General features: G+C 67.1%; 48 protein-coding genes (1 of these 48 cut by a window edge). 26 read left to right on the top strand and 22 right to left on the bottom strand.

From position 1 onward, the window contains the following. Together BGP17_RS02105 and BGP17_RS02100 are read right to left on the bottom strand one after the other, a co-directional pair. Positions 1–2,294, bottom strand: the 5' portion of a protein-coding gene (locus tag BGP17_RS02105) for a beta-N-acetylhexosaminidase (RefSeq protein ID WP_286710844.1). 16 nt of this gene lie to the left of the window's left edge; 2,294 of the gene's 2,310 nt are visible here — the first part of the coding sequence; its start codon is at positions 2,292–2,294; its stop codon lies beyond the left edge, outside the window. A gap of 180 nt (positions 2,295–2,474) precedes the next feature. Beyond that, complete coding sequence (locus BGP17_RS02100) at positions 2,475–5,216, bottom strand: TonB-dependent receptor (RefSeq protein ID WP_286710843.1); 2,742 nt, start codon at positions 5,214–5,216, stop codon at positions 2,475–2,477. Positions 5,217–5,619: 403 nt separating this feature from the next. Here BGP17_RS02100 and BGP17_RS02095 point away from each other — a divergent pair, with 403 nt between their 5' ends. From BGP17_RS02095 to BGP17_RS02060, 8 genes are all read left to right on the top strand, one after another. Further along, positions 5,620–6,426: a GntR family transcriptional regulator gene (locus BGP17_RS02095; protein ID WP_167299253.1), complete on the top strand. Its 807-nt coding sequence runs from the start codon at positions 5,620–5,622 to the stop codon at positions 6,424–6,426. A gap of 66 nt (positions 6,427–6,492) precedes the next feature. Beyond that, a complete protein-coding gene (locus tag BGP17_RS02090) occupies positions 6,493–7,467 on the top strand; it encodes an SIS domain-containing protein (RefSeq protein WP_286710842.1) in 975 nt (324 codons plus the stop codon). Further along, complete coding sequence (gene nagA, locus BGP17_RS02085; protein WP_286710841.1) at positions 7,464–8,600, top strand: N-acetylglucosamine-6-phosphate deacetylase; 1,137 nt, start codon at positions 7,464–7,466, stop codon at positions 8,598–8,600. Before BGP17_RS02090 ends, nagA begins: the two co-directional genes overlap by 4 nt. Then, a complete protein-coding gene (gene galA / locus BGP17_RS02080) occupies positions 8,597–11,509 on the top strand; it encodes a beta-galactosidase GalA (RefSeq protein WP_286710840.1) in 2,913 nt (970 codons plus the stop codon). The genes nagA and galA overlap by 4 nt, the downstream gene beginning before the upstream one ends. Continuing rightward, on the top strand, positions 11,509–13,977 hold the full coding sequence (ptsP, locus tag BGP17_RS02075) for a phosphoenolpyruvate--protein phosphotransferase (protein ID WP_286710839.1): 2,469 nt from the start codon (positions 11,509–11,511) through the stop codon (positions 13,975–13,977). Before galA ends, ptsP begins: the two co-directional genes overlap by 1 nt. Next, complete coding sequence (gene nagE / locus BGP17_RS02070; RefSeq protein WP_286710838.1) at positions 13,974–15,656, top strand: N-acetylglucosamine-specific PTS transporter subunit IIBC; 1,683 nt, start codon at positions 13,974–13,976, stop codon at positions 15,654–15,656. Before ptsP ends, nagE begins: the two co-directional genes overlap by 4 nt. A 74-nt stretch (positions 15,657–15,730) precedes the next feature. Next, on the top strand, positions 15,731–16,612 hold the full coding sequence (locus BGP17_RS02065) for an IclR family transcriptional regulator (RefSeq protein ID WP_167299258.1): 882 nt from the start codon (positions 15,731–15,733) through the stop codon (positions 16,610–16,612). Positions 16,613–16,914: 302 nt separating this feature from the next. Beyond that, positions 16,915–18,210: an L-fuconate dehydratase gene (locus tag BGP17_RS02060; RefSeq protein ID WP_286710837.1), complete on the top strand. Its 1,296-nt coding sequence runs from the start codon at positions 16,915–16,917 to the stop codon at positions 18,208–18,210. Between the two features lie 34 nt (positions 18,211–18,244). Here the strand turns inward: BGP17_RS02060 and lldD are convergent, their stop codons facing one another. After that, positions 18,245–19,381: an FMN-dependent L-lactate dehydrogenase LldD gene (lldD, locus tag BGP17_RS02055; protein ID WP_286710836.1), complete on the bottom strand. Its 1,137-nt coding sequence runs from the start codon at positions 19,379–19,381 to the stop codon at positions 18,245–18,247. A 98-nt stretch (positions 19,382–19,479) separates the two neighbouring features. Here lldD and fucP point away from each other — a divergent pair, with 98 nt between their 5' ends. The 6 genes from fucP to BGP17_RS02025 are packed head-to-tail and all read left to right on the top strand — an operon-like array spanning position 19,480 to position 24,559. Continuing rightward, positions 19,480–20,763: an L-fucose:H+ symporter permease gene (gene fucP, locus BGP17_RS02050; RefSeq protein ID WP_286710835.1), complete on the top strand. Its 1,284-nt coding sequence runs from the start codon at positions 19,480–19,482 to the stop codon at positions 20,761–20,763. Then, positions 20,760–21,098, top strand: a complete 339-nt coding sequence (locus BGP17_RS02045; protein ID WP_167299262.1) for an L-rhamnose mutarotase — start codon at positions 20,760–20,762, stop codon at positions 21,096–21,098. The genes fucP and BGP17_RS02045 overlap by 4 nt, the downstream gene beginning before the upstream one ends. Beyond that, entirely contained in the window at positions 21,095–22,120 is a 1,026-nt protein-coding gene (locus BGP17_RS02040; RefSeq protein WP_286710834.1) for an aldo/keto reductase, read from the top strand. Before BGP17_RS02045 ends, BGP17_RS02040 begins: the two co-directional genes overlap by 4 nt. Further along, positions 22,121–22,945: an amidohydrolase family protein gene (locus BGP17_RS02035; RefSeq protein WP_286710833.1), complete on the top strand. Its 825-nt coding sequence runs from the start codon at positions 22,121–22,123 to the stop codon at positions 22,943–22,945. A gap of 11 nt (positions 22,946–22,956) precedes the next feature. Continuing rightward, positions 22,957–23,694 carry an SDR family oxidoreductase gene (locus tag BGP17_RS02030; protein ID WP_286710832.1) on the top strand — a complete coding sequence of 246 codons (738 nt, stop codon included), beginning with the start codon at positions 22,957–22,959 and terminating at the stop codon, positions 23,692–23,694. A gap of 25 nt (positions 23,695–23,719) precedes the next feature. Beyond that, positions 23,720–24,559, top strand: a complete 840-nt coding sequence (locus BGP17_RS02025) for a fumarylacetoacetate hydrolase family protein (RefSeq protein ID WP_167299266.1) — start codon at positions 23,720–23,722, stop codon at positions 24,557–24,559. 66 nt (positions 24,560–24,625) lie between these two features. Here BGP17_RS02025 and BGP17_RS02020 read toward each other — a convergent pair whose 3' ends face one another. Beyond that, on the bottom strand, positions 24,626–25,486 hold the full coding sequence (locus BGP17_RS02020) for a DMT family transporter (RefSeq protein ID WP_167299267.1): 861 nt from the start codon (positions 25,484–25,486) through the stop codon (positions 24,626–24,628). Positions 25,487–25,607: 121 nt separating this feature from the next. Between BGP17_RS02020 and BGP17_RS02015 the strand changes: the two genes are divergently transcribed. After that, entirely contained in the window at positions 25,608–27,011 is a 1,404-nt protein-coding gene (locus BGP17_RS02015) for an aminotransferase-like domain-containing protein (protein ID WP_286710831.1), read from the top strand. 78 nt (positions 27,012–27,089) lie between these two features. On the opposite strand, the gene BGP17_RS02010 is transcribed toward BGP17_RS02015, so the two are convergent. Then, the gene (locus BGP17_RS02010) at positions 27,090–27,689 is read right to left on the bottom strand and encodes a hypothetical protein (protein WP_286710830.1); all 600 of its coding nucleotides are present in this window, start codon (positions 27,687–27,689) and stop codon (positions 27,090–27,092) included. A gap of 329 nt (positions 27,690–28,018) precedes the next feature. Here BGP17_RS02010 and BGP17_RS02005 point away from each other — a divergent pair, with 329 nt between their 5' ends. Continuing rightward, complete coding sequence (locus BGP17_RS02005; RefSeq protein ID WP_286710829.1) at positions 28,019–28,660, top strand: class I SAM-dependent methyltransferase; 642 nt, start codon at positions 28,019–28,021, stop codon at positions 28,658–28,660. A gap of 19 nt (positions 28,661–28,679) precedes the next feature. Here the strand turns inward: BGP17_RS02005 and BGP17_RS02000 are convergent, their stop codons facing one another. The 12 genes from BGP17_RS02000 to BGP17_RS01945 all read right to left on the bottom strand — a co-directional run bounded on the left by BGP17_RS02000 (position 28,680) and on the right by BGP17_RS01945 (position 39,287). After that, positions 28,680–30,356, bottom strand: a complete 1,677-nt coding sequence (locus BGP17_RS02000; protein ID WP_167299270.1) for a GMC oxidoreductase — start codon at positions 30,354–30,356, stop codon at positions 28,680–28,682. A 21-nt stretch (positions 30,357–30,377) separates the two neighbouring features. Beyond that, on the bottom strand, positions 30,378–31,223 hold the full coding sequence (locus BGP17_RS01995; protein ID WP_286710828.1) for a sugar phosphate isomerase/epimerase family protein: 846 nt from the start codon (positions 31,221–31,223) through the stop codon (positions 30,378–30,380). Next, positions 31,220–31,789: a gluconate 2-dehydrogenase subunit 3 family protein gene (locus BGP17_RS01990; RefSeq protein WP_167299272.1), complete on the bottom strand. Its 570-nt coding sequence runs from the start codon at positions 31,787–31,789 to the stop codon at positions 31,220–31,222. Before BGP17_RS01990 ends, BGP17_RS01995 begins: the two co-directional genes overlap by 4 nt. Further along, positions 31,786–32,607, bottom strand: a complete 822-nt coding sequence (locus BGP17_RS01985) for a 3-keto-disaccharide hydrolase (protein ID WP_243857169.1) — start codon at positions 32,605–32,607, stop codon at positions 31,786–31,788. Before BGP17_RS01985 ends, BGP17_RS01990 begins: the two co-directional genes overlap by 4 nt. After that, complete coding sequence (locus BGP17_RS01980) at positions 32,604–33,542, bottom strand: hydroxypyruvate isomerase family protein (RefSeq protein ID WP_286710827.1); 939 nt, start codon at positions 33,540–33,542, stop codon at positions 32,604–32,606. Before BGP17_RS01980 ends, BGP17_RS01985 begins: the two co-directional genes overlap by 4 nt. Then, positions 33,539–33,928: a c-type cytochrome gene (locus tag BGP17_RS01975; protein ID WP_286710826.1), complete on the bottom strand. Its 390-nt coding sequence runs from the start codon at positions 33,926–33,928 to the stop codon at positions 33,539–33,541. The genes BGP17_RS01980 and BGP17_RS01975 overlap by 4 nt, the downstream gene beginning before the upstream one ends. Next, positions 33,925–35,073, bottom strand: coding sequence for a Gfo/Idh/MocA family protein (locus tag BGP17_RS01970; protein WP_286710825.1), 1,149 nt, complete (start codon positions 35,071–35,073; stop codon positions 33,925–33,927). Before BGP17_RS01970 ends, BGP17_RS01975 begins: the two co-directional genes overlap by 4 nt. A gap of 32 nt (positions 35,074–35,105) precedes the next feature. Then, positions 35,106–36,161, bottom strand: a complete 1,056-nt coding sequence (locus BGP17_RS01965; protein WP_380926302.1) for a sugar phosphate isomerase/epimerase family protein — start codon at positions 36,159–36,161, stop codon at positions 35,106–35,108. 5 nt (positions 36,162–36,166) lie between these two features. Beyond that, complete coding sequence (locus BGP17_RS01960; RefSeq protein WP_286710823.1) at positions 36,167–37,420, bottom strand: MFS transporter; 1,254 nt, start codon at positions 37,418–37,420, stop codon at positions 36,167–36,169. 183 nt (positions 37,421–37,603) lie between these two features. After that, entirely contained in the window at positions 37,604–38,290 is a 687-nt protein-coding gene (locus BGP17_RS01955; RefSeq protein ID WP_286710822.1) for a LuxR C-terminal-related transcriptional regulator, read from the bottom strand. Positions 38,291–38,338: 48 nt separating this feature from the next. Next, positions 38,339–38,851: a nuclear transport factor 2 family protein gene (locus tag BGP17_RS01950; RefSeq protein ID WP_286710821.1), complete on the bottom strand. Its 513-nt coding sequence runs from the start codon at positions 38,849–38,851 to the stop codon at positions 38,339–38,341. Positions 38,852–38,909: 58 nt separating this feature from the next. Beyond that, positions 38,910–39,287, bottom strand: a complete 378-nt coding sequence (locus BGP17_RS01945; RefSeq protein WP_286710820.1) for a VOC family protein — start codon at positions 39,285–39,287, stop codon at positions 38,910–38,912. Positions 39,288–39,688: 401 nt separating this feature from the next. Here BGP17_RS01945 and BGP17_RS01940 point away from each other — a divergent pair, with 401 nt between their 5' ends. Beyond that, complete coding sequence (locus BGP17_RS01940) at positions 39,689–41,158, top strand: CsgG/HfaB family protein (protein ID WP_286710819.1); 1,470 nt, start codon at positions 39,689–39,691, stop codon at positions 41,156–41,158. After that, complete coding sequence (locus BGP17_RS01935; RefSeq protein WP_286710818.1) at positions 41,155–41,574, top strand: hypothetical protein; 420 nt, start codon at positions 41,155–41,157, stop codon at positions 41,572–41,574. Before BGP17_RS01940 ends, BGP17_RS01935 begins: the two co-directional genes overlap by 4 nt. Positions 41,575–41,708: 134 nt before the next feature. Here the strand turns inward: BGP17_RS01935 and BGP17_RS01930 are convergent, their stop codons facing one another. Then, positions 41,709–42,641 carry a LysR family transcriptional regulator gene (locus tag BGP17_RS01930; protein ID WP_286710817.1) on the bottom strand — a complete coding sequence of 311 codons (933 nt, stop codon included), beginning with the start codon at positions 42,639–42,641 and terminating at the stop codon, positions 41,709–41,711. 104 nt (positions 42,642–42,745) lie between these two features. On the opposite strand from BGP17_RS01930, the gene BGP17_RS01925 reads away from it, so the two are divergent. From BGP17_RS01925 to BGP17_RS01910, 4 genes are all read left to right on the top strand, one after another. Next, positions 42,746–43,372 carry an FMN-dependent NADH-azoreductase gene (locus tag BGP17_RS01925; protein ID WP_286710816.1) on the top strand — a complete coding sequence of 209 codons (627 nt, stop codon included), beginning with the start codon at positions 42,746–42,748 and terminating at the stop codon, positions 43,370–43,372. Between the two features lie 11 nt (positions 43,373–43,383). After that, positions 43,384–43,764 carry a DoxX family protein gene (locus BGP17_RS01920; RefSeq protein ID WP_167299281.1) on the top strand — a complete coding sequence of 127 codons (381 nt, stop codon included), beginning with the start codon at positions 43,384–43,386 and terminating at the stop codon, positions 43,762–43,764. A 128-nt stretch (positions 43,765–43,892) separates the two neighbouring features. Beyond that, positions 43,893–44,639, top strand: coding sequence for a pirin family protein (locus tag BGP17_RS01915; protein ID WP_286710815.1), 747 nt, complete (start codon positions 43,893–43,895; stop codon positions 44,637–44,639). A gap of 38 nt (positions 44,640–44,677) precedes the next feature. After that, the gene (locus BGP17_RS01910; RefSeq protein WP_286710814.1) at positions 44,678–45,127 is read left to right on the top strand and encodes a CBS domain-containing protein; all 450 of its coding nucleotides are present in this window, start codon (positions 44,678–44,680) and stop codon (positions 45,125–45,127) included. A gap of 66 nt (positions 45,128–45,193) precedes the next feature. Here the strand turns inward: BGP17_RS01910 and BGP17_RS01905 are convergent, their stop codons facing one another. Beyond that, positions 45,194–47,836, bottom strand: coding sequence for a TonB-dependent receptor (locus BGP17_RS01905; RefSeq protein ID WP_286710813.1), 2,643 nt, complete (start codon positions 47,834–47,836; stop codon positions 45,194–45,196). A 180-nt stretch (positions 47,837–48,016) separates the two neighbouring features. Between BGP17_RS01905 and BGP17_RS01900 the strand changes: the two genes are divergently transcribed. After that, positions 48,017–49,789: a DUF8769 domain-containing protein gene (locus BGP17_RS01900; protein ID WP_286710812.1), complete on the top strand. Its 1,773-nt coding sequence runs from the start codon at positions 48,017–48,019 to the stop codon at positions 49,787–49,789. 2 nt (positions 49,790–49,791) lie between these two features. Beyond that, positions 49,792–50,676, top strand: a complete 885-nt coding sequence (locus tag BGP17_RS01895; RefSeq protein WP_286710973.1) for an ROK family protein — start codon at positions 49,792–49,794, stop codon at positions 50,674–50,676. Here BGP17_RS01895 and BGP17_RS01890 read toward each other — a convergent pair. After that, positions 50,673–52,211, bottom strand: coding sequence for an MFS transporter (locus tag BGP17_RS01890; protein ID WP_286710811.1), 1,539 nt, complete (start codon positions 52,209–52,211; stop codon positions 50,673–50,675). The two genes, BGP17_RS01895 and BGP17_RS01890, sit on opposite strands and share 4 nt — an antisense overlap. After that, entirely contained in the window at positions 52,208–53,353 is a 1,146-nt protein-coding gene (gene bglB, locus BGP17_RS01885) for a beta-galactosidase BglB (RefSeq protein WP_286710810.1), read from the bottom strand. Before bglB ends, BGP17_RS01890 begins: the two co-directional genes overlap by 4 nt. A gap of 150 nt (positions 53,354–53,503) precedes the next feature. Between bglB and BGP17_RS01880 the strand changes: the two genes are divergently transcribed. Next, a complete protein-coding gene (locus tag BGP17_RS01880) occupies positions 53,504–54,226 on the top strand; it encodes a FadR/GntR family transcriptional regulator (protein ID WP_167299289.1) in 723 nt (240 codons plus the stop codon). Here the strand turns inward: BGP17_RS01880 and BGP17_RS01875 are convergent. Continuing rightward, entirely contained in the window at positions 54,223–54,951 is a 729-nt protein-coding gene (locus BGP17_RS01875) for a FadR/GntR family transcriptional regulator (protein ID WP_286710809.1), read from the bottom strand. The two genes, BGP17_RS01880 and BGP17_RS01875, sit on opposite strands and share 4 nt — an antisense overlap. 123 nt (positions 54,952–55,074) lie before the next feature. Between BGP17_RS01875 and BGP17_RS01870 the strand changes: the two genes are divergently transcribed. Further along, entirely contained in the window at positions 55,075–56,970 is a 1,896-nt protein-coding gene (locus BGP17_RS01870; RefSeq protein ID WP_286710808.1) for a DUF8769 domain-containing protein, read from the top strand. The last annotated feature ends 436 nt before the right edge of the window (positions 56,971–57,406 follow it).

Below are 57,406 nucleotides of genomic sequence, written 5' to 3'. Positions count from 1 at the left end.
ATCAGTTGCACCTTCTCGACGGCATAGAAGGGGCCGGAAGTCGGCGCAGTGAACTGGAAGCAGATGTCGCGATCGCCGGCGCCCTTGGGCAGCGCGCCGCGGAAGGTAAAGCGCTGCGGCGCCTTGTCGGGATCCGGAAGCGGGAAGGTCCCCGCGACCACCGGCTTCGCATCCTTGTCCGTGCATCCCACCTGCACCACGAGCTCCCCGAAAGGCGTGACGTTATAGTGCGCGCGCACCGCCTTGAAATCATGGGCCAGGCCGTAGTGGCGCGGCAGGCGGGCGACATCGACGACGAAGGCGCGCGCGATGTCGAGCGGCGCGGCGGGATACGCCGTGCAAGTGTCGAACAGGTTCACGTTGAATGCCGGCTGGTTGGCCGTCGCCTCGGAAGAGAGCGGCACGCGCAGCCCGAGCGCGCCCTTGGGACAGGCGACCATTTCGGACGCGGTCCGGGCGAGCAAGGCGGCACGCGTCCCCTCGAAGCGGCGCGGCGCCGCAATCGGCGTGCCGTCCTCGCGGAAGCCGGCCGCGCGGATCGTCGTGCCGAAGGCGATGTCCAGCGGCTGCGCATAGGCGGGCGACGACGCCTGCGGCTCGCTGCCATCGACGGTGTAGCGGATCGCGCCGTACCGGATCTGGCTTGCCAGCGAGAGCCTGACCCTGCCCTTGCGCAGCGCCTCTCCGCGCGTGCCGTCGAGCTTGAAGCCGACCGCGAAGCCGCTGTCCGCGACTTCCACCCCGCCGCGGCGCCAACGCATCATCTGTACGTCGACCCGCGGCACGAAGTCCGCGAAATCGCGACGCTGCCTGGGGGTCCAGCCCATTTCGGCGATCGCGGCGGCGCGCGGAAACAGCATGTGCTGCACCTGATAAGGCGTCACCAGATATTCGCTCCATGCATTGCCCTGGGCACCCAGCACATGGTGCGCCTTGTCGGGCGCGACGCCCGCAGGCAGCGGCTCATAGGCATAGACCGTCTCGAGCGACTGGATGGTGATCCGGCCCGGAGGCTCGTCGCCGCGGTCGCTCTGCAGACTGTCCAGATAGAGTATCGGCGCGGGCGAGAGCACCACGTCGTGACCGGCATTGGCCGCCTCGACCGCTCCCTTCTCGCCCCGCCACGACATGATCGAGGCGGAAGGCGGAAGGCCGCCCTCCAATATCTCGTCCCAGCCGATCAGGCGCCGTCCCTTGCTCGCAAGATAGGCGCCGAACTGGTCGATCAGCCAGCTCTGCAGCGCATTCTCGTCCTTCAGGCCCAGCGCCGCGATCTGCGCCTGCACCGCCGGGCTGCGCTGCCACTGGTCCTTGATGGCCTCGTCGCCCCCGAGATGGATATAGGTCCCGGGAAAGACCGCCATGAGCTCGTCGAGCACCGTCTTGACGAACGCGATGCCTTCCGGACCCGGATTGAGCAGATAGGGATTGACGCCCCAGTCATGGCTCACCGGCGGCCGGTCGCCGAACACGCCGAATTCGGGATAGGCGGCGACCAGCGCCTGGGCATGGCCGGGCAGATCGATTTCCGGCACGATCGTGATGCCGCGCTCCGCGGCATAGGCGACGAGCGCCTTCAGTTGCGCCTGGCTGTAGAAGCCGCCGACCTTGTCGCCTGTCCGACCGCCGGCGGAAGGCGGCAGCCGCCATCCCCCGATCTCGGCCAGCTTGGGATAGCGCTTCACTTCGAAGCGCCAGCCCTGGTCGTCGGTCAGGTGCAGGTGCAGCGTGTTGAGCTTCACTGCCGCCATCTGGTCGACGATGATGTAGAGTTCCTCGATCGGCTGGAAATGGCGGGCGACGTCCACCATCAGGCCGCGCCAGGCGAAGCGCGGCATGTCCTCGATCACGATCCCGGCGATGGTGGCCGGCTGGCCGAAGCGCCCGTCCGGGCTCGCAAGCTGCCCCAGGGTCATCGCGCCCCAGACCAGGCCGGCATCGCCGGACGCGGCAATGGTGACGCCACTCGCATCCACGGTCAGCCGATAGGCCTCCTTCCCCCGTATCCGCCGGTCGCGGACGAAGCGCACCGCCGCCTTGCCGTTGACCTGGACCGGCGCAAACCCGCGGACGGCCTTCAGTTGCACCGCAAGCAGGCGCGCGGCGGAGGCCGCTCCCCGATCGCCCGGTTCCGTCCCGATCCGCACGTCCGGACCCAGGGTGAAGCTCCCCTTGGCGGGAACCACCGACGCTGGCAGCGGCACCAGCGGCAGGGGATCCGCCGCCGCCACGCCCGGCATGCCGAGCGCCAGCGACGCGAGCAGGATCAGTCCGGCACGACGGCGTTCATTCATCGGGGAAAATCCTTTCCTGCGGCTGCGGCAGGATTCGCAGAGCATGCCGAGACGCACAAAAAGCCGCCCGCAGCGTACCGCGGGCGGCGAGGTTTGAATGCCAGACTTGGAGAGACACCGGCATCAGGGAACACCCAGGTAACGGGGCGCGGCAACGCTGCCGCCGCGCCCGGAACGTGCCTACATGCGCAGCGACGCACTCAGCGAATATACGCGGCCATTCTTGTACACCGCAGTCGGGAACTTCGGATCCGAACTGTACTGATAATAGGTTTCGTCGAGCAGGTTGGATGCCGAAGCGCTGACCTGCAGCTTGTCCGTCAGGTTGACCGAGACCGACGCATCGAGCTGGCGATAGCCGTCCGTATAGTCCTGCGACTGCTGCCGGCCGAAGCGATAGAAATATTTCGAACGCCGATTGTAGCTGACACGGGCCTGGAATGGCCCCTTCTCGAAATAGGGCACGATCGTGAAGACATCGCGCGAGAGGAACGGAAGGCCGGTCGGCAGGCCCGTATCCGCATCGGTGAAGGTATAGTTCGACTGGATGCCGAAGCCCCAGAACAGATTGGCATTGGCCGTCAGCGAGAAGCCGGTGACCTTCGCCTTGCCGCCGTTGACCGGGCGCGAGATCGAATAGGTCAGCGTCCGGCCGGTGACGGTGTTCGTCATCTGGACGCCGTCCTGCGTCTCGTTGCCGATATAGTTCGAGACGTCGCGATAGAAGATCTCGGCGGAGATATAGCTCGCCCGCGCGAAATACCATTCCGCCGAGAGGCCGAAATTGGTCGCCGCATAGGGCTTCAGGCCCGGATTGCCGCCGCTGCCGCTGCGCGTGGTGTCGTCGAGCGAGAGCGAGCCGGCAAGGTCCGAATAGCGCGGGCGCGCGATCACCTTGGCGGCCGATCCGCGGAGCATGACGTTCTCGCCCGCCTGGAAGATCAGGTTGGCCGCCGGCAGGAAGCGGTTGTCGTCGGTAGTGACGGTGGTCGGCGCGAAGACGCCGCCGCTCTGGACGTAGAATTGCGAGCGGTCGCGCGTGAAGACGTAGCGGCCGCCGATATTGCCCCGGAAGCGGCCCGCTTCGAAATTCGCCTGCACATAGCCGGAGAGGATATTCTCCTTGACCCGGAAATACCGGTCCTTGGCGAGGCCGCGATTCACGTTGATCGTGCCGTATTTCTCCAGCGTCCGCCGGATCGCGTCGCTGTCGAGCGTGGCATAGGGCGTGCCGTTCCCGCTCACGCCCAGGCCGTTGTACAGGTCGGCATCGAGGACATAGGGGTTCAGATCGGCGAGCGTGAAGTTCTGGTTCGTGAACGCGGCGCCGCCAAGGGTGGTGCTGCTGTTGGTGTGGCTGACGTAGCGGGCACCGAACAGGATGCGGTTGATCGGCCCCAGGCTGACATTGCGCGCAATATCCGCCTGGCCGAAGATCTCCGCGTCACGCGTCTTCTCGGCAAAGGTGATGCCGCCGATCTGCCGGCCGAAGAACGGGCGGCCGCCATTGGCCGCGAGCACCGCGGGCTCGCTCTGGTTCTCGCCGCCGAGCGCCGTGAAATTGCTCAGCCAGCGCGACGCGTCGCTCGCCGGGAACTGCCAGTTGACATAGGTATTCTTGCCGTTGGTGCCGGACGTGAAACCCTGTTTCGTGCGGAAGTCGAGCAGATATTCGGGATCCTTGCCGCCCGACGCGCGGGTCGCGCCGAAATTGCCCGAAATCTCCCACGCGCCCGGCTTCCAGTCGAACATCAGCGCGATCGAGTCGTTCTTGACGCGGGTCCGGCGGAAATTGGTGTCGAGCTGGCCGGTGGCACCATTGCCGGTGATGCCGGCGAAAGTCGCCGAGGTCACCATCCCGTTCGCATAGGTCGCGCTCTGCAGGAGCGACCCTTCATAGCCATAGGTATATTCGGAGTTCGACAGATTGTCGTAATTGCCGCGAATGACGAGGCCGGTCGCGGTGAGCGTCAGATTGTCGGCCGGGCGGACCTGGAGCGCGCCGGAGAAGCCGATGCGCTCGCGCTCCTGCCGGAAGAATTCGCGGGCGAGGAACGACGCCACCCGCGCCTTGCTGAACTCGGCGATCATCGCCGCGTTCGGCAACTGGCCGTTCAGCGTCGGACCGCCGGGGACGCGACCGTCCGTGCCATAGATGATGTTGCCCGAGCCGTCGCGCGCATAGCGTTCGAGAAGGGCATCACCGGTACGATACCAATAGACTGCGGAACCAGCCCGGCTGAGCTGCTCCTTGTCGTAATTGACCGCGCCCAGGAAACCGATCGTGTTGTCGGCATTGTGCCAGCTGTACAGCGCCGAGCCGCGGAAGCTGCCGCGCTTCGCCCGGCTGTTATACTCGCCGCCGCCCGTCACCGCGACGGTGTTCGGATCGAGGTCCAGCGGCTTGCGCGTGACGATGTCCACGCTGGCGCCGATCGCGCCCTCCTGAAGCCGCGCCTCGGGGGTCTTGTAGACCACCGCCTGGCTGATGATGGTGGGCGAGAGCAGCGAATAGTTGAACGAGCGGCTGGAGCGATCGGAGGGGTTGCCGCCCCAATCGGCGGAGGCGACGGAATGGCCGTCGATGGTCAAGCGGTTGAGCGCCGGCTCCACGCCCGCGATCGACAGCTGCTCGCCCTCGCCGAACTGGTGGTCGACGGTCACGCCGGGCAGGCGGGCAAGGGATTCGGCGACGTTGCTGTCGGCGAGCTTGCCGACATCCTCGGCGCTGATCACGTCGACGATGGAATCGGCGCGCCGCTTGGTCTCGATCGCGTCCTGAAGACTCTTGCGGATGCCATTGACGACGATCTCGCCGTTCGAACCGTCTTCACGCTGCGACGGCACGGCATCCTGCGCACAGGCAGGCATCGCGGCACAGGTCAGCGCCGTGCCGATCAGGAATTTCAGGCGTAGATTCATTGATATAACCCCCCTCGCTTGCATCGCAGGACTGGCAGCGCCAGCCCAGATTCCCTGCGGATACAGAACGTCTCTCTGACGCCTCTCCTGGTCGATTCTGCCGAATCCAACACCGGGACGCCTTGGGACCAGTGTGTAACCACGAACGAACCAATCACGCAACGGATTTCTGGAAATTTGTTTTGTGTATGAAAATGAAGCATGACATTTGCCCGGTTTCCCCTGATGTTGCGCCGGGCGATTCGAGCCGGATGAGAGGAAAAATGAACGACACGGGCATGTCTGCGCAGTTCCCGATCGCACGATCGCAGCGCATCCGCCGAGCGCGCGCGGGGCGCGCGATTGGTCTCTTGTCGAACCGCCCGCCCAGGATGTGCGAACGCCGGACGGGCGGGTTCCGGGCATGACCGCCGGCATCGCCCTCCAGGGCTCCGGAGTGCACGCCGCGCCCGCGCCGGCATCCCTGGCCCAGCTGGATGGCAACGCGCGACTGGGCGAGCTCCTGCCGCGCGACCGCAAGCCGCTCTACGCGCAGTTCGCGCACCTGCTGCGCCGGGCCATCACGGAGGGGCGGCTGGAAGCGGGTGCCGCCCTCCCGCCCGAACGCGATCTCGCGGCCGAATATGGCGTGTCGCGCATCACCATCCGCAAGGCCATTGCCGAACTGGCGGAAGACGGATTGCTCACGCGCAAGCAAGGTGCGGGCACCACGGTAACCCGCCGCATCGAGCAGAACTTCTCCCGGATCAGTTCCTTTTCCGAGGAGATGACGGCGCGCGGCCAGCTGCCGAGCAGTGCCTGGATTCTCCGGGCCGCGGGAGCGGTTACCCCGGTGGAGGCGATGCAGCTCAACCTGTCGCCAGGCGCACCGGTGATGCGGTTCCACCGCGTCCGGATCGCCGACGACGCGCCGATGGCGGTCGAGTTCTCCACCGTCCCCAGCTATTGCCTGGGCGGGATCGATGACGTCTCGGAATCGCTCTATGCGGCCCTCGCCCTTACCGGCCATCGCCCCGTACGGGCGCTGCAGCGGCTGCGCGCGGTGCCGTTCACCGGTTCCCAGGCGCGCCTGCTCCGTGTCGAAGCCGGCACGCCCGGGCTGTTGATCGAGCGGTGCGGCTTCCTGCGCGACGGCCGGCCCGTCGAATACACGCAATCCTATTATCGCGGCGATACGTATGATTTCGTCGCCGAACTCACGGATCTCTAATCAGTGACGACCACCAGCATTTCGACGGCGCCCAGCCTCATGTGGCAGGAAACTCAGGAAATTCCGATGACCGTCGCGCGACAGCTCGCGGAAAATCGCGAGGCGTTCGGCGCATTGGGAGCACGGTTGCGCAACCGGCCGCTCCATCTCGTCGGAACCTGCGCGCGGGGATCCTCGGATCACGCGGCGACCTATGGGAAGTATCTGATCGAGACCATGATCGGCGTGCCGGTCGCTTCCCTGGCCCCTTCGGTGGCCTCGGTATTCGCGGCGCGGGTGGCGACGGACGACGCCTTGTGCCTCGCCATTTCGCAGTCCGGCCGCAGCCCCGATCTGCTCGCAACGGTGGATGCCTGGCGGGATGCCGGCATCCCTGTCGTCGCCATGGTCAATGATGCGGAATCCCCGCTTGCCCGGTGCGCCGACACGCTGCTGCCGCTATGGGCGGGCCCCGAGCGCTCCGTCGCCGCGACCAAGTCGTGCATCGCCGCCATGGTGGCCATGGCGGCATTGGTGGCGGCCTGGTCGGGCGATGCGGATTTCGCCGCCGGGGTGGAGGCGCTTCCCGCAGCATTGTCCCGCGCGGTGGCGCTGGACTGGAGCGCCGGCGTCGCCTCGCTTTCCGCCGCACGGCAGATGTTCGTCCTCGGACGCGGCTATGGCTTCGCGGTCGCGCAGGAAGCCGCGCTCAAGTTCAAGGAGACCTGCGCGATCCAGGCGGAGGCGTTCAGTTCCGCGGAGGTCCGCCACGGACCGATGACCATCGTCGGTCCCGGCTTTCCGATCCTGGCGTTCGCGACCTCCGACATCGCGGGCGATGGCGTCGCCGCGATGGCGGAGGAATTCCGGGCGCGCGGCGCGTTCGTGCTGACGGCGCGCGCCGGAGGGACTTCGCCGCTCCCCGCCGAAGCGATGCATCCGGCGCTCGAGCCGATCCTCCAGCTCGCCAGCTTCTATGGCCTTGTCGAGCGGCTGTCCCGCGCGCGCGGGCTCGATCCCGACCAGCCGCCCTATCTCGCCAAGGTCACCCGGACCCAATGAGCCTCTATCGCTTCGGCAATGGCAATGTGGTCGTCGACGGGCTGATCTGGCAGGGCGCGGAAATCCATGTGGCGGATGGGCGCGTCGCAGCGCTCTCCCCCTTGCGGGGAACGGCCGGCGGCACCATCGACCTCGACGGCGGATGGCTGATGCCGGGCTTTGTCGACACCCAGGTCAATGGCGGCGGCGGAACGCTGTTCAACGACGATCCCAGCGTCGACGGCATCGCCAGGATCGCCGCAGCCCATGCCGCCTTCGGAACCACGGCCTTCCTGCCCACGCTGATCAGCGATCGCCCCGATCGCATTGCGCAGGCCCTTGCGGCGAGCGATGCGGCGATCGCCGCGGGCATAGCCGGCGTCGTCGGCATCCATATCGAAGGGCCGTGCCTTTCCCCCCGGCGCAAGGGCATCCATGATGCCGCGCATTTCCGTCGGCTCGATGCGGAAATGGTGGCGCTTCTCACCAGGCCGCATCGCGGCGTGGTCATGGTGACGCTCGCGCCCGAATGCGCGGATGCCGGCGCGATCGCGGCGCTCGTCGCCGCCGGAGTCAGGGTGAGCGCCGGCCATACCGATCTGGGCTATGCGGAAGCGCGTGCCGCATTCGGGGCGGGCGTGACGGGAGTCACCCACCTGTTCAATGCCATGCCGCCGCTGCATCATCGCGAGCCCGGAATTGCCGGCGCGGCGCTCGACGATCCCCGGCCCTGGTGCGGACTGATCGTCGACGGCGTGCACGTGTCCCCCGCCATGCTGCGCATCGCGATCCGCGCGCGGGGACCCGAGCGGATGATGCTCGTCACCGACGCCATGCCTTCCGTCGGCGCGATCGAGAAGGATTTCGTCCTGCAGGGAAGGCAGATCCGCGTCGCCGATGGCAAGGCCCTCTACGACGACGGCACGCTTGCCGGCGCCGATCTCGACATGGCGAGCGCCGTCGCGAACAGCGTGGGAATGCTTGGCTTGAACGGCGAAACCGCCTCGGCGCTGGCATCGACCAATCCGGCGGCCTTTCTGGGCCTCGATCGCGAGCGGGGGACCCTGGCACCGGGCTTCCGCGCGGACTGGGTGCAGCTGGACCGCGACTTCAAGCCTTGCGGAACCTGGATCGACGGAAGGCGCGCCGCATGAACTGCACGCGGCGCGCCCTCCTCGGCGGCTCGGCCGGGATCGCGACGATCCTGGCCGGCGCACCGGCGGCGGCAATGCCGCGCGCCGCGCATGCCGGCTTCGGGCCGCCCATGCCGCCGCCGAGCGACTTGCTGCCCCCGCCCTTGCCGGAGACCGATCCCTCGCGGACCTGCTTCGATCTCGGCTGGCGCTTCCACGAAGGCGAAGTGCCGGCGGCCGCCCCGGTGACGCACAACGACACCTATCTGAGCGTGAAGGCCGGCACCGCGCCGGGCGCGGCGGCGCTCGATTTCGACGACAGCGACTGGCAGCAGGTCGGGCTGCCGCACGACTGGGCGTCCTTTCAGCCCGTCGTCGAGACCGCCAATGTCAGCCAGGGCTATCGCAAGCGCGGTATCGGCTGGTACCGGCGGACATTCCGGCTCGACGAGGCGGATCGCGGCAGGCGGCTGGAAGTGCAGTTCGGCGCGATCGCCACCAATGCCACCATCTGGGTCAACGGCAATGTCGTCGCCCATAGCTGGTCCGGCTATACCGGCATCCATGTCGACATCACGCCCTTCGCCCGGTTCGGCGATGCCCTGAACGTCATCGCCGTGCGGGTCGACGCCACCGTGATGGAAGGCTGGTGGTACGAAGGCGCCGGCATCTATCGGCATGTCTGGCTGGCCCGGCGCCCGGCGGTATCGATCGCCACGGACGGCATCCATGCGCGCCCGGTGCGCGGCAAGGACGGCCAATGGCAATTGCCCGTATCGGTAACGCTCGAAAGCGTAGCGGCGGAAGAGGCCGATGTCGCGATCGAAGCGGTGTTGCTGGACCCGGAAGGCCAGGAGACCGCGCGCACCCGCATCGCGGCCCGCGTGGCTGCGCTCGGGCGCGGCGAGGCGAATCTGACGCTCGCCGCCAAACAACCGCGCCTCTGGTCGCTGGAACGTCCGGCGCTCCATAGGCTCGTGGTTCGCGTCATCCGGGCCGGGTCTCCCGCCGATGAGCGCTATCTCGCCATCGGCTTTCGCACGATCGATTTCGATCCCGATCTGGGCGTGTCGCTCAACGGCCGGCGCATCAAGTTGAAGGGCGTCTGCCTCCACCAGGATCATGCCGGTGTCGGCGTGGCCGTGCCCGACGCCCTGCTCGCCTGGCGCCTGGCGCGGCTGAAGGACATGGGCTGCAACGCCATCCGGTGCTCGCACAACGCCTGCGCCGCCGAGTTGCTCGATCTCGCCGACCGGATGGGCTTCCTGGTGATGGCGGAGAACCGGAGATTCAATCCCGCGCCCGACTATCTCGCCCAGCTCGAATGGATGGTCCGGCGCGACCGCAATCACCCCAGCGTGATGCTCTGGTCGGTATTCAACGAGGAGCCGATGCAGGGCACCCATGCCGGCGTGGAAATGGTCCGCCGGATGGTCGCGGCCGTTCGGCGCCTCGATCCCGATCGCCCGACCACCGCCGCCATGAACGGCGCCTTCTACGATCCCGAGAATGTGTCGCAGGTCGTCGACGTCATGGGGTTCAACTATTATCCGAACGACTATGACCGCTATCATCGGTTGAACCCGGGCAAGCCGATCCTCAGTTCCGAGGATACCAGCGCGATGATGACGCGCGGCGCCTTTGCCAGCGATCCGGCGGCCCATGTCCTGTCCTCGCTCGACACCGAAGCCGCCGACTGGGGCGCGACCCATCGCCGAAGCTGGGCCGAGATCGCCGGCCGCCCCTTCGTCGCCGGCGGCTTTGTGTGGACCGGCTTCGACTATCATGGCGAACCGACGCCCTTCGCCTGGCCGACCACGTCGAGCTTCTTCGGCATCCTCGATCTGTGCGGCTTTCCCAAGACCGCGCATGACATCCGCCGTGCCCAATGGCGCGACGATGTCCCCGTCGTGGCGATCGCGCCCCATTGGACCTGGCCCGGCCGGGAAGGCCAGCCCATGAAGCTGCTGGTCACGAGCAATGCGGACAGCGTGACGCTGCGCCTGAATGGCCGGACGATCGGCGAGGCGCGCGTCGATCGCATCAACGGCAACGAATGGACATTGCCCTATGCGCCCGGGCGGATCGAGGCGATCGCCCATCGCGCCGGCCGCGAAGTCGCCCGCGCGGTGCACGAGACCGTGGGAAAGCCCGTTGCGCTCAGGCTGACGCCGGCGCGCCGGAAGATGGCGGCGGACGGCGAGGACGTCCAGCCGTTCACCGTCGATGCGGTCGACCGGCTCGGCCGGCACGTCCCCGATGCGGATTGCCTCGCCCACTTCACCGTGCACGGCGGCACGATCATCGGCGTCGGCAATGGCGACCCCAACAGCCATGCCTCCGAGAAGGCACCTTCCCGATCGCTCTTCCATGGGCTCGCGCAGGTCATCGTGCGGGCGGATGCCGGCGCGGGCCCCCTGTCGGTGCGCGCGGAGGCGGCATCGCTTCGGCCGGCAGGGGCGATCGTGGAGAAGGTGCCACGCGCGCCCCGCGCGCAAGTCGCGGCGAAGGAGCAGTTCCAGGCCATCGCGGCCTGGCGGCGATCGCCGGCACTGTCCGAGCGCCCCGATCCCTCGCTTGCACCACGCGACGGAGACAATAATGCATGGGCCTTCGTCACGCCGGGCGATAGTTTCGCACCCGAAGCGAAGGCGGGCTGGCGCGCCTATCGCGCGACCGTCACTCCGCGCCGCGCCGTTCGCCGCGCGGGTGGCGCGCTTCGGTTCGCCGCCATCGTCGGCCGCGCGGAGGTCTGGATGGATGGCGCTCTTGCCGCGGAGAAACACGAACAGGCGCCGGGCCCCCTCGCCATGCCCTGGCACCCGGGAGAGGGACCGCGGACGGTGGTGCTGCTGGTCCAGTTCGCGCCCGGCCAGACCACCGGGCTGGCGGGCGCCGTGACCATCACCGAGGACAAGGGGAAACGATGATGATCGAAGTCGAGCTCGGCGCACCGCTCGCCGGGTGGGTGATCCCGCTGGAGAAGATCCCGGATCCGGTGTTCGCGCAGGGCATGGTCGGGGATGGGCTGGCGATCGAGCCGATCGGCGACATGCTGCACGCCCCTTGCGCCGGGACGATCTCGTCCGTTCATGCCGCCCGCCATGCCGTGACGCTCGCCCTTGCCGAAGGCGTGGAACTGCTGATGCACATCGGGATCGACAGCGTCGGCATGGCGGGCCGGGGGTTCGAAGCCCTGGTATCGCCCGGCGCCAGGGTTGCCGCCGGCGATCCGCTGGTCCGCTTCGATCTCGATCAGCTGGCTCTGCGGGCGAGCGCCGCCGCCACGCCGATCATCGTGACCGGCCCGGGCGTCGATATCCTGGCGCGGCATACCGGCGGCATGGTGGCGGTCGGCGAAACGGTGCTCCGGATCGGCGCGCGCGCGGCGGCCAACGGCATCGCCCGCCCACAGGCGGCAGCCGGCGAAGCGAGACGTCACGAAGCCGTCGTCGCGCTCGCGCACGGCCTGCACGCCCGTCCCGCCGCGCGGATCGCCACTGCGCTTCGCGAATTGCGGGCGGAAGTCTTCCTGGAGAGCGGCGACCAGCGGGCTTCCGCCGCGAGTTCGATCGCGATGCTCGGGCTGGGCCTGCGACATGGCGCCCCGGTAACCATCGTGGCGCACGGCGCAGATGCCGGCGAGGCGATCACCCGCGCTCTGGCGGTGCTGCAACACGATACCGACGTCCCCGCGGCCACTGTCGCGCCATCGCGGAGCATCGTGCCCGAAGGCGCTATCGGCGGCGTCGGCGCGGCACCGGGCCTGGCGATCGGCCCCGCCTGCTGGCTGCGCACCAATCGACCCGCCCCAACCCGCCTGGGCGCGGGCGTCATGACCGAGCGGAGCAACCTCGTGCAGGGGATCGGCATGGTATGGGCCGAGCTCGAGGCGGAGTCCCAGGGCGAAGGGCAGGCGGCGGACGTATTCACCGCACATCGGGCGATCCTGGAGGACCCCAGCCTCATCGATGCGGCATTGGCGCGGATCGACTCGGGCGAAAGCGCGGCATTCGCGATCCTGTCCGCAGCGGAAGCCCAGGCCGGCATCCTGCGTGCTTCGGGCGACGCCCGCATCGCGGAACGAGGCGCCGATCTCGTCGATGTCGGCGAGCGGATCGCCCATGCGATACTCGGGACCAGGGCGAACATGATCACGCCGCCGGAAGGCGCGATCCTGCTTGCCGACGATCTGCTGCCATCGCAGTTCGCGGCACTCGACACCGATCGGATAGCCGGCATCGCGCTTGCCCGGGGCGGCCCCACCGCGCACGTCGCCATTCTCGCGGCCGGTATCGGCCTGCCGATGATCGTTGCGCTCGGCACGCCGCTCGAAGCCGTGGCCGAAGGCGCCAGCCTGCTGATCGATTGCGATTCGGGCTTCGTGCGTGTCGACCCGGATGCGCACGCACGCGAAGGATTGGCGGCCGCCAGGGCCCGCCGCGCCGCCGTAGAAGCCCGCGCGCGGACGATCGGCGCCGCGGCGGTGCATACTGCCGACGGCATATCGGTTTCGGTGCAGGCGAATTGCGGCTCCGTCGCCGATGCGCAGGCAGCGATGGCGGCCGGCGCCGACGGCTGCGGGCTGCTGCGAACCGAGTTTCTGTTCCTCGGGCGGGCAGCTGCCCCCGATATCGGCGAACAGCGCGCGACATACCGCGCCATTTTCGAGGCGCTGCCGGAACGGCCGATCACGGTGCGGCTCCTGGATGTGGGCGGCGACAAGCCCGCCCCCTATCTCAGCCTTCCGGCCGAGGAGAATCCGGCGCTGGGGCTTCGCGGAATCCGTGTCGCGCTGTCTCGCCCCGAGATCCTGGAAGCCCAATTGTCGGCCATTCTCGGCCTGCCGGTTCCGGGGCCCTTGCGCATCATGGTCCCGATGGTTGCCAGCGCCCATGAGATGGCCGCGGTGCGCGCGGTGCTCGATCGGTTGCGCGGCGACACGGCGGTGGCCCTGGGCGCGATGGTCGAGACGCCCGCCGCCGCGATCGGCGCGGATCTCATCGCCGCCGAGGCGGATTTCCTGTCGATCGGCAGCAACGACCTCACCCAATATGCGCTGGCCGCGGATCGCGGCAATGCCGCGGTCGCCGCAATGCTTGATGGCCTTCATCCCGGGGTTCTGCGCCTGATCGCGGAAACGTGCACCCGCGCCGGTTCGACACCGGTCAGCGTGTGCGGCGGGCTCGCCGCCGATCCAATGGCGGCGCCCATCCTGATCGGATTGGGGGTGCGCACACTCTCCGTCCCCCCGGCACAGGTGGCGCTCACCAAGGCGCTGGTCACCACCCTTACCGTCACGGCGGCCGCCAGCCATGCCCGGCAGGCGCTGGCCTGCGCATCCGCAGCCGAAGTCCGGGCGCTGACGCGTCGGTTCGCCGAGGAGCTTTCCGCATGAAGTCCCCCCTCACCCTTCTCCAGCCGCTCGGCCGCGCGCTCATGCTGCCGATCGCAGTGCTGCCGATCGCCGGGCTCCTGCTCCGGCTCGGCCAGGCCGACCTGCTCGACCTCCCCTTCATGAGTGCGGCGGGCGATGCCATCTTCGCGCATATCGGCCTGCTCTTCGCCGTCGGGGTCGCGACGGGCTTTGCGCGCGACGGCAATGGTGCGGCAGCCATGGCGGGCGTGGTCTGCTATCTGGTGATCGGCAATGCCGCCAAAGTGTTCCTTGCGGTACCGCCGGCAACGATCCCGCCCGGCACCGACGAGGCGATCGCCGCCGCGCTCTCCGCTGCCTGGAAGGCCGCGACGATCGACAAGCTGCAGGTTCCGGTCGGCATCATCGCCGGGCTGGTCGGCGGCGCTTGCTACAATCGCTTCTCGACCACCAGACTGCCCGACTATCTCGCATTCTTCGGCGGCCGGCGCCTGGTGCCGATCGTCGCCGGCGTCGCCGGCCTGGCGATCGGGGCGCTGCTCGGCCCGGCCTATGACTGGATCAGCGGAGGGATTGACGGGCTGAGCCGCGGCGTGGTCGCCGCGGGCGGCTGGGGCCTGTTTGCCTTCGGCGTGCTCAACAGGCTGCTGATCGTCACCGGCCTGCATCATATTCTCAACAACATCGCCTATTTCGTCGTCGGCGAATATGCCGGGAAGACCGGTGACCTGACGCGGTTCTTCGCAGGCGACCCCAGCGCCGGCGCCTTCATGAGCGGCTTCTTTCCGGTCATGATGTTCGGCCTGCCCGCCGCCTGCCTGGCCATGTACCACACCGCCGCGCCGGGACGGCGCAAGGCCGTCGGCGGGATGCTGCTCAGCCTTGCCCTCACCTCGTTCCTCACCGGGGTGACCGAGCCGATCGAGTTCAGCTTCATGTTCCTGGCACCGGCGCTCTACGTGGTGCACGCGGTGCTCACTGGTCTCGCCCATGTCGTGATGCACCTGCTCGGCGTGAAGCTGGGCTATGGGTTTTCCGCGGGCCTGTTCGACTATGTGCTGAACTATGGCCGCGCCACCCATCCGCTGCTCCTCCTTCCCGTGGGCCTGGCCTATGCGGCGATCTATTATGGGCTCTTCCGCTGGGCGATCCTGAAATTCGACCTGAAGACGCCAGGCCGGGAGCCTGCCGAGGAAGGGGCCGCACCGATGGCGGCGCCGGCAGGCGACAGGGCCGGCGCGATCGTCGCCGCGCTGGGAGGCGCCGGCAACCTGCGCACCATCGACGCCTGCACCACGCGCTTGCGCCTGCGTGTCGAGGATATGGCGGCGCTGGACGAGCCGGGCTTGCGCGCGCTCGGGGCGCGCGGGATCCTGAAGCTGGCGGACAACAATCTCCAGGTCGTGGTGGGCGGGATCGCAGACACGCTGGCGATGGAGATGCGCGATCTCGTCGGGCGTCCGGCGCCGGCAGCACCTCTCCAGCCAGGCGCGGAGGCAGGGATTCCGCTTCCCGCCGCCATCGCCGCGGCCTTGGGAGGCGCGGCCAATCTGGTCGATGCATCGCGTCGGCCCGGTCGGATTCGCGTCGTCGTGCAGGATCCCGGGATCGTCGATCGAGATGCGCTGGCCGCCAACGCACGCGCCGTGATCATGCCCGCGGCAAGGACCTTCCATCTTCTCGTCGTCGACCCGGCGTGACGAAGGCACCCCCATGGGAGAATCTCCCTTGCGCGGGACATGACAAGCCGTCCGCGCTGCGCTAGCCTAGGCCGATGCCGCCGAAGCCCGCATCGCAGATCAAGCCCGTCGCCAAGAGGACCAAGTCGGACGGAGAGGCCGCCACGCCCAACTATAGCGCGCCTGCGCTGGAGAAGGGCATCGACGTGATCGAGCTGCTCGGCGACGAGCCGTTCGGGCTGACCATCACCGAGATATCCCAGCGGCTGGGCCGTTCGGTGAGCGAGCTGTTCCGCGTGGTCGTCGCCCTGGACCGCCGGGGATGGCTGCACAAGGAGGCCGCGAGCGATCGATATCGCGTCACCTACAAGCTGCTCGAGCTGGCGCACCGCGCCACGCCCGCGCAGGAGCTCACTTATGTGGCCGCATCCCGGATGCGCGCGCTTGCCGCGGCAACGATGCAGTCCTGCCATCTCGTGGTCGTCAATGGCGGCCGCGGATTGATCGTCGCACGCCAGGAAAGCCCGGGGCCGACCGGATTCGCGGTTCGCCTCGGCACCGATATCGCGCTGGAGACCAGCTGTTCGGGCCATGTGCTGCTGGCGTTCATGGACGAGGCGAGCTGGCCGGACGTGCTTGGCGAAGCGCCGTCGCGCAAGCTCGCCAAGCGGCTGGCCGCCGTGCGCGCGCAGGGACATGAATCCATCGCCAGCTCGCGGCTGGCCGCCGTCTCCGACCTTTCCTGCCCGATCTTCGGGTTCAGCGGCCAGGTGGTCGCGGCGCTCACCATTCCGTTCCTGGCGGCGATCGACGATGCCCCGCATCTGTCGATCGAGGAGACGCTGGCGCTCCTGAAGGCCACCGCGCTCGACATATCGACTGTCCTGGGCTGGTACGACCGGCAGGAGGCGCCCGTGGTACCGAGCCTTTCCGTACCCGAACCAAAGCGCCCGCGCAGGACCCGCAAGGCCAGCTAGGCCGGCGCGGCGCGAGGCCGCGCATCGCCGGGCATTTCCGGATTCCGTTCCCGCGCGTGGCTCGAACATCGCCACGCGCTGCGGGCGCGCGCGTCCTCGCCGGCATGCCCCCGAGCAGCTGCGCGAACACGGAATACCCATATCGAGCAGCACCCGCGATGCCCCGCCAGCCCGGGTATCAAGGCCTTAAGCGGCGTAATTTTATCTAGAAATCATATTTCCATATACAAAATTACCGTGGCCCAATATGAAAGGCTTCGTGCTCGACATATGATCTCCCCTGTCACGGAGAAAGCCAACCAATGACCGTGATCACCGGCCTGCGCGTGCTGGACATCAGATTTCCTACCAGCCTTTCCCTGGACGGCTCGGATGCGATGAATCCGGATCCCGACTATTCCGCGGCCTATGTGATCCTGGAAACGGACGTGCCGGACCTCTCCGGGCAGGGCCTCACCTTCACTATCGGCCGCGGCAACGAGATTTGCGTCGCGGCAATCGAAGCGCTGCGCCCCCTGGTGGTCGGCCAGTCGCTCGATGCGATCCGCGCCGACCCTGCGGCTTTCTGGCGGCACATCACCGGGGACAGCCAGCTGCGGTGGATCGGCCCCGACAAGGGCGCCATCCATCTCGCGACGGGCGCGATCGTGAACGCGGTCTGGGATCTCTGGGCCAAGGCGGAAGGCAAGCCGGTATGGCGCCTGGTCGCGGACATGTCGCCGGCCGAGCTCGTCCGGGCGATCGACTTCCGATACATAACCGATTGCATCACGCCGGAAGAGGCACTCGCCCTCCTCGAAGCCCGCGCCGCCGACAAGGAGAAGCGCATCGGGCTGCTCCGGGCCGAGGGCTATCCCTGCTACACCACATCCGCCGGCTGGCTGGGCTATGACGACGAGAAGCTGCGCCGCCTGGCGCAGGAGGCCGTCGACGCGGGCTTCCGCCACATCAAGCTGAAGGTCGGCGTCGACCAGGCGGACGATGTGCGGCGCGTCGCGATCGCGCGCGACGTTCTGGGGCCCGAGGGCGTGCTGATGATCGACGCCAATCAGGTCTGGGAAGTCGAGCAGGCGATCGACTGGGTCAATGCCCTGGCCTTTGCCAAGCCCCTGTTCATCGAGGAGCCGACCAGCCCCGACGATGTGCTGGGGCACGTCCATATTCGTGCCGGCATCGCGCCCATCAAGGTCGCGACGGGCGAGATGTGCCAGAATCGCATTCTCTTCAAGCAGTTCATCATGAGCTACGCCATCGACGTGGTGCAGATCGACGCCTGTCGCCTGGGCGGTGTCAATGAAGTCCTGGCCGTCCTCCTGATGGCCGCGAAGTACGACTTGCCCGTATGGCCGCATGCGGGCGGCGTCGGCCTGTGCGAATATGTCCAGCATCTGGCGATGATCGACTATCTCTGCTTCGCCGGCACGCGCGATGGCCGCGTGATCGAATATGTCGATCATCTGCACGAGCATTTCATCGATCCCTGCGTGATCCGTTCGGCAGCCTATATGCCTCCCGAGAGGCCGGGCTTCTCGATCGAGATGAAGCCGGAAACGCTCACGCGCTACCGGTATGCGCCGGGTCGCGGGCAAGCGGCCTGAACGCGGGGCGAGGCGGGATCCGCCCGTCGCGCCTCTAGCGCAGGTCCAGCAGCGACATATCGACGTCCGCGATCGTGCGTGCGCCCGCCAGTGCCAATGTGGTGCGCATCTCCGCCGCGAAGAGGTCGAGCAGGCGCGCCACCCCCGCTTCGCCCGCAGCGGCCAGCGCATAGGCCCAGGGGCGCCCCAGCAGGACCCCGCGCGCGCCCAGCGCGAGCATGCGCACGACATCGGCGCCGGACCGTATGCCGGAATCGGCCAGGACGGCCAGCCGATCCCCGACCGCTTCCGCCACGGACGGCAACGCCCGCGCAGTCGATAGGGCGCCATCGAGCTGCCGCCCGCCATGGTTGGAGACGACGACGCCATCGGCCCCGAACCGTACGGCGTCCCTTGCATCTTCGGGGTCCAATATGCCCTTGACGATCAAGGGGCCATCCCAGGCCTCGCGAATCCATTCCAGGTCCCGCCACTCGACGGCGGGGTCGAAATTCGCGGCAAGCCAGCCCATGAAATCCTCCAGTCCGCTCGCCTTGCCGAGCACCGGGGCGACGTTGCCGAGGATATGCGGCCGTCCACGGATGCCGACGTCCCACGCCCAGCCGGGGCGCCCGGCCGCCTGCAGGAGCCGCCGGATTCCCGCCCAGGATCCGGACAGGCCGCTATGCGCATCCCGGCGCCGCATCCCGGGAACGGGCATGTCGACCGTGAACACCAGTGCGCGCACGCCTTGCGCCTTGGCGCGGGCAAGCAGGTCCCGCATAAAGCCGCGGTCCCGAATGACATAGAGCTGGAACCAGATCGGTCTCGACGATGCCGCAACCACCTCGTCCAAAGCGCAAACCGAAACCGTGGAGAGGCAAAAGCCTATGTCTCGATCGGCGGCCGCGCGCGCGGCCTGCGCTTCGCCGCGACGTGCGTACATGCCCGTCAACCCGATCGGCCCCAGCACGATCGGCAACGAAAACCGTTGCGAGAACAGCGTGCAGGACAGATCGATCTCCCGCACGTCGCGAAGCACCCGCTGGCGAATTGCCAGGGCCTCCAGGTCGGCCTCATTGCGCCGCAGCGTCACCTCCGCCCCGGCTCCGCCATCGACATAGTCGAACAGGAAGCGCGGCAACCGCCGCCGCGCCGCCAGGCGGAAGTCACCGGTCGAAGTCGCGATCATCGGGTTATCCTGATATTGTTTTTCTCTATGAACTTGTATTTTAAATACGCAAATTTAAAAGAGCATATTCCGCTCTGCCTCGGGGGAGGAGATCTGAGATGGCCAGCCGCGCGTTCCTTGCCGCACCGCCGATAGTCGAGCGCCGCTATGCGGTCGCGTTCGCGCTCGTCACTTCGCTTTTCTTCTCCTGGGCATTGGCGGCGGCACTGAACGACGTGCTCATCCGGCAGTTCCAGAAGGCGCTGGACCTCACTCGCACGGAAGCGAGCCTGATCCAGTTCGCATTCTATATCGGCTATTTCTGCGCCGCCGTTCCTGCCGGCCTGCTCATCCGCCGCCTGGGGTACAAGAACACGATCCTGATCGGCCTGGCCTGTTACGCGGGCGGCGCGTTCCTCTTCTACCCGGCGGCATCCACCGAAATGTTCGGCCTGTTCCTCGCCGCCTTGTACGTGATCGCGATCGGGCTCGCCTTTCTCGAAACCGCCTCCAACCCCTATATAACGATCCTGGGCGCACGGGAGACGGCGTCGGCGAGGCTGAACCTGGCCCAGTCCTTCTACGGCGTCGGCGCGATCATAGGCCCGATCGTCGGCGGGTTGTTCATCTTCTCCACGGACGAACGGACCCAGGCCCAGATCGCCGCGATGGCACCGGCCGAACGCGCGGCATGGCGGTCCGCGGCGGCGGCGGCGGTGCAGGGTCCCTATGTCGCGATCGGCGTGGTGGTCTGCCTTCTCGCCCTGCTGATCGCCTGCACGCGCTTCCCGGTCCTCGACCGGGCCAAGGCAATGCCCGGCAACGGCCGCTCCATGTTCGCGGTGCTCCGCCATCGCGGGCTGCTCGCGGCCATCGCGGCACTCTTCCTCTATGTGGGGGCCCAGGTCGGCGTCTGGAGCTTCTTCATCGACTTCACCAAGATACAGGCCCCGCACCTGAGCGAGCGCACCGCTGCGTTCCTGCTCTCCGGCAGCCTCGGCATGCTGATGATCGGCCGCTTCAGCGGCGCATTCCTGCAGAAGCGGATCGCGCCGGCGCGGCTGCTCGCGATCTACGCCGCGGCGAACATAATGCTGTGCGGCTTCGCCGCGATCGCCACCGGCATGCCCGCGGTGGGCGCGCTCTGGCTCACCAGCTTCTTCATGTCGATCATGTTCCCGACGATCTTCGCGCTCGGCGTCGAAGGGCTGGACGACGAAACCGAGAGCGGGGCGGCGTTTCTGGTGATGGCGATCATCGGCGGCGCGCTGCTCCCGCCCCTCATGGGCATCGTCTCCGAGGGCATCGGCGGCATCCACCATATGATGTTCGTCCCGATGCTCGCCTTTGTCGGCGTACTGGCCTTTGCCCTGCTGCGGCTTCGCGAAGGGCGCGCCGCATGACGCGCGCCCTGTTCGTCCTCGACCTGGAAAATGATCCGGAGCTGATCTCCGCCTATGAGGCGCGTCACGCGCCCGGCGCCGTATGGCCGCAGGTCATTCGCGCCATCCATCAGCTTGGATATCGCGACATGGAGATCTGGCGCGCCGCAGACCGCCTGGTCATGCTCGCCGAAATCGCGCCGGCCGGCCTGGCTTCCCTCGATTCCGATCTCCAGCCGATCGTGACGCAGTGGGAAGCCGAGATGAGCGCCTATCAGCGACCCATCCTGCCCGACGGCCCGAAATGGCTGCCGATGACGCGGATCTTCGCGCTCGACGAGCAGCCGGCGCCATGATTCCGCGCCGGTCCATTCCCCGCGCGGGGATCGAAGTCAGCGAGATCGGATTCGGCGCGGCCCCGCTTGGCAATCTCTATCATCCGATCAGCGATCTCCAGGCGAAGACCACGCTCGAGTGCGCGCTCCAGGCGGGGATGCGCTATGTCGATACGGCACCGCATTATGGCCATGGCCTGAGCGAGCGGCGGACCGGCGACGCGCTACGCGAGCGGCCGGGCATCGTGCTGTCCACCAAGGTGGGGCGGTTGCTGCGCGCGGATCCCACGCTCCGGGGCAGCGCCGAACGACAGGGCTTCCGCTCCGCCCTGCCCTTTGTCGGTCATTATGACTATACATATGATTCCATTCTGCGTTCCTATGAGGATAGCCTCCAGCGGCTGGGCCTGGCCAGGATCGACCTGCTCTTCGTCCACGACATCGGCGCGAGAACGCACGGCGCGCGCAACGCGCATTATTTCGATCAGTTGACCAAGGGGCGCGGCTTCGAAGCGCTGCAGCGCCTGCGCGACGAGGGGGCCATTGCGGGCTTCGGCATCGGGGCGAATGAGTGGCAGGCCGGTCTGGACGCGCTTGCACGGGCGGACTGCGACGTGATGCTGCTGGCCGGCCGCTACACCTTGCTCGAGCAGGGTGCCCTCGACCAGTTCCTGCCGCGCTGCCTCGATCGGCAGGTCGCCGTCGTGATCGGCGGCGCCTATAATTCCGGCATTCTCGCAACCGGCACCATGCAGGGAGGGGAATTGCGCTACGATTATGGCGAAGCGCCGGCGGACATAGTGGCGCGCGTCGCCAGGCTCGAGGCCCATTGCCGGGACTTTCAGGTTCCGCTGGCGGCGGCGGCGCTGCAATTCCCGCTGGCCCATCCCGCCGTCGCGAGCGTGATCCTGGGCCTGGGAGCGCCCGCGCAGGTCGAGGAGACGATCCAGCTCCACCGGCTTCGCATTCCGTCGCAATTCTGGCTGGCCCTTCGCGACGCCGGCCTGATCGCCGAAGACGCGCCCGTTCCGGCGGATCGCTAGATGCGCATCGATTCGCACTTCCATCTCTGGCGGCCGGCACGCGGCGACTATGGCTGGCTGACCCCGGCAGCCGGCAGCCTCTATCGGGATCATGAGCCGGACGAATTCGCCCCCCTGCTGGCGGCGCATGGCATCGACGCCGCGATCCTTGTCCAGGCGGCTCCCAGCGCGGCGGAAACCGAATTTCTGCTCGCCCATGCCGAGCTGCATCCCTGGATCGCGGGCGTGGTCGGCTGGACCGACATGGCGGCCGGCGACGCCCCGGCCCGCATCGCCGCCCTGGCAGGAACGCCGAAATTGCTTGGCTTGCGTCCCATGCTGCAGGATCTGAGCGACCCGGCATGGATATTGGACGACAGGATCCGGCCCGCCCTTCAGGCGATGGCACGGCACGGCCTTGTCTTCGATGCGCTCGTCCGCGCGGCACAGCTGCCCGCGATCCGGGTGCTCGCGGCGCGCCATCCTGATCTCTCGATCGTGCTCGATCATTTCGGCAAACCGCAAATCGGCGATGCGCCCGGCAGCGCGTGGATGGACGCGATCTCCGCCCTGGCCGACGCCCCCAATGTCGCGGTCAAGTTCTCGGGGCTGCTCACCGAGTCCCCCGCGGGCGCCGACGCGACCACCCTCGCGCCATTCTTCGACCATGTCGTGCGCCGGTTCGGCGCCGGCCGGATGATCTGGGGGAGCGACTGGCCGGTCCTGACCATGGCGGGCACCTATGCGGACTGGCTCGCCATCTCGCACGCGCTGCTCGCCCCGTTCGGCAGCGGTGCGCGCAAGGCAATTCTCGGTGCCAACGCGGCACGCATCTACAAGATCTGACGGAGGCAATGATGACGAAGCCTGGCCGGCTGGCAGGGAAAACCGCGCTCGTGACCGCGGCGGCACAGGGCATCGGCCGGGCAACCGCGGAACGCTTCGCCGCCGAAGGGGCCATGGTCTGGGCAACGGACGTGAATCTGGCGAGCCTGTCCGGCATTGCCGGCTGCGAGACGGCGCAGCTGGACGTTCGCGACGGGGCGTCGATCGCCGAGGCGCTCGAGCGTACCGGCCCACTCGACATCCTGTTCAATTGCGCGGGGACGGTGCCCAGCGGAACGATCCTCGATTGCTCGCCGGATGACTGGGCCCTGGCCCATGACCTCAACCTTGCGAGCATGTATCGGATCGTTCGCGCCACATTGCCCGCAATGATCGCGCGCGGCGGCGGGAGCATCCTCAACATGTCCTCGGTCGCCAGTTCCATCAAGGGCGTCCCCAATCGGTTCGCCTATGGCGTCACCAAGGCCGGAGTCATCGGCCTGACCAAGGCGGTCGCGGCCGACTTTGTCGGCCACGGCATCCGGTGCAACGCGATCTGTCCCGGCACCATCGAAACGCCGTCCCTGCACGAGCGCCTGCGCGCGACGGGAGACTATGATGCAGCGCTGGCCGCCTTCGTCGCGCGCCAGCCGATGGCCAGGCTCGGCCTGGCTTCCGAAGTCGCCGCCCTGGCGCTCTATCTGGCTTCGCCGGAAGCCGCGTTCACGACGGGCCAGATCCATGTGATCGATGGGGGCTGGACCAACTGATCAAGCGTTCAAAGGAGCTTTGCGTATGAAATTGCTGCGTTTCGGCCCGATCGGCAGCGAGAAACCGGGCCTTCTCGATGCCGCGGGCAATATCCGCGATCTGAGCGGCGTTATCCCCGACATCGATGGGAGCACCGTCACGCCCGAAAGCCTGGCGCGGCTGCGCGCGCTCGATCCGGCAAGCCTCCCCCGGGTCGAGGGAACCGCGAGGCTGGGCGCCTGCGTCGCGCGCCCGGGCAAGTTCGTCTGCATCGGGCTCAACTATGCCGATCATGCCGCCGAAACCGGCGCGGCGATTCCGGACGAGCCGATCGTGTTCATGAAGGCGACCAGCGCGCTTTCCGGACCGAACGACCCGATCCTGAAGCCCAGGGGGTCGACCAAGCTCGATTGGGAAGTCGAGCTGGCATTCGTCGTCGGAAGCGATTGTCGCTATGTCGACGAGGCCGAAGCCGCGGCCGCGATCGCCGGCTATTTCGTCTGCAACGATGTTTCCGAACGCGCCTTCCAGCTGCAATCCTCGCAATGGGACAAGGGGAAGGGCTGTGACAGCTTCGGTCCGATCGGGCCCTGGCTGGTGACGCCGGACGAGATTGGCGACATCGGAAACCTGCACATGTGGCTGGAAGTCAACGGGAAGCGATTCCAGAATGGCTCGACTTCGACGATGATCTTCCGGCCGGCTTTCATCCTGTCCTATCTGAGCCGTTTCATGAGCCTGCAGCCGGGCGACATCGTCACCACGGGTACGCCCCCGGGGGTCGGCCTCGGGCAAAACCCCAATGTCTGGCTCAACAGCGGCGACAGGGTCTCCCTGGGGATCGCGGGCCTGGGCGAGCAGCATCAGCAAGTCGTCGACGCCTAGCTCCGATGTGCGCGATCGATCCCGGGCCGCCGTCCCTCTCGACGCGGCCCGGGATTGCCGCCGCGTTCAAGCGAAGCGCCTGGCACCCGCCACGCAGAGAATGACGATCACGGTCGATGCGACCATCGTCCATGCAACGGGCTCGCCGAGCAACAGGCCCGCAAGCAGCAAGCCGAAAAACGGCTGCATCAGCTGAAGCTGGCCGACGCCCGCGATGCCGCCGAGCGCGAGGCCGCGATACCAGAACACGAAGCCCAGCATCATCGAGAACACCGAGACATAGGCGAACCCCGTCCAGGCGCGCCAGCCGATGTCCGCGAAACTCGCAGGCATGGTGGCGAGCGCGATTACCGCCATGACGGGCAACGAAAGGAGCAGCGCCCAGCTGATGACCTGCCATCCGCCCAGGCGCCGCGAGAGCGTCGCGCCTTCGGCATAGCCGAGCCCGCACAACAGGATCGCAGCGACCATCAACAGGTCGCCAGCCATCGAACCGCCACCACTATGATAGAGCGCGAAGCCCGCAACCGTCGCCGCGCCGATGGAGGAGAATATCCAGAAGATGGGCTTGGGCCGCTCGCCGCCCCGCAGAACCCCGAAGACGGCGGTGGACAGCGGCAGCAGGCCGATGAACACTACCGAATGCGCCGCGGTGATATGCTGCAGGGCGAACCCGGTCAGCAGCGGGAAGCCGACGACCACGCCGATCGCGACGATAAGAAGCGGCAGGAGGTCTCCACGCGCCGGCATGTCCTGGCGAAGCCCCAGCAGGAACGCCGCCCCCAGCAGTGCCGCGATGGCCGCACGGCCGGAAGTCACGAACAGCGGCGTGAACTCGGCAACCGCGACGCGGGTCGCCGGCAAGGACCCGCTGAAGATGACGACGCCCAGCAGTCCGCTTCCCCAGCCGGCGGTAGTTCTTTCCATCATTCCCTCGCTTTCGGCGCGTGGAATAGGATGCCGCTACTGGCCACGACAGCAACAATGCCCTACAATATACAGAAACCGTATGGTTGAATTGATCCATACACATGCATGAGCCAGGCCATTGAAACCGCATCGGCGCATCGGCACGCGCACGGAAGAGCTGATGGATGCGATCCGCACCAGGATTGCGAGCCGCGCGCTCGCGACCGGCGATCGCCTGCCGTCGGTACGGGCATTTGCCGAGACGATGGGCGTATCGCCATCCACCGTCGTCGAAGCCTATGACCGGCTGGCGGCGGAGGGAGTCATCCGGGCGCGCCGGGGTTCGGGTTTCTATGTAACCGGCGCGAACATGCCGCCCTTGTCGGTGGGCGAAATCGGGCCGCGGCGCGACCGCGCGGTGGACCCGTTCTGGGTATCCCGCCAGTCGCTGGACGCCGACGGGACGATGGCGATGCCGGGATGCGGCTGGCTTCCCGCCGAATGGATGCCGAATGCGGCGCTCCGGCGCGGGCTACGCGAACTCGCCCGCTCCGATTCCTCCATATTGTGCGACTATGGCAGCACGCGCGGATCGCTGAAGCTGCGCCGCCTCCTCCTCGGCCGCTTCGCCGACGAAGGCATCGAAGCTGGCGCGAACCAGCTGCTCCTGACCGGATCCGGCACCCAGGCGATCGATCTGATCTGCCGCTACCTGCTGCATCCCGGCGATACGGTGCTGATCGACGATCCCGGTTACTTCAATTTCCAGGCGCTGCTTCGCGCGCATCGGGTCGAGATCGTCGGCATCCCCCATATGCGGTCGGGCCCGGATATCGCCGCATTCGAAGCGGCGCTGCACGCATATCGGCCGCGGCTCTACATCACCAATTCCGCACTGCACAATCCGACGGGCGCGACCATGTCGCCCCAGACCGCGCATCGATTGCTGAGCGCCGCGGCCGCCCATGATCTGGTGATCGTCGAGGACGATATCCTCGTCGAATTCGAACCCTCCCCCTCGCCTCGCCTCGCCGTTCTCGACGGGCTCGATCGCGTCATCCGGATCGGCAGTTTCTCGAAGACGCTCTCCGCATCCGCGCGCTGCGGCTATGTCGCGGCCCGTGCCGACTGGATCGACGGCTTGGTCGACCTGCAGGTAGCGACGAGCTTCGGCGGCCCCAGCCCCATGGCAACCGAATTGCTCGCGGATGTCCTCGCGGGCGGAAGCTATCGCAAGCATATCGGTGAGTTGCGGCAGCGCCTCGCGCGTTCGCGCGATCAGGCGGCCCAGCGCCTGGCGAGCCTGGGCATCGTTCCATGGACCATGCCAAGGGGTGGCTTCTACCTGTGGTGCCGCCTGCCCGACGGGCTGGACTCCGCCGATATCGCCCGCCGCTGCATGGACGAGGGCGTGATACTCGCTCCCGGCAATGTATTCAGCATCTCGCAATCCGCGGCCCCGTTCCTCCGCTTCAATGTCGCGCAAATGGAGGGCGACCGAGTCTATGAGGCGCTTCGCATCGCCATGGCGGCCGCGCGCTAGGCTGGCTGCGCAGGCAGGAGCGCCGCTGGACCGACGACGCTTCGCGACCACCCCGCATGGGCCGGTGGCGCATGCGGATCAGTTCGGCGCCGGGGATCCCATGCGCGCCGCGGTGAGCACTGCATGGCGCGTGACCTTGCCGGCATCGTCCTTGTAGACGACGTCCGTCGAGAAACCGTCCGGGCCAAGCGTATCGGTCAACACGCCCGTACGGCCCGGGCCAGGGTTGAGCAGCGTCCAGGTCATCGTCTTCGCCGTGCCGTCCCAACGGCCCACGAACTCGCTGACAAGGCCGATCGACGAGAAATACCAGCGCCGGTAGACGCGCTGGGTGGAGTCATACCGGTACAGCACGACATATTCCTCCCGCTCCTTGCCGTTCGAGGCACTGCCGTCGAGCTGGATGAACTGGCCGTTATAGGCCAGCCGCGCCCTGGCCTGCCCGGCAAAGCGAAGCTCCTGTCCCGGGGACTCGGCGGATTGCACGCGCGTGGCAATGCTCCAGTCCCCCAGCAGCGGCGTCAGCACCTGCAGCTCTGCCGGAGCGGGGCTCCCCATATAGGGCAACCCTGTCTCCTGCGCGGGGGTCGCTTGCGGCGGGGACGGGACATCGCCCCATGCGGGGACGGGAAAGGCCGCCAGAACCAGAAAAGCGTGCAGCAACACGGTACGAGACATCCGCCGGCTCCCTGATGGCCAGCCCCATCATGGCGGTCCACCGGTTCGACTAGGGTCCGGCGATGATGGCCGCCTTGGCGGATTCCCCAAGCATGGTTAGGGCAAGGAATCGAAGCTAGGCAAGCCGGCTCCGGCGCTCGAAGATACGATGATCTCTTTGGGCAGCCTGTTGTCGCCGCCCGCACGAAATGCCGCGAATTCCCGAGCTGGCGACCAATCGCCGCCGATGGCCGCTCGTCCCCGCCGGGCTCGTTTCGCACCGACATGGTTTCGTCTCCTGCCCCTTCTATGCCGAATGCGGCAATGTCGGGATCTGAGGAGCTGCCATCATGAGCATCGCGAGCGACGCCCGTTTCTGGGATCGGGCCGCACGGAAATACGCCGGAAGTCCGATCGCGGACCAGGCCGGCTATGAGCGGACGCTGGAGCGGACCCGCTCCCTGTTGAGGCCGCGTGACAGCGTGCTGGAGCTGGGCTGCGGAACGGGAACGACGGCACTCCTGCTCGCGGGCGCGGTGCAAGACTATCTTGCGACGGATATTTCCGCGGAAATGATCGCGATCGCCAGCGGGAAACATGCCGCCGCCGCTGCCCCTGTCCCGGCCCTTGTCTTCCGCCCCACGACCGCGGAAGCGCTCGCATCCGGTGCCGTGCGGTTCGACGAGGTTCTCGGCTTCAACTATCTCCATATGGTCCGCGACCTGCCTGGGACCTTGCGCGACATCCACGCCCTGCTCGTGCCCGAAGGCCTGTTCATTTCGAAGACCCCGTGCGTCGGAGACATGAACCCGCTCATTCGGCTTGCCCTGCCGGCCATGCGCGCAATCGGAAAGGCGCCCTATGCGGGTGTATTTCGCGCAGAGGAACTGAGCCGGCACATAAGTGCCGCAGGCTTCGACATTCTCGTCACCGAGAACCATGCGACAAGGGGCAACGACAATCGCCCCTATATCGTGGCGCGGAGGAAATGACGGGCGGCGGCGCCTGCCGTCAGCCGCTCCGGAACTGCTTGACTGCATGGTCTGCAGCCCGCGCCGTCAGCGCCATGAAGGTGAGAGACGGGTTCACGCAGGAGACGGATGCCATCTGCGCGCCGTCGGTGACGAACAGGTTGGCGGCATCATGCGCCTGGCTCCATTTGTTCAGGACGGAGGAACGAGGGTCCGCGCCCATGCGCGCGCCGCCCATTTCGTGGATGGCGTCGCCGGGCACATGCTCGTCTTCATAGCTCCTGACATTGGCCAGGCCCGCGGCCCTGAGCATCGCTTCGCCCTGCATGCGCGCATCGGACATCATCCGCAGCTCGTTCTCGCGGAATCGCACGTCGAAGCGCATCAGGGGCACACCGAAGCGATCGACCTTGTCCGGATGCAGCGACACGCGATTGTCTTCATAGGGAAGGCATTCGCCGAACGCGCCCATGCCGAACTTCCAGCCGCCATATTTGCGCATCCCGTGCTTCATCGACGCGCCGAAGCCGACCGGCGGCGCCGGGTCGCGCCGGGCGCTGCCCTGATAGCCATAGCCCCGCTTGAAGCCCGCCCCCTCGTCACCATCGAGATTGCGGAAACGGGGAATGTAGACGCCCCCGGGCCGGCGGCCATATTCGATGAACTCCTCCATCCCCGGTATGTCGCCGTCGATCGACACCCGGAAGATATGGTCCATCACATATTTGCCGAGCGTCCCGCTGGCATCGAAATGGCTGCGCCCGTTGCCGGCCGGGCGTGAATTCAGCAGGATCTGGTTCGAGGCCATCGCCGACGCGCAGAGGAACACCAGCCCGGCATCGACCACTTCCGCCTTTCCGGTCTTCGCATCGATGAACCGGACCCCCGTCACGCGCTTCTTCGCGGCGTCATATTCGAGGTTGGTCACCACCGCATCCGCGCGCAAGGTCAGCCGACCGGTCGCGCGCGCGGCCGGCAGCGTCACTGCCTGGGTCGAGAAATAGGCGCCGAACGAGCATCCGTTGCCGCACTGGTTGCGGAACTGGCACTTCGTCCGGTTCTGGTCCGGCTTGTCCTCGGTCAGGTTGGACAGGCGCGTATGGATGAGCTTGCGGCCGGGAAACTGCGTCTCGAGCCGCTGCTTGAGCCATTTCTCGGCGATGTTCATCGGCATCGGCGGCTGGAATTCGCTGTCCGGCAGATAGGGCAGGTTCTCGCGCGAGCCCGACACGCCGATATATTTCTCGACATAGCTGTACCAGGGCGCAAGGTCGTCATAACGGATCGGCCAGTCCCCATCGATCCCTTCGCGCTTGTTCGCCTCGAAGTCCGCGGGGCTCCAGCGGAAGCTCCAGCGCCCCCAGATCAGCGACTTGCCGCCCACTGCGCCGGGCCGGATCCAGTAGAACTTGCTGCCTTCGTCAAAGGCATAGGGATTCAGCCGATCGTCGTTGTAGAAGGCTCGGTTGCTCGGCGAAACATAGCCGTGCTTCGCGATGAAATAATCGCTCTCGAGCAGGCCCGCGGGCATCATGTTGCGCGCCGGAATCTCATAGGCCGGCTTGCCGTCATAGGCATAGCCTTCGCCATGTTCGACCATCACGCCGCGATCGAGCATGAGAACGCGCAGCCCCTTTTCGGTGAGTTCCTTGGCGGCGAACCCGCCGCTCACTCCCGATCCGATGACGATCGCGTCGAACCTGTTGGTCGCTACCATGATTCCCCCCTCTCCGTCCGGTCAGAAACGCAGCGCGTGCAGCGCCTGGTAGCTTGTCGTGATGTCGGGAATATAGGGCGCGGGCGCCCGATCATTCTCGACATAGAAGTGCCGGACGCCGGCACTTCCCTTCCGCTTGAAGAGCCCGGCGAAATCGATGGTGCCCTGCCCCACCGCGGCCATGCTGCGATCCGCGCGCATGTCCTTGACGTGATAGGCGTAGAGCCGCTGCGACAGCCGATCGATCAGCGACGCCGGATCCTCGCCGGCATGCGCCGCCCAATAGAGATCGAGTTCGACCTTCACGAGCGCGGCGTCGGTCTCTCCGAGGAAGCGATCGTACAGGCTGGTGCCGCCGGGCCGGTTCGTGAACTCGAAATCGTGATTGTGATAGGCGAAGCCGAGCCCGGCCTTCTTCAGCTCCGCGGCGAAGCGATTGAAGTTCGGCAGCGCCGCCCGCCAGCCCTGCTCGGTGCGGTGCTCGTCGGTCATATAGGGCAGCACGACCGTGTCGGCGCCAAGCGCCTTCGCCATCGTCACGGATCGGTCGAACTGCCCGAGCAGCGCGTCATAGCCGATATGGAGCGACGGGGCCTTCAGGCCGAGCCGGTCCATCGTCCCGCGCAACAGCGCGTGATCCATGGCGTCATAGCCGCCGCCGCCGAATTCCACTTCGCGATAGCCGATGCGCGCGACTTGCTCGAGCGTGCCGACCGGATCCTTCGCGAAGATGTCGCGGACCGTGTAGAGTTGGAGCCCGATCGCCTCGATCTGCGCGGCGGATGCCGGTGCGATCATGGCGTCGGCAAGGGAAAGCGCGGCGACACCGCCGGCGCCCGCGAGCAGGTTTCTACGGCTGACGATCATGCGGAATACACCTTGTTGACCTGGGAATAGGGGAAGGCGCCGTCATACTCGCCCGGCACCGGCAGATATTCGCGCTCCTGGGTGATGCCGATCTCGGACGTGTAGTAGCCGGCGATGACGAGCTGCCGGAACGCTTCGAAAAAGGCCTTGCCCAATGGCAGCTGGCCGTTCATCGCAAGGGTCAGGAGCGCATCCTGCTGCTCCGCGGTCGCCTGTGCGCCCGCGACCGCATAGTCCTGCAGGCTCCGCGCCTCGATCGCGTCGAGCCCGGCCAGGATCGGAACCCGGTCTGCCGGCTTCGCCCAGTCGGCGAGCAGCTTCTCGATAAAGGCGGGCACGCCCGCCGCGATCGCTCCCGGCGTGTCGGTCGTGGGAAGGACACGCTCGCTGAGCGCGGTCATCAGTGCGCGCTGGGGCGGCGTGAACACCGCTACGCTCGGCGGCCCTTCGCTGATCGCGGGCACGTTCGACCCTCTGCCCGCACGGGCGGCGCGGGCGAGCGGCGCGAACGCCGCCGCGCCGAACATGCCTACGACCCCGGCGAGCGCCGTCCGGCGATCGATCATTTCGCCTCTCCCGGAAGGTCCTGCGCGATCGCGGCCTCGGGCAATGGGCGCACCCAGATGTTGCGGAACGAAACCGGCGAACCATGATCCTGCAACAGCAGCGGCGCCGCGTCGCCATGCGCCTGATAGCCGGCGACCTTGCGCCAGACCGTGGTGCCCAGCAGCGCCTGATGGTTCTGCACCAGCACGCCGTTCAGCAGAACCGTGACATAGGCGGGACGCAGCAGCTTCCCGTCCGCCGCGAAGCGCGGACGCTCGAACAGGATGTCGTAGCTCTGCCACGCGCCGGGCTTGCGCGCGGCGTTCACCAGCGGCGGCTTCCAGCCATAGACGGCCCCCACCGTCCCGTCGGCATAGGTCGGGTTCCGATAGCCGTCGAGGATCTGGACCTCGTAGCGCTGCATGAACCAGACGCCGCTGTTGCCCCGGTCCTGCGACGTGCCCGACGGCGGGTTGGGCGCGCGGAACTCGAGGTGAAGCTGGACGTCGCCAAAGCCTTGGCGCGAGACGAGATTGCTCTCCCTGGCGCCCTGTGCCCGGGCCGGAACCGTCATCACGCCATTCTCGACGTGCCAGGGCGCGGCTTCGGCCTGCCATGCGTCGGCCGCGAGCACGACCGCATCGGAAGGCGCCCCGCCCGGCATCGCGGCCGGCGTGGTCACCGCCGGCGCCGGCCGGTCGGCGTCATGGACCCGCCATTTGCCGTCCGGCAGCATCGGTGTATCCCTGAAGCCGGGCTTCTCCTGGGCAAAGGCCAGCACCCCCGTCATCGCGACCAGCCCCGCCGCAAGGCATCCCGCCAAGCGCATACGCGTCATACGTCCCCTCCTTGTCGATCGATTTGGCGATAGGCTGCGATCAGGCGATCCTCACCCGCCCGGCCCGGCAGCGAATTGCCATGCTCCATGCCGATCACGCCGGCATAGCGCCGGGAGCGGAGCCAGCGGACGATTGAGGCATAGTTGATTTCGCCGGTCCCCGGCTCGTTGCGGCCGGGATTGTCGCCGAACTGGATATAGCCGACCTCGTTCCAGCACATCTCGAGCGTCGGGATCAGATTCCCCGACTGGATCTGCTCGTGATAGAGATCCGCCAGGATTTTCACGGCCGGGCTGTTCACGCCCCGCGCGACGGCATAGCCCTGCGCGACCGTCTGCATGTACACGCCCGGATGATTGGTCCGCGTGTTCAGCGGTTCCATCACCATCGCGATCCCGTGCGGCACGACGATGTCGCCGGCCCGGCGCATCACGTCGATGACACGGGCGGTCTGGATATCGACCGGCACCTTCGGATCCATGAAGCCCGTGACCACGGTCATGCGCGTGGCGTCGAGGCGCTTGGCGACCTCGATCGACGTGCGGATGTCCGCCAGGAACGCCTCGCGCTCGACATCGTCATTTGCGCCGAGCAGCGGCCGCGACTGCGCCCATTTCGGCATGCTGGCGACGAACACGCCCATCTTCATGCCGCGCCGGGACAGCGCCCTCGCCATCTTCTCCTGCTCGGCAATCGGGCGGCCGCGCGCCTCATTGTCCTCCCAGGCGGTGAAACCCTGATCGGCGGCATAGGCGATCTGCTCGATCAGCCCGCCACGACTGGCGAAGCTGCCCTCGTGCGGCGCAAAGCCGAGCGAGAAGCGCGCCGCGTTCGAGCCCTGGCCGCCCCTGCCCCCGGTCATCGCCATCGCCGATGAGGCCGCGCCCGCCGCGCCTGTGGCGAGCACCGTCCTGCGGGTGACGGCACCGGTCACTTGCCGCTCCCGGCCTTGAGATATGCGATGATCGCCGCGCGCTTCACCGGATCGGTCATGCCGATGGGCATGCGCGATCCGGGGATCTTCTTGCCCGGCGCGGCGAGATACTCGTCGAGCGTCTTCTCGTCCCAGCGCAGCTTCGAGTTCTTCATCGCCGGCGAATAGTTGAAGTCGGGCCCGGTACCGGCCATCCGCCCCACCACGCCATGGAGATTGGGCCCAACGCCGTTCTTGCCGCCCTTCTCGACGGTATGGCAGGCGCGGCAGGCATTGAATGCAGGCGGCGGCGTGGCGGCCGCGGTCTGCGCGACGGTGGGAACGCTCGCGATCGTCAGCGCCGCTGCAGCGACGCTTCCCGCTCCCAGGCACACGAGAAGCTTCATTCTTTCTCTCCCGGATCAATCCTTGTCCATTTCCGGTCCGATGCCGCATTGGCGACTACCGCCTCGATGAACCGCATCGTGCGCAGCCCATCGGCAACACCGGGAAACCAGCGATCCTCGTCGCCACGGATCGCCGCGGCAAAGGCGCGATACAGGTTGGCGAAAGCCTCGACATAGCCTTCGGGATGGCCGGACGGGGTGCGCAGCAGACGCATCGTGCGCACGTCCAGCCCCGGCCCGCCGGCACGCAGGATCTCGGTCGGGCGGTCGAGCCAGCGCAGGATCAGCGTATTGGGCTCCATCTGCGCCCATTCGATGCCGCCGCGCTCGCCATGGATGCGCAGCTTCAGTCCATTCTCCTCGCCCGCCGCCACCTGGCTGGCCTTGAGCAGGCCACGCGCCCCGCCCGCGAAACGCAGCAGGGCGCCGACATCGTCGTCGAGCCGGCGGCCCGGCACATGGGTGGCGAGATCGGCACACACCGCCTCCACCCGCAATCCGGAGACATGCTCGGCAAGCTGGAAGGCATGCGTGCCGATATCGCCAAGACATCCGCCAGGCCCGGCGCGCGCCGGATCCGTCCGCCATTCGGCCTGCTTGTTGCCATCGCCGTCGATGGGCAGGCTGAGCCAGCCTTGCAGATACTCGACCTGGACGAGCCGGATCGCGCCCAGATCGCCCCGCGCGATCCTGACGCGCGCCTCCTCGACGAGCGGATAGCCGCTATAGGTGAAGGCCAGCGCGAAGCGGCACCCGCTCCTCCCGGCGGCTTCGCCGATGGCCTGGGCTTCCGCGACGCTCATCGCCATCGGCTTCTCGCAGAAGACATGGAAACCGGCATCGAGCGCGGCGATCGCCATCGGCGCGTGGAGATGGTTGGGCGTCACGATCGCCAGCGCATCCATGCGCTCCCCGGCAGGCAGCGCGCGTTCCCGCGCGATCATCGCCGCGATCGATGCGTAGACGCGCCGCGGGTCGAGCCCCAGTGCCTCGCCGGTCCGCGCACTGCGCCCTTCGTCCGTGCTGAAGGCTCCGGCGACCAGTCGCCAATCGCCGTCAAGCGCCGCGGCCATCCGGTGGACCGCGCCGATAAAGGCGCCTTCCCCGCCACCCACCATGCCAAGTCGAAGCGCGTGCCGAGCCATGAAACGCCTATTCCCAACCGACGAGTTCGAATTCAGTCCTGCCGCGGTGAAAGCCCCAGCAGCGCGCGGATCGCGTCCCGATCGACACCGCTCGCCGCGAAATCGTCGAACGGACGCTCGGTCACGCGAATGATGTGATCGCGAATGAAGGGCGCGCCTTCGCGCGCGCCGTCCTCGGATCGCTTGAGCGCGCATTCCCATTCGAGCACGGCCCAGCCCGCATAGCCATATTGCGCCAGCTTGCTGAAGATGCCGACGAAATCGACCTGTCCGTCGCCCAGCGAGCGGAAGCGGCCGGCGCGGTTCACCCAGCTCTCATAACCGCCATAGACGCCCGTCCGCCCGGTCGGGTTGAACTCGGCATCCTTCACATGGAAGCATGCGATGCGGTCATGATAGCGGTCGATGAAGTCGAGATAGTCGAGCTGCTGCAATACATAGTGCGACGGATCGAACAGGATGCGCGCGCGGGGATGATTGCCGACCGCCTCGAGGAATCGCTCCCAGGTCGCACCGTCATGGATATCCTCGCCCGGATGGATCTCAAAGGCGCAGTCGACCCCCGCTTCCTCGAACACATCGAGGATCGGCCTCCAGCGCCGCGCAAGCTCGGCAAACGCTTCCTCGACCAGCCCCGCCGGCCGCTGCGGCCAGGGATAGACATAGGGCCAGGCCAGCGCGCCCGAAAAGGTCGCATGCGCGCCCAGCCCGAGATTGGCGCTTGCCCTTGCCGCGAGCTTGACCTGCTCGACCGCCCAGGCCTGGCGCTCCGCCGGCTTGCCGCGCAGCTCGGCCGGCGCGAACCCGTCGAAGAGCGAGTCATAGGCTGGATGGACCGCGACGAGCTGCCCCTGCAGGTGTGTCGAAAGCTCGGTCGGCTCCACACCGAACCGGGCGAGCCCGCCGCGCAGGTCGTCGCAATAGGCCTTGCTCTCGGCAGCCAGGTGCAGGTCGATCAGCCGCGGATCGCAGGGAATCTGGATTCCGGCATAGCCGAGATCCCCCGCCCATTTCGCCAACCCGTCCAGCGTATCGAACGGCGCCGTATCGCCCAGGAACTGGGCGAGGAAGATCGCCGGCCCTTGCATCCCGCTCACGCCGCGGCCTCCCCTCGGCTGTCGTCCTGGAAGAAGAGCTGGAACAGCACGGCGATGACGGCAGCCGCGATCGCCGGATACCACCACATGTGCTGCCAGTCGGCGATGGTCTGCGCCGCCGGCAACTGCGCATAGAGCAGCCCGCCGATCTGCGAGCCGAGCAGCATGCCGACGCCATAGGTGAACAGCGTCAGCATGCCCTGCGCCTGGGCGTTGACGCCCTTGGGCGAGGCGATGGTGCCGGTATAGATCGCGCCGGCAACGAAGAAGAAGTCGTAGCACACGCCGTGCAGCGCCACGCCGAGATAGATGGCCCAGAGCGAGCCGCCGCCGTCACCGATCGCGAACAACGCGTAGCGCAGGGCCCAGGCCGCCATGCCGACCAGCAGCAGCGGCTTCACACCGAACCGGCGATAGAGCCAGGGCATGGAGAACATGAAGACCAGCTCGGACATCTGCCCGATGGCCATCGTACCGCCGACATTCTCGATGCCCGCCGCACCAAGATAGGCCGAGGCATAGGCGTAGTACATTGCCAGCGGGACCGAGATCAGCGTCGCCGCGAGGATGAAGATCAGATAGGATCGCTGCCGCATCAGGCCGAACGCTTCGACGCACAGCACTTGACGTACCAGCCCCGCATCGCGCGGCGCGTCGGGCTCGACGTTCGGCAGGGTCAGGCTGTAGAGGCCGAGCGCGATGGAGACGATGGCGGCAACGCGGAATATCTCCGGGCTGGCCGACAGGCCCATCCAGCCGATGATCAGGCCCGCGACGATCCAGCCCAGCGTGCCGAACGCGCGGACGAAGGGAAACCGGTCCGCACGCTCGCCGAAGCTCTTCAGCGCGATCGTGTTCGCGAGGCCGACCGTCGGCATGTAGAGGATCATATAGCCGAGCAGCAGCCAGACGAAGGTGCCGCCGGTTTCCGGCGTCACCAGCAACGGCATCGCCAGCAGGATCGCACCGCCGACCAGATGAAGCGCTACCATCAGCGCCCTGGGACTCAGATAACGAGTCGCGGCCATGCCGAGCAGGAAGGATCCGGCGATCGACGCGATCGGCCCTACCGAAAAGGCATTGGCGATGAGGCTGCCGATCCCGACGGTCTGCATCACCAGGCCAAGCGTAACGTTCCAGGCGCCCCAGACGAAGAACTGCATGAACATGAGCGCGCTCAGGCGCCCCATCAGCATGCCCGATGCCGGACGCCGCGACGCATCCAGCGCATCCTTGCCCAAGCTGGCCATGCGCCCCTCTCCCCTTGCCGCAGTCTTCCTGCCTGCGCCCAGGCTACGCAGGTCAAAAGTCTGTGTAAAGGATTACACGCCGAAATCGCGGCAGGGCGCGCCGGTTCGCGCATCGAGCGCGGCGAGCCGGGCATCGATCGCATCCCTGCCATCGGCGTCCCTCCCCCGGCCAGGCCGCATTGGCTAATAGCCGCCGGGCGCGAGCCGCTGGGAGAGCCACCAGACATTGCCCGACGGATCGCCAAGGCCACCCTGGCGCTCGCCATAGGGGCGGAAGCCCACCGGGCTGACCTCGGTCCCGCCGGCGGCGAGCCCGCGTGCCATCGCGGCATCGGCATCGGCGACGTAGAGGTACAGGGTCATGTAGGTGACGGCACGGCCCCTTGCGGCCTCGCTCACCATGATGGTGGTGTCGCCGAAGCGAACATGCGCATTGAGCACGGTGCCGTCGCGCGCGGCGTGAATGTCGATGATCTCGCCGTCCAGCCCCTCCTCGAGAAAGCCGAGATACGCCCTGGCATTCTCGACAAACAGATAGGGAAACACGCGCGTGAATCCGGGCGGGACAAGAGGCAACGCCTTCGATCCCGTGCCCGATCCCTCAGCCATTGGTTCTCGCATCCCGGCCTCCCTGGGCGTTTGTGCATCTGCCGGCATGCCCGGCCAGTCCAGCAGATCCTGCCTTCGCGCCATCTCGAGCTTGAGCAGGATGTTCGCGATGTGAAACTTGACCGCCTCGACACCGATTTCGAACCGCTCGGCGATCTGGCGGTTGGTCATGCCGAAGCGTGCGGCCTTGGCGACGCGCCATTCGCCCGGCGTCAATATGTCGGGATGCGCGGGGCGTCCTCGGGGCCGATGGTCGGTCATTCCCGCAACCTATCGGCGCGATGCCCGAATTTCACTCCCCGCCGACGATCAAGGTTCCAGATCCTGGTACGGGTCGGGAGGGATACGGGCGAACTGGTTGGCGGTGAGGCGCCAGCGCTCCCCATCGCGACGCCATATGTTGAGAAAGCGAACGCGCCATGCCGGGGCATCGGGCGGTGCCGCCCGCGCGCGGATATCCGCGGCCCCGATCACGATGGCGGCATTGCAGCCATAGACGCGGATCTCCAGCTCGGTGATGTCGAAGCTTCGTGCGAAGCCGGCATTGCGGCCGTCGGCAAAGGCCGTCAGCACCTTGTCGAGCCGCGTGACGCTTCCGTCGGGCTGGATCGATACGAAATCGGGCGCAAAGAAGCTGCGCGCCTCCTCGATCGACCAGCCATCGACATTCGCGCGGGCGCCGCGCAGTTCCAGCGCCCGGATCGCCTCGACTGCAGGTCCCGCGGTCGCGGCATGGGGGCATCGCGCATCGGATGACGTCGCGGCGGCCTGGCCGGAGACTGTCGAGATGGCCGTTGCAAGGAGCGCGACGCGCAACAGCATGCCCCGCAGCCCGTTCCGCCCGCCCGTTCTCGTGTGGCTGGGATGCGGCACGCGCATGTCAGGAAGCTGGCTCGCCCGCCACGCGCGAGAGGATCGCGAGCGTGCGGTCTTCATTGTCCTTGAAGAAGGCCATCCACTCCTCCGTACCGTCCTGGTGCCGATGGATCAGATGCGGCGCGGCCGAAAACTCGATGCCGGCGGATTCAAGCGCGCAATGGGCGAGCCGGATGTCGCTCACCGTGAAGTAAATGACGGATTCGCCTTCGGCACCGTCGCCTTCCTGCGTGAGGAACAGGCGAACGCCGCCACAGTCGAAGAAGGCGATGTCGCCGAACGAATAGAGGTGTTCCAGGCCGAGCACGTCGCCATACCAATGGCGGGCCGCAGCGATATCGCCGACGCGACGCGAGATCTGGCCGACCGGCCCGATCAGCAACGATTCCATTTGATCCTCCCACACTGACAGGCACTAGCACGGTGGAACAGATAGCCGGTCGCAGCCGTATTTTCCCTACCCGTTCCGATGTTCCTTGAGTCATCCGCTGATAATAGCCTCGGCCACCGTCTTTCGATGGCGCTCGACTTTACGACATGTGCGGCATACGCTTCCGGGGATCTTGCTGGGGGCAATCCGTGAGAGTCGCGAAGAACATCGATTTACTAGCATTAGTGCTAGGACTTGGAGGCTGCGCGTCCGCTAATGCGGTGCAGTCGACAGGCATTCCCTCGCCACCGGCTGCCTCCGCCTCCGAGCCGACTTCCTCGTCGGACCTTTCCGCGGTTCCATCTACAGCCACTCCTGTCTCCGTTTCGCCCGTGCCCACGCAGGAAGCTCCATTGAAGGCGCGCCGTAGCGAAGCCGCGCTGCACGCGATGAAGCAGGCGATCCAGGACGTCCCGCGTTGCGCAAGCAAGCACGGAACGATCACCATCGTCGACGGCGACGATCCTAGCGGCTGGACCCAGTATCAGCTCGCCCCGCCCGCCAAGTTGCTGAAGGTGCTGGTGCAGCGCTCCGGATGCTTCAACCTCGTCGATCGCGGCTCCGGCCTGGAGACCGCTTCGCGCGAGCGCGCGATCGGCGGCAATCTCGGCCTGCGGCGTCGCGCGAATGTCGGCCAGGGCCAGATCAAGGCGGCCGATTATGTGCTCGTCGCCGAGGTACAGAGCGCCAACCGCAATGCCAGCGGCAATGCCGTGGGCGGCATCGTGGGCGGTCTGGTCGGCGGGCTGCTCGGCGGCATCAAGTCGCGCAAGCTCGAGGCGAACACCGTGCTCTCGCTCACCAACGTCCGCACGGCCGAGACGATCGCGGTGCAGGACGGCTATGCCGCCAAGAACGACATCGGGTTCGGTGCCGGCGCCCGCTTCTTCGGCGGCGCGGCGGGTACGGTCGGCGGCGGCTATGAGAATACCGATATCGGCCGGATCGTGACGCTGTCCTTCATCCAGGCCTATGCCAAGATGGTCATCGAGCTCAAGCTCACCGAACCGGGCACGAAGGGAGCCGTCGGTGCCACAGGGTCTACGGTTTTCGTCGCGCAGGCGCCGGTGGCAATGAGAACTGTTCCGTCCGCGACAGGAAAAGTGATCGGCACATTGTCGGCAGGTTCAGTCGTCTACCCGACGCGCAGAGCGAGTGGACTTTGGTGGGAAGTCGCCGACCAGAGCGACAGGATCGGATGGGTCCTGAGTACGAAGCTTGCGCCGGGCATGGACAATGCATCGAATTCCGAAGAACCGTTCCTGCCCTGGCCACCACCTCGCCCGTCAAGCATGGGAGAGGTCACGCGCAGTTTCGGGCGCGGGGCGCTCCTCGGCGAATATGGTGCGCAGATCAAGGCCTTGCTAGCGCGCAAGGGCTATACAAGATTGCACTATTTCGGCGTGCGCACCCCCAACGGCTTCGGGATCACGACTGATATCGAGCGCCTCGATGCGGAAGGGAAACCACACGCCAAGCGCTGGACGCTAAAGACCCCACCGCCTGGTGGCTTCCTGGAGTATGTCGATCAGCTGTTGCGCGGGGACACCGGTCGGTTTCGAGTTCTCCTGTTCATTGTCTCTGATCAAGATCCAAAGCCGAACGCCTATCTCGCAAAGCAGGTCGATCTCGAGCGTTGGCGCGATAGCGGTGGTGTGGTTCTGAGCGGCGAAACTTCTCGGCGGCCCGCGCCGTCTACCCTCAAGGTCTGGATGCTGGTTTACGAGTTTGTCGTCACCAATTCGAAGTCGGCTGAATTGATAGCCGATAATGACGGTGCCTTTCCCTTTTCGCTCCACTCGAGATTTCTGGGTTTCCAATGAACCGAGAGAAAGCGGTTCGGCACCTCTTCATCCTGTGGCTCGTCGCTGCATGCTTCGCGACTCTATGCGTCTGCCTGCAAATCCTGGGCGGGCGCTATGGCGGCGATGGTCAGATCGCGCTCAACTGGCTGCTTGGCCAATACACGCCCGTACTATCGATATTGCTCGCGGCGGCCTTTTCCGAGCCAAGCAAGAAGTGGCGCGAGCACCCTGTAAACCAGTGGAAGTTCCGTTGGTCCGTGGCGATCAGTGCATTCCAGATTTTCCTGATGATCTCCTTCATCATCTTCCAGCCTGCGCTGAACGCCTTAGGAATAACCGCCTACTCGCTGTTCGAGAGCACACAGGCAATCCTTCTGGTGCTGCAGAGCGTGGCCGTGGCGGCCATCGGTTCAGTTATCTTCGACGGACGATAGGGACGATCATTCCGAAAACACATGATACGCGCTCCGAACGGGTGCTGGGGCGCTATCCACTGGCGGATTTTGCCAAGCTGCCCGGCCGACGATGGGCCGATAGCAGCCACTCCGCTTTCGATATCTCCGATCGATCAGATAGAGGCGTGGCTGCTGCCTGCCTCGCATTTCTGCACCTGCTCGCGAAGATGCGCGATCAGCCATCGCCCGGCGGGGCCCGGCGGCGCATCGCGGCGATGCAGCGCGTGCATCGCCATCTGATCGCCTTCGGGCCAGACATCGCTCTCGGTCCGGAGCTCGACCAGCCGGCCCGCGGCCAGATCGGCCTGGATCATCCAGAGCGGCATGCTGCCCCAACCCAGGCCGGCCTTCAGAAAGGCATGTTTGGCGCCCAGGTCGGCGAGGCGCCATGCCCGCGGTGCCAGCACTCCGAACTGCCGCCCCTGGGAAAGCTCCGAACGGTCCGACAGCACAAGTTGCGTATGGACCGAAAGCTGTTCCGCGGAGAGCGGGTCGGATGCGCGGGCGAGCGGATGATCGGGTGATGCAACCAGCGCCAGCCTGATCGCCAGCAACCGCTCCGGCTGAAGTTCCGGAGAAAACAGGGGCACGGTGCCGGAAACCGCAAATGCGCTGCGCCTGTCGAGCACCGGCTGGATCACCGCGCCGAGGCTCTCGACATGCACCCGAAGGACCGTGTCGGGAAAATTGGCCTCGAACCCGGAGACTGCCCGAGTGAATATCTCGATCGGGAACATCACGTCGAGCGCGATCGACACTTCCGGCTCGACTCCGCTTGCCAGGTCCCGCGCACGAGCCCGGAACTGCCCCGCCTGGCGCAACACTGCCCGCGCTTCCTCCGCCAGCGCCGTGCCCGCCTCGGTCGGCACCGGGTAGCGACCGATCCGTTCGAACAATGCGACCTTCAGCTGGGTCTCCAGTCCCGAGATCGTCTGGCTGACCACGGACTGCGCCCGCCCGATCTTGCGGCCCGCAGCCGAGAAGCTCCCCTCATCGATGGCCGCCACGAGCGTTCGCATCTGATCCAGCGTGATCGATTCAATCATCCATCTAAATCCCGAATGGATTGTATCTGATAATATAGGCTACGACGATATATCCGTCACGCCTATTTCTCACGCATCCCACCAACGCGTGAAGGAAAAAGGCCATGAAACTTCTCCATGTCGATTCCAGCATCCTCGGGCCGGCTTCGGTCAGCCGCCAGCTTTCGGACGCGATCGTCGCCGCGCAGCGCGCCGCGCATCCGAACCTCCAGGTCGAGCGGCTCGATCTTGCCACGCACCCGGTCGACCACCTGACCGGCCTGCACCTTGCCGCGGCGCAAGGCGCCGTCCCGGAAGCGCCGGCGCTGGTCGACGATATCGCCGCCGGCGGCGCCGCGCTCGACGCCTTCCTTGCCGCCGACATCGTGGTGGTTGGCGCGCCGATGTACAATTTCGGCATCCCGAGCCAGCTCAAGGCCTGGATCGACCGCATCGCGGTGGCGGGCAAGACGTTCCGCTATACCGAGAACGGACCCGTCGGCCTGGCAGGCGACAAGAAGGTGATCATCGCCTCGTCGCGCGGCGGCTTCTACGGCGCCGACACGGCGATGGCGGCGCTCGACCATCAGGAAAACTACCTGCGCGGCGTCTTCGCCTTCTTCGGCGTGACGGACGTCAGCTTCATCCGCGCCGAGGGCGTGGCGATGGGCGACGACGCGCGCAACCAGGCCATCGCGGCGGCCCGGGCCGAAATCGGCAAGCTCGCCGCGGTCCGCAAGCTCGCTGCGTAAGGAACGCTCCCATGTCCGACAATCTCTTGAAGCTCGTCGCACGCATCCTGCTCGCGGTGCTGTTCGTCGTCAGCGGCTTCGGCAAGCTCACCGACCCCTCGGCGGTCGCCGGGATGCTGGGCAGCCTCAAACTGCCTGGCGCGACCGCCCTGACCTATCTCGTCGGTCTCGGCGAAGTCGTCGGCGGGGTCGCGATCGTCACCGGCTATCATCTGCGCGCCGTCGCGCCGCTGCTTGCAGCCTGGTGCGTGGCCACGGGCCTGATCGTCCATCTCGGCATGCCGATCGATCTCATGAAGAATCTCGGCCTTGCCGGCGGCTTTCTTCTGCTCGCAACGACCGGTGCCGGATCGTTCGCCATCGAGCGCCGTGCGCGCCCGGCCAAAGCCTGAACCCTCCAGAACCGGAGTATCCTGTCATGTCATCGCAAACCGCACTCGCCATATCCGCTGCCATTCCCTCCCCGCGTGAGGTCGTCCATCGCACGCGAGGACGCGGCGGCGGCCCGATCACCCGGCTGATGAGCCCGTCGGACCTTGGCCAGTATCTCAAGCCGTTCGTCTTCCTCGACCTGGTCGACGCGCCGTCTTCGATCGCGAGCGCCGGCAATCTCCACCCGCATTCGGGCATCGCCACCGTCACCGTGCTCACCGAAGGCAATCTGCGCTTCGACAAGGGCGACTGGGGCACCGGCCTGCTCGACTATGGCGGCGTCGAATGGATGCGCGCCGGCAGCGCGATCTGGCACGGCGACGAATATCGCCCCGACAGCGCAGCCCGCTTCAAGGGCTTCCAGCTCTGGGTCGCCCTGCCGGAAGCGATGGAGATGCGCGAGCCGGAATGGCAGTTCGTCGAAGCGAGCGGCATCCCGGCCATGGGTCCGGCACGTCTCATTGCCGGCGCCTATCTGGGTGAAAGGAGCCCGATCCGCTCGTTCGACGGCCTCAATTATCTGCTGGTGACGCTCGCCCCCGGCGAGGCATGGACCTATGAGACGCCGGAGGGTCACGAGGTCGGCTGGCTCAGCCTCTCGCACGGCTCCCTGGTGGGTGCCGACACCTATCATGCCGGCGAGATGATCGCCTTCGACCGGAGCGATGCTCCGATCGCCCTGCGCGCCGGCCCCGAGGGCGCGACATTCGTGCTCGGATCCGCCGTGCCGCACCCGCACGAACTCGTGCTGGGCTATTACTCCGTCCACACGTCCGCGGCGAACCTGCAGGCCGGCGAGGCACGCATCGCCGAGGTCCGGCATCGCTACGCCTGACCGCCAACCCCCAATCGCTTGCTTCGATCACAGGAGAGATGACCATGCTTATCGAGGACATTCTTCGCCACAAGGGCCGCCGCGTCATCAGCATCGCGCCCCACAGCGAACTGGCAGTGGCCGTAGAAATAATGACCCGGGAACAGGTTGGCGCGCTCGTCGTGCTCGACGACGCGGACCGGCTGCTCGGCATCGTCTCGGAACGCGATATCGTCCGGGCGACGGCGACGGCCGGCAAGCTGGCTCTCTCGCTTCCGGTCCAGGGAGTGATGACCAGAGGCAGCCCCGACGCCGACCCGCGCGATACCGTCGCCGATGCCATGCGCGTGATGACCGCCAGCCGGACCCGGCATCTCCCGGTCACCTATGGCGGGCGCGTCGTCGGCCTGGTCAGCATCGGTGACGTGGTGAAGTCGCGGCTGCAGGAAAAGATCGAGGAGAACGCAGTCCTGCAGGACATGGCGCGGGCACGTCTGGCCGCTGCGTGAGGCGGAACGAGACGGCATCGGACCCCGGGCCCGATGCCGTCTCGTTCCAGTCAGGACCGGTAGCGCTCAGAACCGCCCGCGGATGCCGATGCGGAACTGGCGGTCGGAGATCTCATAGCCGTTCACTGCGTCGATCATCTGATTGTAGTTGGTGCGGCCCGACTTCTTGTAGAAAAGATTGGTCACCCCCGCCGACAGGGTTGCATATTTGGTGACCTTGAAGCCGATCGACGCATCGACCTGATCGTCCGACGAATACCAGTTCGGCCGCAGCTGGCCGGTCGCCGGCGTGGTGGTGAAGCTCAGCGCCGACTTGCTGCGCCAGTTATAGGCCACGCGCGCGGTGAACGGCCCCCGCTCGTAATAGAGGATGCCGTTATAGGTCGTCTTGGACAGGCCGAGCACGGGCTGGTTGTCCGACGACGAGGTGTCGATGAAAGTGGCGTTGAGCTGGGTGCCGAAGCCCGAGAGCAGGCCCGGCAGGAAGGTGAAGGCCTGCTGATAGTTGAGCTCGATGCCCTTCACCTTGGCGACGCCCAGGTTGATCGGCAGCGAACGCTGGAGCGGGCCGTAGGATTCGAAGCCGGGGATCACCTCGACGATGGTGGTGCGGGCCACCTGGTCGGTGATGTTCTTGTAGAAGGCCGTCGCCGAGGCGATGCCGCCGCCGGGGATGTAATATTCGAGCGAAGCGTCGAGCTGGTCCGCGCGGGTCGGCCGCAGGTTCGAATTGCCGCCCGACGCGGTGCCCAGCGGCCCGTTGACCGCGAGCCGCGGCGCCAGATCCTGCAGCTTGGCGCGCGACATCACCTTGGAGGCCGCAAGGCGCAGCACCAGGTCGCGCGCCAGCGAGAACTTGATGTTCGCGCTCGGCAGCAGGTTCGAATAATGGCTGGTGTCGTGGCGCGGCACCATCACGCCGCCGCCGACATCGGCAGTGGTGTCGACCGCAAAGTCGGTCCACACCGCGCGCAGCCCGATATTGCCGCGAAAGCCGATACCGAGCAACTCGCCATCGAGATTGGCGCGCCCATAGACCGCCTTGGTCTTCTCGCTGATATAGTAGCTGGTCGTCGGCCGCGGGCGGGTCGGGCGATAGTTGGAGAGCAGCAGCGAATCGTCGCCGGTGCCGCCGGCATAGACGTCGGGCACCAGGAACAGGCTGGGGAAATTGCCCGTCGCGCCGGGATAGCCCGGGTTGTTCGACAGGACGAAATAGGAGTCCGGCAGCGTCGCGATGTTCGGGTTGGTCGCGTTCAGCTTGGCCTGATAATCCCGATAGTCCGAGGTCAGATCGGCATAGCGACCGCCGAACTGGAGCGATTTCAACATGCCCCAATCGAGATCGTAGCTGCCGTCGAGCCGATAGGCGGTCTCGAGCGTGTGGACGATCGTATCGTTCGCCGCGCTGTTCGAGCGGGTGGGATAGGATGCGCGCGCGGTGAGGTCGAAGCCGGCGGGCAGCGTGATGTTGGGCACGTCGCCGGTGCGATAGTCATAGTTGATCGTCAGCCCGCGCGAAGCCAGCTCCATGAAGTCCTGGCGATAGGTATAGTCGCCCACCGACTTGCCGAAATCGGCCTTCAGGTTGAGCCGCCCGACCTTCCAAACCGCGCCACCGCCGGCGACCAGCGAAGTGGTCGGCTCGTTGCGCTCGACCCCGCCGACGCGGACGCGCTGGTTGGTCAGCGTGCCGGCGACCACGTAATTGCCCTCCATCACGCCGTTGGTGAGCGTCGAGGCATTGGCGCCGGTATCGGTCGTCTGGATCGCGAGATATTCGATGTGCCGCTGCGTCTCGAGATGCGTGTAGAGCGCATCCGCGTAGAGCATCAGATTGTCGGTCGCCTGGAATTGCAGCGTACCGCCGGCGCCGAAGCGCTTGCGCTTGATGCGATAGAATTCCGAACGGGCGATCTGCGGGGTGTAGTCGAGCTGGCCGTCGCCGTTGAAATCGGTCTTCATGCCGGTGGTGGTGCCGGGATTCCACACGCCGCGGATGAACTGCGACGAGCCGATCTCGCGATCCGAATAGGCGACGTTCACGGCGACGCCGAGCCGGTCGTCGAGCAGCCGGGTGGTGCCGAAAAGCGCCAGGTTGTAGCCGTTGCGGTTCCGGGCGAGATTCGTGTTGGTGTACTCGGCGAGATAGCTGATCGTCGGCTTCTTGAAGTCGAACGGGCGCGGCGTCGTCATGCTGATGAAGCCGCCCAGCCCGCCTTCGATCTGGTCCGCGGTGGGCGACTTGTAGACCGACAGCCGGCTGAACAGAGTCGAGGACTGCTGCTCGAGACCGGTGGAGCGCCCCGAAGGGTCCGAGCCGGTGGGGCCGACCGAAATGCCGAGGTTCGAGCGGCCGTTGAGCTCGACGCGAACATTGGAAAGGCCGCGCACCGTGACCTGGGCGCCTTCGCCGAAATTGCGCTCGATCTGCACGCCGGGCACGCGCTGGAGATTCTCGGCGACATTCGCATCGGGCAGCTTGCCGAGGTCTTCGGCGGCGACGATGTCCGCCACCTGATCGGCGTTCCGCTTGGCGTTGACCGCGGACTGGATCGACGCGCGCACGCCGGTGACCACGATCGAGTCGCTGGCCGGATCGGCGGCGGGAACGCTCTTCGGCTCCTCGGCCTGCTGGGCCTGCGCCACGGCCGGAACGGCCAGGGCGATGCAGGCGATCGACGAGAGCATGGTGGCTTTGACGGACATGAGACCTCCCCAAATGGCCGCACTTCCGGCGGCTCGTTTGACGACTCGTTATCCATCCAAATCGGAGCTGTCTAGTATGTTCATCATGTCATCATACCATTTTACGTGACGGGCCGGGGCGTCGCTGCTAGGCGGATTCGGACAAGACGAGCCAATCGTCGCTACAGGGAGTGGGAAGCGATGGAAGTTCCGGAGATGCACGAAGGCCGGCGCACGACGCGGCGGGAGATGCTGCTCGCGGCGGGGGCGACCTGCCTGGTCGCCGCCGCGCCGCAGACCATCCCCGCGGCCGATGCGGACGGGGTGCCCGACGTTGCGGGCAAGGACCGGAGCTGGGATGCGGATATCGGCATGCTCGGCGAAAAGTCGGGCGGCCAGGGCTATTCCACACGGCTGCCGCGCGGCACCTGGGTGCACGCCTCGCGCTCCAATCTCGATTATGCGCAGCGCCTGCTCGATACCGGATCGGCCGCCGGGCTCGCCCGGGCCGAACTGGTGATCGGCAAGGTGATCGCCCTGCAGGACATCGATCCGGCGAGCCCCACCTATGGCATCTGGTCCTATTATCGGGAGGAAACGCTCGCCCAGATGGATCCGCCCGACTGGAACTGGGCGGACTTCAACGGTGCGCGGCTGACCGCGATGATCGGCCGGCACGGCGACAGGCTGAACCCTGCCCTCGCCGCGGACATGCGCAAGGCGATCGGCCGCGCGGGCGAGGCGATCATGCGCCGCGATGTCGGCCCCGCCTATACCAACATCTCGGTGATGGGCGCGCGGGTGACGCTGGCGGCGGGCGAGCTGATGCGGGACCCGAAGCTGCTCGCCTATGGTCGCAAGCGGCTGCTCGGCCTGCTCGACTACACGCGCGAGCAAGGTTCGTTCAACGAGTATAACAGCCCGACCTACACCATCGTCGCGCTCGAGGAGGTCGAGGCGATCCTCTCCTTCGTGCACGATGCGCAGGCGCGTGCCGCCGCGGCCGAGCTGCACCGCATCACCTGGGAGATGATCGCCAGCCATTGGCATCCCGGCACCAACCAATGGGCCGGCCCGCATTCGCGCGCCTATTATGACCGCACGCCCAATCCCACGCTGGACGGGCTCTCGGCCAGGCTCGGCCGCCCCCTGCGCCCCGGCGTGGCGGTGCCGCCGCGCGAAGTGCCGATGCTGCCCTGCCCGCCCGCGCTGGCGCCGCGCTTCGCGGCCCTGCCCGAGCGCGAGACAGAGGTGCGCCAGCGCTTCATCCGGGCGGCGGACGATGCCCAGTCGGTCCGCGGCACGACCTGGCTGGACGATGCCGCCTGCCTGGGCTCGGCCAATGCCGAAAGCTTCTGGACGCAGCGCCACCCGCTTATCGCCTTCTGGCGCACCGCGCGGCGCGGACCGACCCCGGTGTTCCGGGTGCGCTGCGAGAAGGATGGGCGCGATTTCGCCTCGTTCGGCATGGTCGCGGCGCAGCGCGCGCAGCGCGTGCTGATGTCGGCGCATCCGATCGCCAATTCGGGCGACTGGCACATCACGCTCGATCGCGCCGCCAGCTTTCCCGGGCAGGAACTGCAGCTGCGCTTCGTCCTGGACGGCCCCGGCGCCACGGCCCGCGCGCTCGACGAATATAGGGTCGAACTGATCGCCGGCGAATGGAAGGCCGTGGTCCATATGGGCCCGGCGATCTGGAACAACGGCGCCGGGGCCCAAGGCCGCTGGGCGATCGAGAAGCGCGAGGGCGCGGCGCATGTCGCCTATGTCGTGCCGCTGGGCGGCAGCATCGCACCGACTGCGCTCGGCCGCACCTCGATCCCCGCCGCGATCGAGATCCTTCCCGTCGCGGCCAGGCCGAGCAAGGACCGGATCGAGGTGACGCCGCATGCCGGCAGCCGCATGCTGCGCTGGAACGGCATCGAGCTGGTCGCGCCGGTCGGCCCGCCCCCGCCGATCGCGCGGATATCGTGAGCATGCCGGCACCGCGCTTCGCCGGGATCGATGCCGGCGGCACGAGTTTCAAGCTGGCGGTGGCGAGCGACCTCGACACCATCCATGCCGAGACTCGCATCCCGACCACGACGCCCGAGGAGACGCTCGACCGTGTCGGCCGCTGGCTGGCCGAGCAGGGTCCGCTCGCGGGCATGGGCCTGGGCGCGTTCGGGCCGGTGGGCATCGCGCCGGGGACAAATCACGGCCGGCTGTTCGTCACGCCCAAGCCCGGCTGGAGCGGGATCGACCTGCTCGGCCCGCTCGCTCGCCATGTCGATGCGCCGATCGCCCTCGATACCGACGTCAACGCCGCCGCGCTCGCCGAGCAGCGCCTGGGCGCGGGTCGGGGCGTCGAGAGCTTCGCCTATGTCACGATCGGCACTGGCGTGGGGCTGGGCCTGGTGATCGGCGGACGGACGGCCCGCAGCCGCCTGCATCCCGAGGCAGGGCATGTCTTCGTGCCGCATCATGCCGGGCGCGGCGATTTTCCGGGCGTCTGCGCGCTGCACGGCGACTGTGTCGAGGGCATGGCCTGCAGCGCCGCGATCGAGGGGCGCTGGGGTGCCAGCCCCGACAGCCTGCCCGATGGGCATCCCGCCTGGGAGATGCTCGGCCATTATCTCGGCCATCTCGCCCTGAATGCCGTGATGGTCGCGGGGGCCGACCGGGTCATCCTGGGCGGCGGGATCGGCACGCGCCCGATCCTTGCGATGCGGGTCACCCGCACGCTCGACCGGCTGATCGGCGGCTATGGCGCGATCACCGAGGCGCGGGGCGGCGTGGAGGCGATGGTGCGCACCGCCGCGCTCGGCCCGCGCGCCGGCATGCTCGGCGCGCTGCTGCTGGCGATGGACGCGGCGGCCTAGACCGCCGCCGCGGTACCTTCCCGATAGACCGGCGCCGCGCCGGGCACCTCGAGCTGGCCAGCCCAGAGCTTCGCCGGCGGCTGGCCGGTGAGATCGCCGACGACCGCCGCGGCCTCGCCCTTGGGCGGCGTGCGATCGCCCGCACGGAAGCGCGCAATCTCCGCCATCAGCACCGAATGGGTATGCTCGTTGAGCCGGAACCGCCGGGCGATGGGGATGCCGAGCGCCAGCGCCAGCAGCGGGCAGAGCGTGAGCGCGCCCAGGATCGCGAGCTGCGCACCGTGCGGCTGGCTCGCCGCCAGCGGCCGGAACCCGCCCGCTTCGAGCAGCAGCCCGACCAGCATCACCGCAAAGGCGCCCACGGCCTTGCGCACCATCGTCATCACCCCGGCGAAGATGCCCTCGCGGCGCTGGGTGCTGACGATCTCGTCGACATCGGCGACATAGTTGTAGGTGTTCCAGGGAATGTAGACGAGGCCACCGCGGCCGATCCCCGCGCACATCGCGACGGGATAGATCCACCAGAGCGGCGCCGGAAACCCGGGCAGCGCCAGTGCCGCCATCAGCAGGATGCCGATGGCGGAGAAGGCGGCGGCGAGCTGGAACGCCGGCCCCGGATGGAGCCGCACCGTCAGATGGACGAAGGTCGCCGCGGACACGAACTGAGTCGCGGTCATCACGCCGAGCACGGTCGAGGCGGTGGCGACGTTCGCGCCGAGCACGAAGACCACATAATAGCTGAGCACCGCGATCAGCACGTCATTGGCGGTGAAGCCGCTGAGATACATGCCGAGGTGCAGGCGGAAGGCGCGGATGCGCAGCGTCAGCGCGATGTTGCGGAAGATCTGCATCGGCCCGAACGGCGCCGGCGCGGGCACCAGCGCGTCCTCGGGCCGGCGCTCGCGCTCCCAGGTGAACAGATAGGTGGTCAGGATCGCGCCGATGAAGATCAGCGTGAAGATGCCGCCCATCAGCAGGAAGGTGTCCGCCGTGGCGTCCCTGGTGCCGCCGGTGATGAAGCGCGGCAGCACGCTCGCCAGGAACACCGCCGCCTGCCCGGTGAGGATGCGCGCGCCGGCAAAGCGTGCGCGGGTGCGATAATCGTCGGACATCTCGGCGGCGAGCGTCTCATACGGGATCAGCACCGCCGCATAGACGATCTCGAAGAACACATAGGTGGCGAGATAATAGAGATAGGTCTGGCCGCTCACCCACATCAGCGCGAAGCTGGGCATCAGCGGCAGCGAGAAGAGCAGGAACATCCGGCGCCGGCCGAAACGCCTGGCCAGCCGGCTATTGCCGATCGTGTCCGAGACATGGCCGATGAACGTGCCGCCCACCGCATCGAGGATACGGGCGATCGCGAAGATCGAAGTCGCCTCGACCGCGCTCAGCCCGCAGAAGCTGGTGTAGAAGAACAGGATCCAGCCGCCGATGACCGCCATCGCGCCGCTGCCGAACAGATCGGTGATGCCATAGGCGAGATAGGTATGGGGGCGGACCTGGCGCGGGGCACGGACGGCCGGCGCGCTCATCGATGCAGCCTCCGCGCTTCGTCGAGCGCCAGGATCGCCATCGCCTGACCATAGGGCATGGTGGTGATCGGGACCTGCTTATATTCCTCCACGGTCGCGAAGATCGGCGTGCCGAACGAGACCTGGGTGAGTTCGCCCTGTTCGTCGACATGGGCGATCACCGCCTCGGCCGCGCGCAAGCCCGTCGCGAGATAGTCGGCGGGCAACAGGCCAAGCCGCACTGCCTTGAGCACGCCATAGGCGATGCCGGCAGTCGCCGATGCCTCGCCATAGGATTCGGGATCGTCGAGGATCGTCGGCCACAGACCGTCGGCGCGCTGGCAGGCCCGCAGCGCCGCGACCTGCGCCTCGAGCGTCGCGAGCAGGAAGGCGCGCAGCCCGTCGCCTTCGGGCAGGTCGAGCAGCTCGACAAAGTCCGGGATCGCCATGGTGATCCAGCTGTTACCCCGCGCCCAGAGCGCGGCGGACAGGTGGTTGCGCCCGTCAAAGGTCCAGCCATGGAACCACAGCCCGGTCGCCCGGTCGGCGAGATATTTCACGTGCAGCATGAACTGCCGCTTCGCTTCCTCGACATAGGCTGGGCGGCCGAGCAGCAGGCCGATCTTGGCGAGCGGCATCACCGTCATCATCAGCGTGTCGTCCCAGAGCTGCTGATCGTTGGCGAGGTCGATGACGATGTGCTGGAAACCGCCTTCGTCGGTGCGCGGCAGCACGTGCATCGCCCATTCGGCCCATTCGGCGAGCAGCGGATGCCAGCTGTCGTCCGCGCTCCACTCGGCAAGGCAGGCAAGCGCGAGCATCGGCGCCATGGTATTGATCGTCTTGGTGACGGCCGGCTCGTCGAAGCGGCGGCGGAACCAGTGCTCGACATGGCCGCGCACCAGCGGATCGCGGCCGCGCTCGTACATGCGCGCCAGGCCGTACAGCCCCACGCCCTGGGTCCAGTCCCAATTGTGCCAGCTCTTGATGTCGTAGCGCCGGCCCTCGATCACGCTGACCAGGAATTCGCCGCCGGCATCCTCGATGCCGACCAGGCTGCGCACCAGCGCCGCCATCAGCGAATCGATCTCCGCGGCGCCGTGCCGCGCACGGAAGCGCTCCGTCCCGTCGGTCTGTGCGAGAGCGCCCTGTCCGTCCTGCATCCCGTCCTCCATTTTCGGCGGACCTAGACCCGATCGCGGTCGCTGTCCATGAACTTATAATGTCATCATACCATTTACCGGTGCACCGGGGGATGGTTGCGCGGGACGTGGCAACCGCGTTACTGGTCTGACCATATGGCGATAATCAAAATGCCCGAGCGCCGTTCGATGGCGGCAGACCTGGTCGACCAGCTGCGCGAGAAGATCCGCAGCGGCGAGCTGTCGCCCGGCGACAAGCTGCCGACCGAACGCGCCCTGGTGGAGGACCTCGGCATCAGCCGCACGGTGGTTCGCGAGGCAGTCGCGCGCCTCTCGGCCGAAGGCTGGGTGGAAGCGCGCCAGGGATCCGGCGTGTTCATCAAGGAGCCGCCCCAGGCCTTCCAGATCGACCCTAACGAGCTGGCCGATCTGCACGACGTGCTGCAGCTCCTCGAACTGCGCCTGGCGGTGGAAACCGAGATGGCCGGGCTGGCCGCCGAGCGGCGCACCGATGCCGACATCGCCGAGCTGGAGAAATGGCTCGAGATATTGCGCGATGCCAGCACGTCGGAGGATGGCGGCGTGAAGGCGGATGCCGCGCTGCATGCGAGCATCGCCCGCGCCACGGGCAACCAGTATTTCGTGCGCTTCGTCGAGTTCCTCGGCTCCAAGCTGGTGCCGCGGCGCGATGCCGCCATGGTGAAGCGCACCGAGGAGAAGCAGCGCCGCTACCTCGACACGATCCAGGAAGAACATGCCGCGATCGTCGACGCGATCCGTGACGGCGATGCCCGGGCGGCACGCAGCGCCGCGCGCCGGCATCTCGAGCGCAGCCTGAAGCGTGCCCGGCGCATCGCGGACACGGTGGCGGACCTGCCCGCCCTCGCCAGCTAGGCGGGATCCGCCGACGCGTCGCTGCGCGCGAGGAAATCTTCCAGCCGCGCCCGTGCATGCTCCAGATGCCGGCGCACCGCCTCGCGCGCGCCATCGACGTCGCGGCGGGCGATCGCATCGACCAGCGCGACATGCTCTTCATGCACCCGGGCAGTATAGGCGCCATCGTCCTCGGCCGACTGCCGGAGCAGCCCGCGCCGCGGCACCAGCCCCATTTCCAGGAATTCGAGGAACCGGCCGAAATAGCGGTTGCCCGATGCCCGGGCGATGACGCCGTGCAGCGCCTCGTCCGCGGCGCTGCCGTCGCCGGTCGTGGCGACGTCGAGCGCGATGCGCTGGATCAGCACGCGCATCTCGGCGACATCCGCCTCGCTGCGCCGACGCGCGGCCAGGCCGGCCATCTCGATCTCCACGGCAAGGCGCAGCTCGAGCAGCCGGCGCACCTCGACCAGATCGTCGAACTCGCCATGCGACACATGAAAGGCCGTGGTGCGGGGTTCGGTGACGAACACGCCCGATCCCTGGCGTGGCTCCAGCAGCCCCTCCGCAGTGAGCCGGGCGATCGCCTCGCGCACCACGGTGCGGCTGACGCCCGATCCCTCCACCAGCTCGCGCTCGGTGGGAATGCGATCGCCGGGGGCCAGCGCGCCCGATTCGATCTGGCGGCGCAGATGATCGACCAGCTCGGAGGCGAGCGACCTCTTCGGCCGCATCTTCAATTCCATCCGCTCCCCCTTGTGCCTTGTCGATCCGCGCGGGCTAGCCGAAATATTCATGCTTGTCACTGATTGTTCATGTCATATGATGACCTGATAAAAAGACGCACCACGGACGAGGACTCCTTCCCCATGCGCATGCTGATTGCCTCGATGCTTCTGGCGGGCACCGCCACCACCCTCGCCGCGGCGGGTCTCCCCACGCAGGAAAAGCCTGCCGCCACCAATCCCTGGGGCGCCGATCCGGCGGCGGGCGGGCGCGAGCTCGACGCGATGTGGCCGCGGATCGCCCAGCCGGACGAGCAGGTCGGCATCCGCGGGGTCTTCCGCTTCGCGCTGGAAAGCGCCGGCCTGAACTGGCGCCCCGAGCGGATCGCGCCCACGCTCGATCTCGCGCGGCGCATGCAGGATCTCGACCCCGCGTCGAAGACCTATGGCAATTTCCGCTGGCGCTACGGCCAGAGCGGCGTGTTCGACGTGAACGGCGTCGAGTTCGGCATGTTCCAGGCCGGCCTCCTGCACCGCTTGTTCCGCGACCGACTGCCCGCCGATGCCCGGGCGAAGCTCGAGGCACTGATCGATACCGGCATCGCGGGCATGCAGCGCCATGCCGTGAAGCTCGACTATACCAACATCTACCTGACCCAGGCCGCCAACCTGATCCTGTGCGGCGAAGCCGTGAACCGTCCGGAAATCGCGGCGCAGGGCTATGCGCGGCTCGACGCATGGCTGGCCTTCACCGCCGAGCACGGCGTCACGGAGTTCGATTCGCCAACCTATTACGGCATCGACATCGAGGCGCTGGCCGCGATCGCCCGCCATGCGGCACGCGCGGAGGGGCGCGCTCAGGCCGGCGTGGCGCTGCGCTATTTCTGGGCGGACGTCGCGGCCAATTGGTGGGCGCCGGGCGACCGGCTTGGCGGCGCCAACGCGCGCAGCTACGACTATCTCTGGGGCCGCGGCTATCTCGAGGCGCAGACCTGGCCCGCCGGCTGGCTGCGCGCCCGGCCGGAGCTGGAGGGCGCGGGCTGGATCAACGGGCCGCGCGCCAATCTGGTGTCGATGCTCGATGCCGCCGAATGGGGGCCGGACCGAGCACAGGCCGATGCGCTGCGCCGGCAGGTTCCACGCATCGTCGTGCAGAAATGGGGTGCCGAGCCCGAACGCCTCGCCATCCAATATGTCGGCCGATCCTTCAGCCTGGGCTCCGCCGGTGCCGGCCGGGGCGGCGATGATCGGATGTTCGTCGGCAATATCGGCGACACGCCCGACTTCACGCAGATGATCCTGTTCATGGACGGCCGCGGCGACCCCTTTGGCCGCAACAAGCAAGCCGAACGCCAGGGCGCAATGAAGGCGCTGCACCTGGTGCCCTTCCTGGCGACCGTCCAGCGCGGCCCGGAGATCCTCCAGCTGCTCGCCGCCGGCCCCGGCGTCCGCATGAACAACGGCGATGGGCTCGAGCGCCTGCTCACCCAGTTCACCATCCCCAGCCAGGCGGAGATCTGGGTGGACGACAAGCGCGTCCAGGCGGGCACGCCCAAGGTACCGATGCGGATTCCCGCGGGCGCCCTGATCTCGGTCCGCTGGAAGGATGCGGTGATCGGCGTGCGCATCCTGCTTGCAACCGCCGCCACCTCGGCAGGCGGCGACGCGGCGATCGAACTGGTCCGCGAAAGGCCCGGCGACCCGGCTTCCCGCCTGACCATCGTCCATGCCGCCCAGGCGCCAACCGGACCGGGGCTCGCGGCGCTGTGGCTGCGCGGCGCCGAAGGGATCGATGCGCAGGCCTTTGCCCGCTGGCGCAAGGCCTTCGCCGGCGCCGATGCCCGTGCCGAACAGCAGGATGGCATAGTACGTCTCGACGTCGCCGGGGCGCAGGGCCGAATGCGGCTCGAGGCGGCGCCCGCCCTTGGGAAGCGCATTCTCGCCGAAGGCGGCGAACCTGCCCCGAAGCTCCTGAGCGTGAACGGCAGGGAGATCGGATACCCGATCCTGGCGCGTGCCCCCCAGAGCGCCGGTCCCTAGCCCGGATGACCCGATATGATTCCGGGACAGTTTCCGGAAGCGCCGATCGGGCAAGAAAAAACCCGCCAAGTCTTTGGACTTGCGGGGTTTGTGCGTGCGGTTGGTTGCGGGAGTATGCAACCATCCTTACATGCGGGCCGGCACTCGCCTCCTCGGATCAGCCGATGTTATGGAAGTCGCCAGGAAGATAAGTGAGCTCCCACAAACGAGCTTGTTGTTCCACGCGGTTGCCTAGGCCTATCCAAGCAAGATCATGCCAACAGTCTTCATAACGGCTGGGCTGCGAGCTCCGACGTAGTCGGCTCAATGCCTGAAATTGGGCCGTTTGCGGACAGGCGGCTTACAGCCGTTCGACACGGGAAAGCTGCCTTCGCAGGTCGATCCCCAGTGACGTGCTCCCCAAAACTCCTCCAGTCATAACTGGAGTCCGGGGTTA

The sequence above is a fragment of the Sphingomonas sp. 67-41 genome (assembly GCF_001899725.1).
Taxonomy (GTDB): Bacteria; Pseudomonadota; Alphaproteobacteria; order Sphingomonadales; family Sphingomonadaceae; genus Sphingomonas; species Sphingomonas leidyi.
This window is presented reverse-complemented; position numbering and strand designations above follow the sequence as displayed.

Excerpts from the sequence above, each read along its gene's own strand:
- BGP17_RS02100 (WP_286710843.1), bottom strand. The coding sequence starts at position 5,216 with ATGAATCTACGCCTGAAATTCCTGATCGGCACGGCGCTGACCTGTGCC.
- BGP17_RS02095 (WP_167299253.1), top strand. The coding sequence starts at position 5,620 with ATGACCGCCGGCATCGCCCTCCAGGGCTCCGGAGTGCACGCCGCGCCC.
- BGP17_RS02090 (WP_286710842.1), top strand. The coding sequence starts at position 6,493 with ATGACCGTCGCGCGACAGCTCGCGGAAAATCGCGAGGCGTTCGGCGCA.
- nagA (WP_286710841.1), top strand. The coding sequence starts at position 7,464 with ATGAGCCTCTATCGCTTCGGCAATGGCAATGTGGTCGTCGACGGGCTG.
- galA (WP_286710840.1), top strand. The coding sequence starts at position 8,597 with ATGAACTGCACGCGGCGCGCCCTCCTCGGCGGCTCGGCCGGGATCGCG.
- ptsP (WP_286710839.1), top strand. The coding sequence starts at position 11,509 with ATGATCGAAGTCGAGCTCGGCGCACCGCTCGCCGGGTGGGTGATCCCG.
- nagE (WP_286710838.1), top strand. The coding sequence starts at position 13,974 with ATGAAGTCCCCCCTCACCCTTCTCCAGCCGCTCGGCCGCGCGCTCATG.
- BGP17_RS02065 (WP_167299258.1), top strand. The coding sequence starts at position 15,731 with ATGCCGCCGAAGCCCGCATCGCAGATCAAGCCCGTCGCCAAGAGGACC.
- BGP17_RS02060 (WP_286710837.1), top strand. The coding sequence starts at position 16,915 with ATGACCGTGATCACCGGCCTGCGCGTGCTGGACATCAGATTTCCTACC.
- lldD (WP_286710836.1), bottom strand. The coding sequence starts at position 19,381 with ATGATCGCGACTTCGACCGGTGACTTCCGCCTGGCGGCGCGGCGGCGG.
- fucP (WP_286710835.1), top strand. The coding sequence starts at position 19,480 with ATGGCCAGCCGCGCGTTCCTTGCCGCACCGCCGATAGTCGAGCGCCGC.
- BGP17_RS02045 (WP_167299262.1), top strand. The coding sequence starts at position 20,760 with ATGACGCGCGCCCTGTTCGTCCTCGACCTGGAAAATGATCCGGAGCTG.
- BGP17_RS02040 (WP_286710834.1), top strand. The coding sequence starts at position 21,095 with ATGATTCCGCGCCGGTCCATTCCCCGCGCGGGGATCGAAGTCAGCGAG.
- BGP17_RS02035 (WP_286710833.1), top strand. The coding sequence starts at position 22,121 with ATGCGCATCGATTCGCACTTCCATCTCTGGCGGCCGGCACGCGGCGAC.
- BGP17_RS02030 (WP_286710832.1), top strand. The coding sequence starts at position 22,957 with ATGACGAAGCCTGGCCGGCTGGCAGGGAAAACCGCGCTCGTGACCGCG.
- BGP17_RS02025 (WP_167299266.1), top strand. The coding sequence starts at position 23,720 with ATGAAATTGCTGCGTTTCGGCCCGATCGGCAGCGAGAAACCGGGCCTT.
- BGP17_RS02020 (WP_167299267.1), bottom strand. The coding sequence starts at position 25,486 with ATGGAAAGAACTACCGCCGGCTGGGGAAGCGGACTGCTGGGCGTCGTC.
- BGP17_RS02010 (WP_286710830.1), bottom strand. The coding sequence starts at position 27,689 with ATGTCTCGTACCGTGTTGCTGCACGCTTTTCTGGTTCTGGCGGCCTTT.
- BGP17_RS02005 (WP_286710829.1), top strand. The coding sequence starts at position 28,019 with ATGAGCATCGCGAGCGACGCCCGTTTCTGGGATCGGGCCGCACGGAAA.
- BGP17_RS02000 (WP_167299270.1), bottom strand. The coding sequence starts at position 30,356 with ATGGTAGCGACCAACAGGTTCGACGCGATCGTCATCGGATCGGGAGTG.
- BGP17_RS01995 (WP_286710828.1), bottom strand. The coding sequence starts at position 31,223 with ATGATCGTCAGCCGTAGAAACCTGCTCGCGGGCGCCGGCGGTGTCGCC.
- BGP17_RS01990 (WP_167299272.1), bottom strand. The coding sequence starts at position 31,789 with ATGATCGATCGCCGGACGGCGCTCGCCGGGGTCGTAGGCATGTTCGGC.
- BGP17_RS01985 (WP_243857169.1), bottom strand. The coding sequence starts at position 32,607 with ATGACGCGTATGCGCTTGGCGGGATGCCTTGCGGCGGGGCTGGTCGCG.
- BGP17_RS01975 (WP_286710826.1), bottom strand. The coding sequence starts at position 33,928 with ATGAAGCTTCTCGTGTGCCTGGGAGCGGGAAGCGTCGCTGCAGCGGCG.
- BGP17_RS01970 (WP_286710825.1), bottom strand. The coding sequence starts at position 35,073 with ATGGCTCGGCACGCGCTTCGACTTGGCATGGTGGGTGGCGGGGAAGGC.
- BGP17_RS01965 (WP_380926302.1), bottom strand. The coding sequence starts at position 36,161 with ATGCAAGGGCCGGCGATCTTCCTCGCCCAGTTCCTGGGCGATACGGCG.
- BGP17_RS01960 (WP_286710823.1), bottom strand. The coding sequence starts at position 37,420 with ATGGCCAGCTTGGGCAAGGATGCGCTGGATGCGTCGCGGCGTCCGGCA.
- BGP17_RS01955 (WP_286710822.1), bottom strand. The coding sequence starts at position 38,290 with ATGACCGACCATCGGCCCCGAGGACGCCCCGCGCATCCCGACATATTG.
- BGP17_RS01950 (WP_286710821.1), bottom strand. The coding sequence starts at position 38,851 with ATGCTGTTGCGCGTCGCGCTCCTTGCAACGGCCATCTCGACAGTCTCC.
- BGP17_RS01935 (WP_286710818.1), top strand. The coding sequence starts at position 41,155 with ATGAACCGAGAGAAAGCGGTTCGGCACCTCTTCATCCTGTGGCTCGTC.
- BGP17_RS01930 (WP_286710817.1), bottom strand. The coding sequence starts at position 42,641 with ATGATTGAATCGATCACGCTGGATCAGATGCGAACGCTCGTGGCGGCC.
- BGP17_RS01925 (WP_286710816.1), top strand. The coding sequence starts at position 42,746 with ATGAAACTTCTCCATGTCGATTCCAGCATCCTCGGGCCGGCTTCGGTC.
- BGP17_RS01920 (WP_167299281.1), top strand. The coding sequence starts at position 43,384 with ATGTCCGACAATCTCTTGAAGCTCGTCGCACGCATCCTGCTCGCGGTG.
- BGP17_RS01915 (WP_286710815.1), top strand. The coding sequence starts at position 43,893 with ATGAGCCCGTCGGACCTTGGCCAGTATCTCAAGCCGTTCGTCTTCCTC.
- BGP17_RS01910 (WP_286710814.1), top strand. The coding sequence starts at position 44,678 with ATGACCATGCTTATCGAGGACATTCTTCGCCACAAGGGCCGCCGCGTC.
- BGP17_RS01905 (WP_286710813.1), bottom strand. The coding sequence starts at position 47,836 with ATGTCCGTCAAAGCCACCATGCTCTCGTCGATCGCCTGCATCGCCCTG.
- BGP17_RS01900 (WP_286710812.1), top strand. The coding sequence starts at position 48,017 with ATGGAAGTTCCGGAGATGCACGAAGGCCGGCGCACGACGCGGCGGGAG.
- BGP17_RS01895 (WP_286710973.1), top strand. The coding sequence starts at position 49,792 with ATGCCGGCACCGCGCTTCGCCGGGATCGATGCCGGCGGCACGAGTTTC.
- BGP17_RS01890 (WP_286710811.1), bottom strand. The coding sequence starts at position 52,211 with ATGAGCGCGCCGGCCGTCCGTGCCCCGCGCCAGGTCCGCCCCCATACC.
- bglB (WP_286710810.1), bottom strand. The coding sequence starts at position 53,353 with ATGCAGGACGGACAGGGCGCTCTCGCACAGACCGACGGGACGGAGCGC.
- BGP17_RS01880 (WP_167299289.1), top strand. The coding sequence starts at position 53,504 with ATGCCCGAGCGCCGTTCGATGGCGGCAGACCTGGTCGACCAGCTGCGC.
- BGP17_RS01875 (WP_286710809.1), bottom strand. The coding sequence starts at position 54,951 with ATGGAATTGAAGATGCGGCCGAAGAGGTCGCTCGCCTCCGAGCTGGTC.
- BGP17_RS01870 (WP_286710808.1), top strand. The coding sequence starts at position 55,075 with ATGCGCATGCTGATTGCCTCGATGCTTCTGGCGGGCACCGCCACCACC.